This window comes from Paraburkholderia sp. BL25I1N1 (assembly GCF_003002025.1).
Classification (GTDB): Bacteria; Pseudomonadota; Gammaproteobacteria; order Burkholderiales; family Burkholderiaceae; genus Paraburkholderia.
In genome coordinates, this window is sequence record NZ_PVZB01000033.1 from 1 (window position 1) to 56742 (window position 56742).

The window sequence follows — 56742 nt, forward strand, 5'->3', positions numbered from 1 at the left end:
ACGTCGAGGTTCTTCTTCTCGTTCCAGCCGCCGATGTTGTACGTCTCACCCGGCGTGCCGCGCGCGAGTACTTCGCGGATCGCGCTGCAATGGTCGCCGACGTATAGCCAGTCGCGCACGTTCTGACCGTCGCCATAGACCGGCAGCGGTTTGCCGCCGAGCGCGTTGGCGATCATCAGCGGAATCAGTTTCTCGGGGAACTGGTACGGACCGTAGTTGTTCGAGCAGTTCGTGGTGAGCACCGGCAGGCCATACGTATGATGGTAGGCGCGCACCAGATGATCGGAACCTGCCTTGGTGGCCGAGTAAGGACTGTTCGGCGCGTACGGCGTGGTCTCGGAAAATTGCGGATCGGTTGCGGAGAGCGAGCCGAATACTTCGTCGGTGGAAACGTGCAGAAAGCGGAACGCGGCCTTGTCGGCTTCGCCGAGCGCGCTCCAGTACTGTCGAGTCGCTTCGAGCAGCGTGAAGGTGCCCACCACGTTCGTTTGCACGAAATCAGCCGGGCCATGAATCGAACGGTCCACGTGACTCTCGGCGGCGAAATGCAGTACGGCACGCGGCTTGTGCTCAGCGAAGAGCGCGTCGAGCGCAGCGCGATCGCAGATGTCCGCGCGCACGAAAATGTGCTTCGGATTGTTTTGTTGCGACTTGAGCGTACCCAGATTGCCGGCGTACGTCAGCTTGTCCACGTTCAGTACCGCTTCGTCCGACGCATTGAGCCAGTCGAGCACGAAATTGGCGCCGATAAAACCGGCGCCGCCCGTTACCAGAATCATGAACTATCCTTCGAAAGTGTGCGGCTGCGTGCGCTCAACATTCTGAAATGTCTTTGCATAAAATTTTCGACCACTTACAACCCCTCGATGAGTTTGGTAACGCTATCTTTGATCTGATGCGTAGCGTCACGACAAGGCGCATACGGAGCGACCCCACTGCCAATGCTATTTGCAGACTGAGCCCGACGTATCCATCGCTGTTGGCCAGCGTTGGTTGAACGATCGGTGCGGCATATTGATAGGAAGCTGGAGTCACATAGGTTTGAGACATGAAAGCTAACTACTCGTAGCCGAGCTTGTGACTCAAAATGGGCGCGAAAAAGAGCGCCATCGCCGAGCCCGCAGCCTTGCCCTCGAGCTCCGCGGCCGCAACTGCGGCCTGCATTCCATACGAGTATGTGAAGAGGTCAAATAGCTGAGGCAGGCAGTAGAGTACGGCGATCACGATGCAATAGCCTTGTATGATCGCCAAACGCCAGCCCTTCTCGAAACCGACAGCAGCGGCGACGATGCGTAGAATGCTGAACAACACCATCGCGCCAACAGCCGCCTGTTCGCGGACCAGATACTCTGGAATAAATTCGCCCATAACTCCCTGCACATTGATAGGTTAATCAGCCTGAAGTTGAAAGCCGCCGATTCGAACGTTGCCATCGGACGGCGGACCGTGTAGGACGATCCTTCTTTGGGTCGACGAACGAGTTGACTGGTTTTGATGTTACCGAAATCGTATCCGTGCAATGACGACTCGGCTGAATGAACCACGATAATGGCCGATATAATCAATATCTACCGTCCGTAGACGGCATGCGCCCTTTGTGCAAGCTTCTCGGACGTGTTGACCGTGTCCGATTTTGGTTACCAACGCGAATGTGAAGAGGCTCTATTTAGTCTCGGCAGACTGTCGCCGGCAGTAATCGAGCAGAGGATCTGTGGCGCCCATTTATGTTAGGGGGCTGCCGCAGTGCTTACCGGCTTCGTTGAAAAATAGCGTCAAACAACACCGATACGCACTAGCTGCTTGGCGAAGTACTTCGACAACGGCGTACCGTGTACGTAAAGGGCGGTGTTCTCGGTCGACGCGGAGAGACGAGTAGCGCGCTGATTTCGGCACGCTGCTCGATGATATCGTCACCCATCGTGTAAGCGCCATGTCATAAGCAAGTTCGTCGATCAACAAATCGGTCTGCAGGCTCAAGGTCGGCGATAGCTGTGGGGTGCCTGCTCAGTAAGCAAACCTGTTTGGAATTTCAGTGCGCCGTGCAGTGCGATGTCAAAGTAAGGTACGGCAGTGGTGCTCCTTGGATTGGGCTCGTGTCGTTGATCCGATGCGTATGCTTGAGGCTGCTACAGGGCCACGTGGTTACGAATCCGATAGTCCGTCGGAGTCGTCGCCAGATATTTTCTGAACAGCTTCGACAACTGCGCGCCGCTGCCGATGCCGCAGCGGCGCGCAATCTTGTCGACTGGCAGACGCGACTCAACGAGCATCCGGCAACTCATATTCAGACGTGCGCGAAGCAGATAGTCGGAAGGCGTCATACCGATCTCGCTCTTGAAGCGGCGCAGGAAGTTGCGTTCGCTCATCGCCGCAACTTGTGCTGCATCGTCGATTAAAATGGGGCGATCGACGTTCGCTTCCAGCCAGCGCGCCGATGCCAGGATTTTCTGGCTGATCTGCGGCGTCACGCCAAGCTTGATTGACGAGCTAACCGGCGCCTTGGCCTGAGGGGCGACCGACTCGGTCACCTGCTGTGCCAAATCGGCGCCGAGATCCTCTTCGACGATCCGTAGCGCCGTCGATACGGCGTCCGGCGCTTGTGTCAGCGACCGCGCCGGATGCCGCCCGTGTGCTTCGTTGCCGTCGTAAAGTAGCGGGCAGTAGCGCCCGGGCAGCCCGGCTGTCTGGAGCAGCAGTTGACCTTCCGCGATTGGATGTACGATCTCGCTGAACGGATGCCTGCGGCGCAGCCAGTTGCTCAACCGCTCGTCGCGGGATGCCTGCTCTACCCCGACGCCGCCGGCGATGTACAACAGGTGCGTGTCGTTCGTGCCTCGGTGCGACTGGACATCGTCGGTCCAGACAAATACCGATGACGAACTTGCGATGCGGCCGCCTGCGGCGGACAGCAGCGAGACGTCGTAACGTGCGCGGCCCGATCGCGCCGCGGCGAGGGAGTTCGCCTTCTGGAAAATTTCGATAATTGCCGCGACTGTAGGCAATGCGAATCCGTTAAACAGCGCGATGTCGACGCGAGTCAGAGAGCTCGTTCGCGCCGGCGCGGCACTTTGCCGCGAGCTGTGCGGCAGAGTATGTACCAAGTCCATTTTACTTTTCCCCGGAAATGTGTGGTCTGCAAAGTCTTCTCCCAAGACCCTGTATTTTTCTTATTGCCGCATGCTATACGGTTGATTCTCGCCGCAATATTTCATGGCCGAATTGGCCAACACATTGGCTGTTGACGACACAGGGCGGCCAGATATCGCATAGCCTGCAGGCCGTTTGATTCGGCCTTTGTGAACAGGTAAATTTCCAATGCACTGGCGCACGTCTCGACAAAACCGAGACGGAATGTATAGCGCATATATTTTTCACTTAGAAGTGAGTTAAAAAAGGCAGCTCAGCGCGGCTGAAGATGTCCCAGCAAATCAGCGCGCAGGCTAGCTTGAGGAATACGTCATGAATGTCAACGCGACGTTTGAAGCGAATGCGAAGACGACGGAAACCATGAAGCCGCGAGTGAGTTCATTCGACGACCCAACGGCATTTTCCGAAGCCGCTTCCGTGTTCGGTGCGGCGCCTTGCGATTATCGGCCTGATGCCGCAATCGCGAAGGCGGCGCGATGCGCAACGGAATCGAAGCGTCGGTTGGCGTAGATGACTTAGGGATTGCGACGCGGCCGCCGCGTGTGCCGAGAACTGGCGGGATGGGATCGATCAGCGGCGGCAATTGCGTAACATCTTTGTGGTTCGCGCCGGTCGGGATCGCTCGGACGATGAGCCGACGAGCGCGCATAAGAGATCGAGCTGGCCAGATTCGCGCAACTTGTCCCACGCCCCAGCCTGCGGCCAGTCGTGCAGCCGACGCCAGTAGGTCACTTCCGAGCGGATTCCAACTGGGTCGGTAGATGGTTCCAGTGCATCCCTGTCTTCTGCACAAACAGGATGCCATTGAGCGCTGTGCGGTCCGAGGCTGGGAGGCGCCCCGGATATCGCCTTCGTCGCAGTTTGGCCGGCGAATGTAGCGCTTCGATCAGTGCACGCAGTTCGTCATCAATGATCGGTGCTGGGATTCCTTGGTCCGTTGTTCAGGCGCCCAAGATTAGCCGATTTACGGAAAAGCAAACAACCCTCAGGGTTATTTTTGAACGGGCCTCCTCGTATTACAGCCGTGTGCGACACGTGTCGCACACGGCTGTAATACGAAGCCATTTGGAGCACGCGACAAGTCAACGACTTGGTCTTCTCCGACAAAAGCTTCCCGATAACCGCCGTAAAGCGACCCGGCACACTGGAAGAGTTAGAATGATGTCCGGTCCTTCAGGAGATGCGCTTGCAGAAGCGTGCACGCGTACATCTTCGCCTGCCCACCTTAGTCTGGTGCCTTGTCTGTATTGCAAAGACTCTGCAGCTAGATGCGTCCCGGGATACGGTCGCCGGCGCATTGATTCAATGTGACAACTTGCGAGCCGACTTGACTCTCCCCGTTGGCGCGGAACCTGGCGATTACGGGTAGGAGGACAGAGCGTCGTTATGGGCTCACGCTTTCAACCTGTCGATCGCCTTCCGGACTAACCGACGATAGGGAGCCACGCGAACCAACGCATTGTGCCCTTTTGGGCGCGTGCCTTCTGCGATCGTTCATTCGGTGTTCGTGCGCGATTTGCCCGGGTTTGCGAGTAAGAAGTTTCCTGCCTTTTTGCGCACGCGGCGCGCTTGTATGATGTAAAGCGCCTCGTTCAGCTTGTTGTTCGCCCACAGGGGTTGTCTCAAGCAGGGTTGAGGTAGAAAAAATCTTAGCAAACGAATGTGCTTGAGGCTAACAAAGCTTTGCGCACGAACGTTAACAAGTTCATGTACAAACAAGACATTCAGACAATTGTTTCCGCCGCTCGCGAAACGGCCGATTCTATCGTCGGAGCGCGCGAGTGGAAAACGGCCGAAGATGCCAGCGCGATGCACGCTGTGATCTTTTGGGACATGCTTGCCAAGCGATTGCCTGACACGAGCATTGCAGATCTTCTTTCAATGCTCGACTAGCGGGCGCCGTACGTTCAGATGCAGTCGGAGCCTGATTGGATGGGCAAAAACGATGCATCATCATGCGACGCTCAGGTGCTTTGACAGTTAGCGGCACAACCGGCCGCTCGTTCTGCCCGACTTCCGCTAACTTGCGTCTGGGGCTTCACCACGACTAATGGTCGAAAAGACCGACCAGCGAGAAGATCTTGACGACTGATCCTTGCTTCGATTGACGCTCACCTTGTTGCTGAATGAAGACTTGCATTGCGCGCGTCATCTCTTCAGCTGAAAGTTTGCGATAGGCGCAGATGTTGTATGTGACGCCGTTTCGCTGGTTTTTGATGAAATTGTCTACCTTTGGTAACGGCATGATTTCCTCGCAAACGTCAAGTGATTGTCCGTCGGTAGCGGAATTTTATTTCGTCCACGGCGGTGGACCGCGGCTACCATCGTGGATGGACCGGAGCATGCGCGGGGCTGTCATTTAGCTTCTGGAGCGACGGTATCTGCGGCGTTTCCCGATCCTCACACGAGTAGTCCCTGACGTGATCCATAACGCGCGATATTGAAGGTGTCCACGAGGAAGAATCTGCCGCCCGAGGGATCAGTAGGCTGAAAGATTGAGGGTGGGCTTGGCTTGAGATAGGCGAGCCTCCAACGACCGAAGCTAAGCTTAGTCGTTCGGAGCTGGCGGCGGACGCATGCGGCGGCTGCGGTCATGCTCTTGACCGAAGGGGACACGAAAAAGGGCGTAGCCAGACTAGACCGGTCTAAACATACCAGGTCTCTGAAGCTGATTGGAGTCGCCCCTGTAATACCGCGCACCACCTCAGACCAAGGTCGATGAATCGGTCCTGCGCCGGAACTCGCATGGCGAGCGGTATCGCAGCGCGCTATGCGGATGCCTTTCGTTGTAATGCTCGAAAGCGACGGCCAGATTGCGAGCGGCCATTGCTGCATCAGGCTTCGGCATCAGGTCTATGTAATTGTCTTTTCAGCCCGCCAGCTCGCGTCGGTGGGCTTTTTCTTGTGCGGTTCCGTCAAGTGGTGGAACTATTCGGCCGGGTGGAGGAAAACTGGGATTCGGCTGGTTACACTCTCCGACGCCATTCGAGGGACCGCATCTCTCAGGGCGAACTCCATCCCTCGAATTTTCGGCCCGCCGACCTCGTAAGGCGGGCCTCTTTTTTGACGGAAAAGTCTTTCTTCTTTGTTTCAAGCCCTTCTCCGGTCAGCTACGCTAACACCACCGCCCCAGGAGTTATTTTTTGTGAAAACCCCGCCATTTCTATTTCCTGCCTCGAATGCAACGACGAGGACGGATTGCCGCACGAGAGTCAGCCACCCAGTACGTGGGAGTTTACCGACGGTGGGCGGTACGTTTCCGAGTGCCCGCAAGGCGATCAGGCGTTAGTAGATCCTCGACAGCAGAAGTATGAGGCGCTATTCCAGATCGGCGCGTATGCCACCGAGGACGGATACTATCGGGAGCCGGTTTCGTCCTTTGCTGCGAGCCTTGAGCGCTTCTATGAGGTTTGTGCACGCTGCCACCGATGACGACGGCGTCGGGCCGACCCGATCAACACGCGGTCGACCGGCTTCTTCGTTATTGAACAACCCCTAAGACTAGCGATACGTGCGGAAGACATCCTTCGCACCATTGCAGTCCGGTGGACGAACAGGTCAAGGGCGGCATCGCAGACTTCTACAACTACCGGCGCATTCATTCGGCGGCAAACAATCTGCCGCCATTGCGGTACGAAACTTCGATTTATTGAAAAACCCCTTTGTTGGTGTCCAAAGAGGCTTGACCACTACAGTTTTCCATCAGGCCCGCAGCGGGCTACACGGCAGGGCGCCTGCGCGGCACATGTTCGCCGCCTGTTCTGCTACATTCCGGGAAAAGGGACAGCAGGTTGCAAGGTCGCAGCTGGATTTGGGAGCTAATCATGGACCTTATTGAGTTGATGCCAGCCGTGACGGCGGACCGACGCGAAATCTCATTTCGCCTGGCAGGTCAGCGCAGCGAGGTTGCCTGTGCGATCACGCGGGAAGCGCTCGAAGCGCAATTCTGGTTACCCGCCGGTGCTGACCAGGTCCGCATGCTCAAGGCTTTTGCTGACGGACGGCGTCGCATTGTCGCGGTCGCCGAAAGAAAAGTCCGTCTGCATCCGGGCGAAGTGGTCAGACTCACGGCCGACGATTTCCTGATCAAACGTTGAGTTGTCGCCGGCCGGGGGAGCGGGATAGTGGCGCCGGAATCGCCCTCTGGCCGAGGGCGTGTGAAAACGCAATGATCGCCTAAACTGAATCAACGCACTGAGATCAGGTGACTCATGAAGCGATTCGTTGAAGGCGATGACCGCAAGCAGGTCGCACTACTTCCCGAATCCGTCGATGACTACATCGGACAGGACAATCCGGTCAGGGTCATCGATGCCTTCGTCGACGAACTGGACCCTGCGGAACTTGGTTTCAGCGGCACCACGCCGGCGCTCACGGGCCGCCCGCCCTATCATCCTGGCGTGATGCTCAAGATCTATATATCTACGGGTATCTGAACCGTGTACCTTCGAGCCGGCGTCTTGAGCGCGAATGCCAGCGTAATGTCGAACTGATGTGGCTGACAGGACGTCTGGCACCAGACTTCAAGACGATCGCCGACTCTCGTCGCGACAACGGCCCAGCCATTCGCGACGTGTGCCGCCGTTTCGTCGAACTGTGTCGCGGGTTGAAGCTGCTATCCAGTGACATGGTGGCCATCGACGGCAGCAAGTTCAAGGCTGTGAACAGCCGTGACAGGAACTACACGGCAGGCAAGATCGACAAGCGTCAGCAGCAGATTGAGGAAAGCGTTCAGCGATATCTCGACATGATTGAAACCGCAGACCGGACCAGTCCGACAGGTTTCGATGTGAAGACCGTGCGCCTGTACGAGAAGATCGCTCTGTTGCGCCAGCGGATGCGTGAGATCGAGCAAATCAAAGCGCAGCTGAAGAAAGAACCGGACGGACAGCTGTCGCTTACCGACCCGGATTCTCGTTCCATGACCAGCGGTGGCAAAAGAACCGGAACGGTCGGCTACAACGTTCAGGCCGCCGTGGACACGAAACATCACCTGATTGTTGAGCACGAGGTGATGAATATCGGAAGCGATCACGGGCAACTCAGCAGGATGGCTTTATCGACGAAGAACACGATGGGTAAGGCGAAGCTGAAAGTCCTGGCTGATCGGGGCTACTACAGCGGCCCGGATATCCGTGCGTGCGAGCTTGCCGGCATCAAAACGTATGTCCCTAAACCGCTCACTTCCGCATCAAGGGAAGAAGGGGCTCTTTACCAAGCGAGACTTCGTCTACGTTGCGAGGAGCGATGAATATCAATGCCCCGCAGGCGAGCGTGCAATTCGTCGATTCACGACTGTTGAGCATGACATGACTCTGCAGGTCTACTGGCCCAGTGCCTGCCCGCGTTGCCATCTCAAGGAGAGATGTTCTCCCAGCGACTATCGTCGAATCCGACGGTGGGAACACGAACACGTGCTGGAAGCCATGCAGCGTCGGCTTGAGCGGAAGCCAGATGCAATGATCATCCGCAGAAGTACCGTTGAGCACGTATTCGGTACGCTCAAGCACTGGATGGGCGCCACGCACTTCCTGACCCGGACGCTCGGAAGGGTGAGCACTGAAATGAGTCTTCAGGTACTGGCCTACAACCTGAAGCGCGTCATGAATATACTTGGGGTTGACGGGGCGATAAAGGCGATGAGGATGGCTGAAAGCTAAGGCCCCGAGGGGCTTTGTTGCGCTCAATACGTTACGTTAGCGTGCGCCCGATCTATCAAACTCGATCGATCAGGCCGGTGGGCTTGTGTTGAGCGATAAGAAAACAGTTTCCGCACGCCCTCGACCGTTATCGTCCGGGTCGCGTCGAGCGTTACCAGTCGATCCGGTGTTTCTCGTCGGTTTCGCGATGCCGGCGATCATCGTCCATGTGCAGATACTGACTGGTTGTCGTCAGTGACCCATGCCCGAGATTATCGCGCACGAGTTGCAGATCGACCTGCTGATCCGCCATATGTGACCCTGCACTATGACGTAGCCAGTGCGCCGATGCCTGCTCGAGGCGGTCTGCGCGCTGCGCATGGTCTTCGCCGCGTGCACGCAATGCTTCGGCTGCACCGCTGAAGACGTCCTTCACAATCCGGTGCAAAGCGGCGCGCGTGAGCGGTTTGCGTGACTGGCCGACCGGCAGCACGAGCGGCGTGTCCTCGCCCGGCGAGGGGAGTGCTGGCAACCCGCGGGTTCGCCGGTACGCGCCAAGCTCCGTCATCATTTCCGTGGTGGCGGGCACCAGCCGTTCCTTGCCACCTTTGCCCATCACTTCGAGCCACCAGCGATCCTTGCCGTTCTTGTCAGGACGACGAAAGAAGCGACCCATCGTATTCGTGCCCACCTCCGTGATCCGCAGGCCACCCAGATAAAGCAGCGTAAAAAGCCAGCGCACGCGTGCGTGATGTTCGCGCTCGCGACGGGTCTCACTGGGCATGCCCTGGATGAACGTTTTGACTTCGAGCCACAGTTCGGGCGACAGATACCGGACGATGTGTGGCCGGGCCCGTCGTGCGCGCTGGCGCGACAGCGACAAGGGATTGCCGGCCAGATACGCCGCCTGCACCAGCCACGCAAACATGACGTTGAGGATCACCATCGCCTGCCGCTGGCTTGATTCCGACAGGGGGCCATAGAACGGCCGCCATCCGCGGTCCACCGCGCGGCAGGTTGCGGATCGGCGAGAAAGTGCTGGTAGACAAGGAGGTCCTCGTGCGTGAGCGAGGAGAGCGGTTTCGCCATCTGCAGGGTGGACCACAGCAGCAGCCGTTCGGCTTCCTTGCGGTAGTTGTCGAACGTCGTCTTCGTATCGATGAAGCGGGCCATGCGCGGATTGCGTCGAGATCCGTATTAGCGGCGACCTGCATCTGGCCATTCGCGCGGTTGGTGCCGTGCCGCCCCATCGAGCTCGGCGGATAGTTCCAGTGCATCGATCGGACGCAGGGCGGTCAGAGCAGTTTTCATGGTCGGGCACGCGGCGGATCTGGCTCAGGGTGTCACGCGACGGTTGTCGCGCAACTCGCGCACTTATCAACATTATAGTAATAATGTCAAAATTACAGGAAGAGGGCGTTAGATCTGTATCGGTTTACGTAGTAATATAGACAGAAACCACCCCGTCAAAATCCTCATGAGTGACCTCCTGTCCCCCGACGCCGCGCTGGCCGCCGAGATCGACCGCCTGAAGGTGGCGTTCCCGAAAACCCGCGAGCTGTACCGCGAGGTCTGCGCGCTGCTGTTCTTCCGCTTCGGCATCACGCCGACCGCGAACCGCCTCTACCAGCTGGTGAAGCGGGGCAGCATGAGCACGCCGACCCAGGTCCTCGGTGAATTCTGGGCCGAGCTGCGCGAAAAAAGCCGCGTACGCATCGACCATCCCGACCTGCCCGCCGATCTCGGGGCGGCCGCCGGCGAACTGGTCGCCACGCTCTGGCAGCGCGCGAGCGTGTCAGCGGAGGCCGCGCTCGGTGCGTTGCGCGAAGAACTCGAAGCACAACGCGTCGAGGCGCAACAGTCGGTCGTCGTCGCCCGCGACGAGCTGGGTCGCACCGAGACCGCGCTCGAACAGCGCACCGCGGCGCTGCTGGCCGCGCAGGTCGAGGTCCGGGAGCTGGAAAAGGCACACGCTGAAGGCCACGCGCAGCGACAGTCATTCGAAGCGGAGCTCGCGCGACTCAGGGACGCGCTGGCTGGGCGCGATCGCGAACTCGTGGAAGTGAGGGAAGGCTTTTCGCGGGATCTGGAAAAGCAGCGCGAAGCAGCCGAACGGGCCGGGGATCGGCTCAGGGCGTCCGAGAAACGCGCCTTGCTGGAGATTGACCGCGAGCGGGGGCATGCGGCGAAGCTGCAGAAAGAGGTCGACGAAGCCGCACGCCGCGCGGACCGCAAGGATGCGGACCACCGCCGGGCCGTTGACACCCTGCAGGCGCAACTGGGCGACGCGCGTCATCAGACAGGCGTGCTGCAGGGGCGGCTTGATGCGGCTCAGGCGGAGAACACGCGGCTGCAGACGGAGCTCATCGCGACACGGGATGCACAAGCGGATGCGAGAGACGCGCACCGGTCCGCTGTTCCTTCCAGGGGCGGGAACGCACGGCGTGCGACCCGCCCGCCGCGCGCGGCGGGCACGGCCAAACAGGCCAAACCGGGGATACGTCGAAAAAAAGCGGTATAAACAGAGATCACTGCATTCCGGAAAGTCGCTGCATGGCTGATATCTATCTGCTCACCGGGCTGACGCTCCCCGCCGGCATCGCGCATGAGTCGTTGCCCGAGACGGTGAAGGCGTTCATCGCTGACTGCTGGCACGGTATGAGCCGCACGCAGATGATTGCGCGCGCGAAGTCGCGGGGTCTGCGACTGTCGTTTTGCGCGACCAGACCGTGTGCGCACGGCGAAACCGGTCTGTTTGCGTTGCGTTTCATGATGGGATAGCGGGCTGCCTGATGCTGGCCCACCTGCAGCGGGTGCGGAATCGTCGTGGCCGCAACCGTCGACCTGGCCGTACTGCCGTTTCCCGCCCGCCACCACGGGACCCCCGTCAGACCACACTGTTCTGAATGACACAGGGCAGTTGCGGTGCCACGCAGCGCCCGCTATGCTCGCTGCCATCAACGAACCAGGAGTCCGGAAGTGCGGCGTGTGGCGGTCAGAAAATCTTCAGTTCATGGGCGGGGCGTGTTCGCGCTGCAGGCTATCACCGCTGGCGCGCGGATCCTTGAATATCGCGGTGAAGTCACCTCCTGGCGGCGGGCCGCTGCCAGGCACAAGCGTTCTGGAACGCCCGGGCACACGTTTCTCTTCGGCCTTGCTGACGGACGCGTAATTGACGGCAGCATGGGTGGCAACAGTGCCCGCTGGCTGAACCATTCGTGCAGGCCGAACTGTGAGGCGATCGAGGATGAGCGGGGGCGCGTTTTTATCGAGACGATCCGGGACGTGCTGCCCGGAGACGAGTTGTTTATCGCCTATGGGCTCACGCTCGATGAAGCGATCACTCCCGAACTGGTCGCCGACTACGCGTGCCACTGTGCGACGAAGCGGTGCAAGGGATCCATGTTGGGTGCGGTGACCGGCTAGCGAGCGCCGCCCGACCGACAGGTCCAGGAACGGCTCCAAAGCTGATGGACGAGACGCATGGTGACGGGAATCTCCGTGGCAACTCATCGAGGGCGCCGGCCGACGATCCGCGACCGGCTGACTTCTACAACTTTCGCTGCCTTCACGCCGGTGCACCCAAGGCCGCCGCCTGGCGCCGCCGTCTTTGGTTGTCAAATTGGGTGTTGGGACTTTTACTTCCCAAACGCTGCTACTTTTGCTTCATCGCACGAGCATGAAATGTTCACCGCCGGCAACATAGGGAGCGGAGTTGTGCTCGAAGGCATCCGCGAGGTCGAGGCGACGTGGCCGTTCGAGCCGGCGGCGGTCATCGCGGCGCTCCTGAGCCTGGCGGCCGACGGTTTCGCACAGCGGCGGGAGGGTTTCGGCGGCGATGTCCAGGAGTACTGGGAATCGACCCGTGCCGGGCAGATCGCCCGCGAGATGCGCTGGCAGCAACGCGGGCGGCGTCATCCGGCGCTTGTGTCGCAAACCGCCTCGGCCGAGGACCTGATCATCGCGGTGATCGGCAGCGGCGGGGACGAGCGCGACCCGCTGGCGAGTGGCGGCCTCGTCGAGGCCGCCCTTGGCATCTACCTGTTTCGCCTCGGTGAAACGGTTTGCGATGCCACGCTTGGTGCGCTGATCGCTCGCGGCCTGGTCCGCCGTAATGACCATGACCTGCTTGGTTGGCCGTTCCGGCTCATGCTGACCGCGGACGGGCGTCGCCAATATGCGCACGATGTGATACCGCGGCTCGGCCTGCGTCCGCCGGCGACCATTCTGGCGCCCGTGGAGCCCGAGTGGCCGCCGTTCGAGGAGCTGGGGCTCGCGCCTGCGGAAGCCGACACCTTGCGGTTTTTCTGGGACGAAGCGGCGCGGTGCCAAGGCGCCCGGGCGTGGCTGGCCGCGACTGCGCTGTACGGCGCAATCATCGAGGCGGTGCTGCACGCATGGCTGGGGCGCAATCAAGTCGCCGCGATGACGGCCAAGGCCGCACCGCGGGATCCGAGAAGGCGCGGCGAGAAACAGCCGGTGGCCGAATGGTCGCTGGTCGATCTCATCAAGGTGGCCGGCGAACTGGATTACATCGACCCGTCCCTGCGCAGACACGCCGACGCGTTGCGCACGTCGCGTAACCTGATTCATCCCAAACTGCAGGTCGAACAGCGCAGCCGGCCGGACGAGAATCTCGCGCTGATCTCACAGCAGGTGGCGCGAGCGGTGCTCCATCTGTTCGACCGCGCGACAGTGACCGGCGAGATGGCGAATGGGGGAAGGGGCCGCACATGAGCGATCTGACGATGACGGCGCGGTCGTCCGCCAGCGTAAGTGCGACATTGCGCGGAGCACTGGCGTGGCTCGCCCGCACCTGGATCAGCGAGCGGCTGCGCGCCGCAATCCAGGCCGCCTATGCGACCAGGATTGAGACACTCGGGGTGCACCTCAGGGCCGATCACCGGCGCTCCATGAAGGGTGATATCAACGAGCCGCGGCCGCAGGCGCACGCGCACTGATGAATTTTGCAAGGAAAGGCAGTATGGCGATCACAACCGTTTATCAATACCGGGTACCGGGCCAGCCCGCAACAAACCGGCGCGGCGCGCAGCCGCACTATGCGACCCGCGCCGCGATCGAGCGCAGCGGCCAAGCGCCGCTGCTCGATACCGCTCTCGAGCTGGACGAAAGTCTCCTCGACGCGAACGGGTTCGCACGGCTCGACTATCTGACCTACAGGATTCATGTCAGACACGGTGCGTACGCGGGGTGGACGGCATCCGACGGCGCGCCTGCTGGTGCGCGCCTGCAATTGATGGCCGGTGACTATGATGCGCGGCTGACCGCGCGTGTGTTCAATCCCGCCGCTGAAGCGGTGCGTTGCCTTCAAATCGTTGGCGCGAACCAGCGCGCAGGCGGGGATCTCTGGGTGAGGCTCGACGAGTGGCCTGAGCTCGCCCGTTTTCCCGCAGTGCCGGTGGACGCGGGGCTGGTAATCAATGGCCGCCGGCTGTCCGAGCCCGGTGAGCTCACCGCACCCGGTCTAGCGGAGTAGAACGTGTCGCGCCCCCGCCTGAACTGGCCCGACCCGCAACTGCGTGAGATCCTGGGCGCGATCGTTGCCCGCGACCGGGATTTTCCGCTGGACAACGCACGCTTCCTGGATAGCCTGGTTGACGACGTGCGTGCGGTGACCGGGCGCCTGTATGGCGCGACAACATACGCGCGCCTGCTGCGGGATCTGTCGGCGGTGACGGGCGTCACGCGACGTCCGAGCACGACGACTATCCAGAAGGCGATCGCACGTGCCCAGGCGCTCGCTCCGATCCATGTCGGGCAGACGGGTGACGCTAACTCCGCGATGCCTGACACGCACATGGTGCGCCGGTCGCTGGAACCGGTCATGCGGGATGCAATCGCGCCGCTGATGGCGCAGATGAGCGCACGGCTGGCCACCCAGATGGAACGGCTGGATACTGTCCGGGAGGACACTGCGTCCCCGCGAACCGAACCGGGCCTGCGCTTACAGCTCGCAGAGGCGTCACTGGCCGATGCGCACGCGCGTGTTGGTCGCCTCGAGCAGGACAACGCGCGCTTGCGCCGCGATCTCGGTCAGGCCGAGATGCGCGCGTCGATCGCGGAAACGCGGATCGCCGGACTGCTGGATGAGTTGCATCAGGCGATTACAAATGCCGGTTCGGGTAGTGCGGCGCTCGCAAAGGTAGCGGACCAGCTACAGGGTACCGAGCGCTTCCTGAAAGCGCAGAACGACGCGGTCCGCTTACAGGCCTCGTCCGAAGCGGAGGCGCTGCGACGTCAGGTGACGCAGTTGCGCGAGCGCATCGATCATCTGCTGCTCGAGAACGACCAGTACCGTCGCATGCTGGCGACTCAACGCGACGCAAGGTCGCAACGATGAATGTCAGGCAAGAGCGCGAGGACGTGCGACAGCAGCGCGGAAGGCACGGACCGTTTTGGAAATCGATCATACCCATCTCGTCCGTTCGTGTCTTTAACGCCCGGTCCTGAACGACGCTAAGCGGCGGATGACGGTGGACAGATCGCAACGATCCGCCTGGCGGTCGACAACTGTCTCTTTGGACGGCGGCAACAGCGAAGTAAATATGCTCGCTCGCTGGGTCAAACGAGTGATAGGATGTCACGCAATTCACCCCGCACCACGGATATGCAAAAAACAAACAACGAACTCGCTCTGGTTAAAAAGGCCCTGGAAATTTACGACCAGAAATACCTCGCCGAATACCTCAACATGGGAGGCGAGGGTTCGTGGTGCCGGGAAACGATCAACCGATGGGTGAACGGCAAGGCGTCGATGCGGCTCAGTCACGCTGAATACTGCGCGTTGCAGGATCTGCTTCCAAAACCGCCGAAGAGCCAGAAAGCCGATTTCGACTTTATTGACCTCTTCGCCGGGATCGGAGGAATCCGGCGCGGGTTCGAGCGTTCGGGAGGCCGGTGCGTTTTCACGAGCGAGTGGAATGAGCCAGCGGTCCGGACCTACAAGGCGAACTACTACTGCGACCCGGCCCATCACAGGTTCAACGATGACATTCGCAAGATCACGCTGAGCGACCGGGAAGATATCTCCGAGCGTCAGGCGTACCAGAACATTGACGCGGAGATTCCTGATCACGACGTGCTGCTTGCGGGCTTTCCGTGCCAACCTTTTTCCATCGCCGGCGTTTCGAAAAAGAATGCGCTCGGCCGCGTTCATGGTTTCGAATGCAAAACGCAGGGCACCCTGTTCTTTGATGTCGCGCGGATCATCGCCGCGAAGCAACCTGCCGCATTCGTGCTCGAAAATGTGAAGAACCTGAAGAGTCACGACAAGGGGCGGACGTTCAAGATCATCGTTGATACGCTACTTGAACTCGGATACTGGATCGCGGATGTCGATGCATCTGGCGCGACTGATCCAAAGATTGTCGACGGTGCGCACTTTGTGCCGCAGCATCGTGAACGTATCGTGCTGGTTGGATTCCGGAAAGATCTCGATGTACACGACGGGTTCACACTTAGCGATATCCGCAAGCAGTTTCCGAAGAAACGGCCGTCGCTTGCCGAACTCCTGGAACCTGCTGTGGAGGACAAGTACGTCCTGACGCCCAAGCTATGGGAGTACCTCTTCAACTATTCGATCAAGCACAAGGCGAAGGGCAACGGATTTGGCTACGGTCTCGTAACTGGCTCCGATGTCACGAGGACCCTGTCTGCGCGTTACTACAAGGATGGATCGGAAATCCTGATCGACAGAGGTTTCTCTCCGCGAAAGGACTTTTTCCACCCGGACAACCTGCGTAACCGTCCCCGACGTCTCACGCCCCGTGAATGTGCAAGGTTGATGGGATACGACGGTCCGGGAGAGGGCAGTTTCAGGATTCCTGTGTCAGATACGCAGGCTTACAAGCAGTTTGGTAACTCCGTGATCGTGCCGGTGTTTGCTGCTGTCGCCAAGCTGATGAGGTCGAGGATCCTTGAAGCGAAACGTCTATCGTCGCGCCCGTCAGCGCCGCGTGAAATCATGGTCGCGGCCTAGACTCCAGGGACCGGACAGTCTGAAAAACATGAGCGTCAAGGGGGCGCGCAGCTTCGCGCTCCCTGTGAATGCACTATACAGAGAAAAACTGAGAGACGGGGCGCGATATGGCGATCGCTGGCAATTGGCCGGAAATCCAGAAGTGGATCAGCCGAAGTTCGGTTTTGTTCATCAAGAAACTCTCGCGAAACGACTGCGGTTGGGCTGATGACCGCACGAAAGGTCATCAGAACGGGCCCTACATTCCCGGAGAGATTCGCGAAGCCGGCTTTTTCCCCAATCTGGCAAACGTCAACACGGGCAAGCCGCATATCTTCGAGGCGGCCGTCCGCACGTTGTGGCCTGACACGGGCGAGATAAAGTCATCCAACCTGAAGCACTATTCGAACAAAGGTCATGAGATGCATCTGACCGGCGTGCCGAAAAGTGAGTTTGCCGGGCTGACACCTGCATCGCTTCTCATGGTCGGCAAGCTGACGGAGGAAGTGAGCGGGTGCCGCTACTGTTTGATGACAATCGACTCGGGCGGTGAAGACGCGGAACTTCTCGAATCCGCATTTGATCTGGGTGCCGACTTTCATTTCGGCCTGTTCGATCCACGTCAGGCGTTGACGCCGCCGAAGGACGAAACCGAAGCACTGATTGAAGAGCTATCGCGGTTCTTCAACGAAGGGCGCCTTCCCGAGTTCATCGCGTCGGTGTCCAGGTTGCCCGCGCCTTCCGTACTGGCTGAGGGGGCTCAGCAGATCTTCATCGCCGAACATGGCCTCCAGAGTCTCGATCCTTATGCCATCGAGAATCCTGGCGATGCGATCATGAAGATCAGTCGCGATATCGAGTACACACTGTACAAACGGGCCGAGTTGCGCCATCGCGCCGCTGAAGTCCTTCGCATCGTCACCTCGGAAGGGCAGGACATTGTAACTGCGGTCGTCCGCGGTTTTCCCCTGCTGGACGCCACGTTCCTGAGTGCAAGCCAGCATCGCAAGTCTCGCGCCGGCCGATCGTTTGAGCAACATATTGCGAGAGTGCTCCGTGACGGGAGTATTCCATTCGACGAGCAGGCAGTGACCGGAGGGCGCCGGCCAGACTTCGTGCTGCCATCGCTCGTAACTCTCCAGTCGCTTGAGCGCAAATTTGACGAGGCAGCCGTGTTGTCGGCGAAAACCACGTTGCGGGAACGCTGGAAACAGGTCACGCTCGAGAAGTTCAACGCTGCGCTGTTTCTCGCGACAGTCGACGATCGTGTATCTTCCGAGGCAATTGATGACATGGGACGACAGGACATCTGCCTGGTTGTGCCTGAATCACTGAAGAATTCCAAAGAGACGTGCTACAAGGGGAAGGACAACGTGATCACCTTCCGAAACTTCTTTCGGGAGGAGATAGCGGTGAAACGGCCCGGACTTAAGGGTAGCAAGTCGGTCGTAGTCGTGGGCGACGCCTCTCGGGCGGCTGACCTTTTCAGTTTTGAATTACCACGAGGGTCGCTGTCGTAACGCACGCTTGGGTTGGCGATAAGCAAACTGACTGACAAAGATCAGGGGGCAGCGAACCAGTCCGTCGTCGGGTGGAAGCGATGCTGCCCTTCCTCTGAATAAGCTGCCTTCAGTCACGACCGCTGCTCTGGAAGTGCGGGATAAGCAAATGGCGGATACAACCGTTGTCCTAATGACCTCGGCATACGTCAAAAATTCAGGAGGTCAGCCAACGCCAGATCGCCCGCAAGCGTCCCCACCGGTTGACCTTTAGTATTTTCGGCAATTCTGTAGAGGGTGCTACGTCGCGGGTGTAAGCAACGCTGTCCGCAGAACGATGTAGCGTGTGAAGATCGCGCTGGTCGCGCGCGAATACAGTTTTAGCCTGCATCTTCGATAACGGCGTGCACCAGACCACACGGTTGTTGCGTATGACGTAGTGCGACATGCAGGTCATCGCTCCGTTTCCGATCGACGGATGCAACGTCGCGTACCCGTGTGAGACTTCAGCTTGCCACTCGGCGGCCGAGAGCGGAGTAACAACTTTTTCCCCACACCCGCAGCAACATAAGTGAACTGCCGCACGATATTTGTTGCTGATATAAAGTCGCCCGGGCTGGAGATCGCGGGGCGCCAGCTCAACTAGCTCAGGCGTGATCTGGTGGAGTCGCATTCTGGTCTTCCGATTTTTCGCTTCGTGCGAGTGCCATTGTGTTCGTAACGAACTCGAGCTGATGCCAATCCCAATTCATTGCGTAGAAGCCGAAATGTTGCTTCCACCGCATGACGGCCAAGATAGCGTTAAGTGCGTTTGCATCGGCGATCTGAATGTTCTGGTCGTAGAGCGCATCGCCGGCGTCTTCCATCGTCGGAGCGCGTTCGAAAAAATGCTTACGCATGGTCGGGCTGGCCATGGTAACGCGGCAAGTTCCGTAGATCTGTTCCTTCTTCGAGAGGGACATATCCATCCCGCAGTCGATAAAGGTCACGCCGCAGTCAATGAGATGGGCGCAAACTAATTTGCGTGCCGGCCCTTTGTCGATGCATACAAAGACGAAGTCGAATTGAGCCAGCAAGCCAACGTTAGCCTCGGTTATGTATGCAGGATGAGCGACGATGCCGGTGTGCATCGCATCGTACATGTCGCGAAAATGCGCGACCTTCATCTTCCCGAAATCAGCTTCACATGCTGCTGAAGGTGCGCGAAACGCATTGTGTACTTCGAACACGTCGCCATCGAACAGGTGAATTTCGTTAACGGGTGTCTTCGCCACCTGGTCAAGTACATAAGATCCAGTTCCGCCCATGCCGACGATGGCAATGCGGAGTTTGGCCAGTTTCTGAGACACCATCTCAAACCTGCCGCGTGTCGAAGAGGCGTCCGGATACCGGAAAGGATCCTTTCGAGCTTCCACCTGCACCGACCCTGCCGCTAACGGCTGGGTGCATTGAGGATCAATCACGCGCGCCTGATCCGTGATGATCCGCCAGTAATGCATCAGCTGGTCAAAGTGTGTCGCATATCCGGTCCAACCTTCATTCTTGTTAGAGAAGAAGTATTTGGCCGGAACCTCGGGCGCGACTAATCCCCCCGCGACCTCCGAATGCCGCAACTGCTCGAGCGGAGCGCCACTTGCGAAGCAAGGAAACGGGCCGTCGAACCACACCTGATGTGTGGCAGGCGGCGTTACCTGACTATCGGTGTAGACGAGCGTCGCGATGAGAGTTCCGAGCCGCAACTGTCGCTGATCGTCAACGACAGGCACGTCATGCAGAAGCAGGTAAGAACCTTGCACCGATACACGCAGCCCCGCCGCGACGAACGGGGCAAGCGCGGACTCAAGAACGGCCGGTTTTGCGGACATTGCACACCATCCCTTGTTTGATAGCCACGGGTTTATCGCCACGCGCAAACGAAATGATTTCGCCTTCCATGTACTCGATCGTGATCGTGTAAATAATGTCCGACGTATCAGCAGGCGGGTCCTGCGGGTAGGCGAGGAAGACGAGTTCGGCGTAGCTGAGCTCGTGGTGGGGGTGCTCAACCTCGTGGAGATTGAGGATGAACTTCGGCTTGTGGTCGTCTGTGTGAGACATGACACACTCCCGGCTGAGTGTAAGTGTTAGATTTCGTGTAAGACATATGCAGTGTGTCAGATTGTGTGTAAGGTGTAAAGTGTCGTGTAAAATGATTTTCGTGGACGACAAAGAAGGAGGCCGCTTGAAAAGCGACACCGCCCGCCGGATAGGGCAATGGGCGTCCGCGCCCTTGGTTTTTGTACTCGCCCAGATTCGTTTTCTGCCGAACGCATCGGCAACCCCAGAGCAATTGCGTGACGCGATCATAAAAAGGGCCGGATCAAAATTTCCGACTATCAACCAGACAAGCGCTCTGAACTTTGAAATCACGTTGGATGCTCCAGCGCCGAGTCCGCAGAGAGCGGTCCCATTGGTGATCTATGACCTCGTGAACAATGACGTGGATGCAATGGTGCGAATCCAGCAGGGCTCGCTCACCTACGCGGTGACGTCTTACGTCGATTCACGTCAGTTCAGGAGTGAATGGCTCGAAATTACAGATGCACTTACTGATGTCGACGTCACGTCAGTGATGCGACTCGGCCTGCGGTACGTTGATTTCATTATTCCGCAGCTAGGCCGTAAACCAGAAGAATACGTAAAGGCCCCATGGAACCTTGCTGGGGTACCGGCATTACCAGGTGCGCTACGCGGCCCGGACCTGAATGTTTCAATGATGGATGTTGCCTACCCACAAGGCCGATTGCGCCTACAGTTCATGAGGGGATTTGGGGTTCCGTCGCTTCCGATGGATTTGCAGGGTATGCTTACCCCACGTCAGGAATCACCTAGCGTTGTACATGCAGAGTGCGGAGTAATTGACAGTGATCGATGGATTGATGGCAATGAACTTTCTGTGGACCGTGCGGCGCTCGACAAGCTATTTACTCAAATGCACACCGATGTGTCTGCCGCGTTCCGCGCGATGATTACTCCTTTAGCTGCAGAGGAATGGAATCCAACAAACGTTGAAGGAAGAACCTCATGATCTACGCTACGGAGCGCGATGCGAAGTTGGCCAGGATGATTGGTCCGGAAGCAATGTGGCGCAAATCTGGTGCTACTTCGGTATGTCATGTAACTGCAATTGCAGTCGACGTTGGAACGGCACTGACCACTGTCACGATCTGCTTTGAGAAACCTGCGCAATACCGAGGTACAGCTATCAATGCTGCAATACCTCTGCCGTTCAAGCTCGGCTCCGACAGTCACCAGTCAGAACCGTCACTGACGACGCCCGCGAGGATGGTGGACGAGCTACGTGAAGCATTTGGTTTGAATGTCACGCAACTCGCGCAAGTTCTGCACATTGAACGTATTACTGTGTACGCCTGGATGCGTACAGAATTGCTAGAGAAGCTCAATCAATCCAACCGGAACCGCTTGTGGAGTCTTCACAAACTCGCACAGCAGTGGCGCGAGTACACTCCATTGAGTGGGAAATATCTCGTTGAACCAATTCCTGGCCAAGACACTACAATCTTCCAGATGCTTTGCCAGGAGGATCTGAGTCCATATGAATTTGCACGAGCGTATGAGCTCCTCGCGAAGGCAACAGCACCGAGCACGCGCGTGCAACAACATCAGGCAGAACGACGTACTGCTCTCAAGAAAGGGATCGAAAACCTTCGAAAGAACTCAAACAAATTTGGGATGAATCTCGATTGAGTGGTGACGAGCTTTTAAACTTCTTCCTGGACGAGCTCCACACCAGCGCAGAAGATAAGCCATTGATGGTCATGATTGCCGGTCCGAATGGGGCAGGTAAGACCACGCTTTGGCGTGAGGTGCTCGAACCAATGCTGGAGGGTGCATGGCAGGCTGAATACATCAACGCTGACGAGATCGAACGCGAATTGAATGAAGCCGCACAGGAAAATCCAGCTGCCCCTCAGACCCCAGAGACAGCTCGTCTTGCTCAAGCAGAGGCAACTAAGCGGCGCGCATTGATGCTGACCGCGTCAGTTGGAATGCAATGGCACTTCGTATACGAGACCGTCTTTTCTGACACGCAAGGGTACAAGCTGGCAGAGCTTTCGCGCGGGGTCGATGCAGGCTATTTCGTGGTGATGCTATTCGTTGGGCTTGATGACATTAATCTTGCGGAACAGCGTGTGCGCACGCGTGTCTCAGCAGGCGGCCATGATGTACCGATCGATGTCCAGCAAGCGCGATTTCCGCGCGTCTTCGAGAACGCCGGTAAGGCCTTGCAAATCGCGCCGCTAGCGATGTTTTTTGATAACACGGGCGAACGTGACGGTGGAGGTCGCACGCATCATCCCGTTGCGGTTGTGAAAAAGGGGGTCGTTCTTGCTCAACGCGACGATATGCCGGCGTGGTGGCACAGGATTACTTTCACCTGAACGTCGTCCAAGGCCGAAGTGCTGTCCCCGAGAAGCCGGCTTGGATGACCGGGCCACTCCGTGACCTGCCGTTGAACCCCTAATAGCGCGCCCGGCGGCAGCAGGGCCGTTTGGCGATGTTCGCTCGTCGCTTACGTACTTGGGGTCGTCTCAAGATTCGGAAATTTGCGCACATTAAGCTTTTTTGGACTATGCGGTGGATGGCGCTGGTCGTTTTAGCGACATTCACTTCCACGACATACACCGTCTGCTTCGACTGTGAAGCTCACAGTGGCAAGGTCGCTCTGAGTGAGGTTTTTCTGTCATCCGGGCAGCCTCCGCTGACCGTCTGGTGTGGGTCGACGATGTAGCCAACCGGCCGGTGCACGACGCCCGTTCGTGCCGACCGGATCCGGGTCGTACATTTTGAAGCGACAGGGCTATCCCCGGTCTCATCGGCTACCGAGTCTACCCCCGACCACAGATCGCCGTTGTCGCGGGCCGCAAATCCGGTCATCCTTTCCATATGAATGTAGACCGCATAGGTTCAAGAGAAGAATATCTGCGATAGGGACGTCGCAGGTAGACCATTTGAGATATGCGCACCACTAGTACCCACGCCATCAAGAACGAGCAGGGAATCTTTGTCTTTCGCGGTTAGTCTGCAAACGGGTTGCCGGTATCTTTCACTTCGGTATTGAGGTTGTATTCCGCGCGCACGCCCTTGAGCACGCCCTCGATGTCGCGCTCGAAGCCGACCGCGTTGCCGAAGTGGGTCATGTTCCAGTTGCAGCCTGTCTTGTCAGCCTCTTGCAACTGCGGCCGCGGCACATGAATCTTCACGCCATCCTCGACGATTTCCTGCAGTCGATGGATTCGCCGGTTGACCTCCTGCTGAAGCTGCGAGGCATTGAGCGTCCTGCGTATCATCCATTCCTCCTTCCGGTTCCTCAAGCCAGTCTAGCGCAAGTGAGGCGTTCCGCGACCTGCGCTGAAATGCAAAGTGCCTGAGAGAGAGCAGGCGCCTCGGTGCGTGGGGGTGCGTCAGTAATTCAGTACGCGACAACTACGACGCCATTGCCGCCAATGCCGCGACCACGGACGCACGCATCGTCCCCCACCACCGACGTTCGCCTGGCCCATGGCTATGCCGCAAGTCGATGCTCGTAATACGGATGTTCCCTGTCGTCAAGTATCGCGTACATCGCCTCGAGGTCCGATGCGTTCGGACTCAGCCATGCATCGATCCTCTCAGGCTTTATCGGAACAATGCAGCGGTCATGACCCGCCGCCGCGACCTCTGGCGGCGGCTCGTCGGTTATGGCCGCAAAAGATAGCAAATCTGGCTCACCCGGTGCGCTCCACCGAGACCACAGACAGGCGACATGCATAAGCTGGCCGTTGTCCGGACGAAATTCCAGGACGATGTTTTCGGCCTGGTCGTGTGTCTCGGACAGAGTGCCCTCAAACTTCGCCTTGCTCACATTTTCATAAAAGACGTCGACCAGCATTACCCCATGCGTGTATCCGAAACAGGGTCGCCAGAATCCTTCCAGATTGTCGCGTCGGGCGTTGTATGTGCCGGGGTATCTGACATCGTAGACCGCCGGTTTGCCAGCAATGCGACATTGATAACGCATTGGCTTCACGATGCGTTGCCCGTCTTCGATGACCATCACGGGCGCGTAATGTCCGGGGAAAATCCGCGAATCCCGCGGCTTCGGCTCGGTTCGCTGCAAGTCGTCAAGCTTGCCTCGTGCCCAGGTAATCTTATCGGTCGCGATGCGCTGACTTTCGGTGGCTGCTTTCGTTGTCTTTGTCTGGAGTGACCGTTCCGCGTCTGCGAGCCGCTTACGCTGCTTGAACAGGTCCTGCTCAAGCTTCGTCGCCTGTGCCGAATTGAAGCGGCTGATGAGCGCGTTGATTTCGCGCTCTGCTTCATTCTGTGGTTCGGCGAAAGCGTCTTCCATGGCCTTCGGTATTTTTGCCTTGCTGATGCCCTCGGCACGCTCGAAAAACAGACGCGCGAACTCGTGGATGTCCATCAGGGCGCCGAAGGTGCGCACAAATTTTCGATAGTCCGCCTGGATCTGAGCCGAGTAGCACATGGTGCCTCCGTTTCATGCTGTCATGATACGCACTTCCCCAATCCCCTTAGCAGAAGTTTCTGCTGGCAGTAATCAGGCCGCCAAGCAGGTGAGACATATCGACAAGGCGCTGCGCAACCAGATGTCGAACCTCACCCTGGCATTGCCACGTTCCATACACGGCGAGTAGCGATGCGCCGAGCGATTCCTTTCTCTGCTTCTCAAGCAGACTGGGCCACACGATGACATTCACGTTGCCGGTCTCGTCCTCGAGCGTCACGAACATCACGCCCTTGGCCGTGCCCGGACGCTGACGCACGGTGACGAGCCCGCAGCCACGCGTGAGTTGCCCATCGCGAGAGGTGCGCAGCGTCGACGCCGGCATCAGCCTGTTGGCGAGCAGTTGCGGGCGGAGCAGTTCAAGGGGGTGTCGGCCCAGCGTCAGGCCGACTGAACGGTAATCAGCAACGATGTCGTTGGCCTCAGTTGGTGCACCGAGCGCTGGCGTCTCGTCCTGAACGGCTGCTGTCGCGAGCATGTCCTTATCTGGTACCGCCGCAACGGACTGCCACAGCGCTTCACGGCGATTACCGGCGAGGAAGGCGAAAGCGTTGGCATCTGCCAGCACATGAAGATCCTTGCGGTCCAGTTGCGCGCGGCGGGCAAGGTCGTTGACGCTTTCAAATGGCCGCACCGCGCGCGCGTTCCCGATGCGTTCCGCAGCGCCGTCTTTCATGCCTCGCAGTAGCGACATGCCGAGCCGGACGGCCGGCCTTCCGGCGCCTGGCAGGTTGACCAGTGCGGAGTCCCAGCTACTGACTGTTACGTCGACGGGCAGGACTTTGACGCCGTGCCGTTGTGCGTCCTGCACGAGCTGCGACGGCGAGTAAAAACCCATCGGCTGTGAATTCAGCATCGCCGCCAGAAACGCCCCCGGCTCGTGGCACTTCAACCAGCTACTCGCGTACACAAGCAACGCAAAACTGGCCGCGTGACTTTCCGGAAAACCGTATTCGCCAAAGCCCTTGATCTGTTCGAAGATGGATTCGGCGAAGGCGAGATCGTAGCCGCGCTCCTGCATGCCATGAACGATCCGGTCGTAGTATTTTTCCAGTCCGCCTTTACGTTTCCAGGCCGCCATCGCCCGACGCAGCTGGTCAGCTTCACCGGCGGTAAAGCCGGCCGCAAGAATCGCGACCTGCATCACCTGCTCCTGAAAGATCGGCACGCCCAGGGTTCGTCCAAGTGCGGTTTTCAGTGCGTCACTGGGATAGGAGACGGGCTCGAATCCCTGGCGCCGCTGCAGGTAGGGATGCACGGCGCCACCCTGAATCGGACCCGGGCGGACGATTGCCACCTCGATCACGAGATCGTAGAACGTCCGGGGCTGCATCCGCGGCAGCATGCTCATCTGGGCACGCGATTCGATCTGGAACACACCGACTGTATCTGCAGCCGAAATCATGTCGTAGGTCGCAGGGTCCTCCGCCGGGATGTCCTGCATTTCGAATCGCTCGCCACGCTGCTCCGACACAATATCAAGCGTTCGGCGGATAGCCGAGAGCATACCGAGTGCGAGGACGTCGATTTTCAGGAGGCCGAGCGCCTCGAGGTCGTCCTTGTCCCACTCGATGACAGACCTGTCCTCCATGGCGGCATTCTCGACAGGCACGAGACGCGTCAGCTTGCCGCGACTGATGACAAAGCCACCCGAGTGCTGGGAGAGGTGTCGCGGGAAGCCAAGCAGTTGCGATGCGAGCTTCGCCCATGCCTGAATAAGCGGTTTTTCCGGGTCGAGGCCGGATTCCCTGAATCGCGCAAGCAGATCCTGACTCGTATCAAACCAGTGGTGCGACTTTGCGACGACGTCAACGATCTGGGGATCAACGCCGAGCGCCTTGCCGGTTTCACGCAGCGCACCGCGCGGTCGGTATGTCGAGACTGCCGCCGCGATTGCTGCGCGGTCGCGGCCATACTTGCGATAGATGTACTGGATGACCTCTTCGCGACGCTGGTGCTCAAAGTCGACATCGATGTCCGGCGGCTCGCCGCGCTCCTTCGAGATGAAACGCTCAAAAAGCATGTTGCCGCGAGCCGGGTCCACCTCGGTTACGCCGAGGCAATAGCAGACGGCAGAGTTGGCCGCGGAGCCTCGCCCCTGGCAGAGGATGTGCTGGCTACGTGCAAAGCGCACGATGTCGTACACCGTGAGAAAGTACGGCTCGTATTGCAGCTCCGCTATCAACTCCAGTTCATGCTCAATCTGTTCCTGCACCTTGTGCGGAATACCGGACGGAAAGCGTCGTTGTGCGCCAATGTACGTTTCCTGCCGCAGATAGGCGGCGGGGGTGAATCCGGTTGGAACGAGTTCGTCGGGATACTCGTAGCGCAGTTCATCCAGTGAAAAAGTACAGCGGCCTGCAATATCTATGGTTGCGGCAAGTGCGTCGTCGGGGTACAGGTTAGCGAGCCGCAGTCTGGAACGCAGGTGCTGCTCGGCATTCTGTGTCAGGTCATAGCCGCACTCATGCACGGGCCTGCGAACGCGGATAGCGGTCATGGTGTCCTGCAGCGGCTTGCGCGAGCGCACATGCATGACGACGTTGCCAAGCGCGACAACCGGGACGTCGTGATTCCGCGAGACAAACTCGACCGAGCCGCGGTGGATGTCATCCATCGCACGCTGGTGCAGCACAAGTCCCACCCAGGCGCGGCCCGTGAATGTCTCATCGAGCCATTCGACCTGCGCCGCCAGCACGTCTTCTTTCGCCGGAAAGTCCGGTACAAGAATGGCCAGGCAGTCGGGCAGGCCGCGCAGGTGTCGGTTTTCCCTGTCGGGTCGCGAGAGGTCCTGCGGCGTCAGGCGGTATTCGCCCTTCGGTGCGCGGGTACGGGCGAGCGTAATCAGTTCAGACAGGTTGCCGTATCCTTCGCGGTTTCTCGCGAGGAGAATCAGCCCGAACGCGGGCGATCCGTCAGCGTTCGCCAGATGGAAGTAGGACCCCACGATAAATGGCAGCCTGGCCTCCTTCGTTGCAACGTGTGCGCGCACGACGCCGGCCAGTGAGCACTCGTCCGTGATGGCCAGTGCTGAATAGCCCAGCTGCTCCGCGCGCTCAGCCAGTTCTTCCGCATGGGAAGCGCCGTGCAGAAAAGTGAAGTTGGAAAAGCAGAACAGCTCGGCATACGCCGGCAGGGTGGAAAAGGTGGAGTCCATGGCGTGTCATCCGAACAGGCCATGCAGGAACCACCGCTGGTCTTCTTCCGCGTCGCGACTGCTGACTCGCTCGCGGTATATCCAGACGCAGCTCTGGTCTTCGCCCTGGGCGACGAAGTAGTCCCGGGTCACCAGTTCGCCATCAAACCACCCAGCCTCGATGCGTTCGCCCGGCGACACCATGCGCAGTGGCGAGCCATAAAACGGCCGGTGTTTACGCATGAAAAGACGCACCGGTTTTGCCAGAAGCCATGTGGGTCGCGGAAGCCCTTCAGGCAGCACTGTGCCTTTCGATGCGCTGGCGACAGGCACCCACCGATTGGCAATCTCAGGCCGGTAATCCGCGGTTGGGGCAGGGCGGAGTACGTTTTCTTCACCGAGCCGTGCAACCAGCAATTCGACCAGACGCGCATGATCCTCAGCTGAGCCGCCAGGTTCCGGAAACAGCGTGTCCGATGCGGGCGCCGCAGGTTGCACATTGGCCGCATCGAGCCGCAGTGCTATGACTGGCGCGGTCAGTTCGATCCGTCCAAGGCGCTCGCTGATGAGCCGGACAAGATGGTCCTCGCGCCAGGTCGGCTCGCCCAGCGCGATTTCGATTGGCGTCGGCTCAATCGCCTGTCTGCCGCGCTCGTGCTCCAGCAGGAGGGTTGCGCCTGTCAGCGCCAGCTGTTTTGCGCACAGCCAGCCACATAGCTGGACGATGAGGCGATGCGCGCCAAAGAGCGCCGCTTCCGCATGTTCGATGCGGTCGGGCATTTCAATCCGGGCAGAGAACGTCGGCGGCAGTTCCAGCCAGTCAAAGAGTTCAGGTGCCGTGCCGAAAGCGCGGTCCAGCGAATCAAGGAGGTGCTCGCCGCAACGGCGTTGCAGTCCGGCACGCGGAAGCCGTCGCACATCGGCAATCGTTTCGCAGCCAAGTCCCGTGAACCAGTCCGCGAACGGCCGTGTTTCCGGCACTGACAGCAATGACAATGCGGATAGTTGCCGCTCAAGCGAGTTGATCTTGAGGACGCGCCGGTTGCGGTGCTTCGCGAGCAACCATGCACCTTGCCCGGTCGGTGCCGCGCTGATGCGTGCGGTCAGCCCGATCGCATCGAGGATCGCTTTGGCTTGGCGGCACACCGCAAGCAGACCGCCGAACAGACGCAGGCTCGCGCCGATGTCGACAACCACGACAGCCTCGTCGAGCAGGGCGACATCTGGCGAAAATTGCATGAGCGCAACAGCGACCTCGCGTTGTGCGGCGTATTCCCGGCTCGGATCGCGCTCGTGCAGCGCAACTTCCGGCGCAAGCGTCAGCACTCCGCCGCGTTTCATGCCGACCCGCACGCCCGCTGACCTCGCCACCCCGTCGGCAACGAGCACCTTGTCGCGATCGAGGACCACGCAGCCGTGCGCAGGCTCAGGCAGCCACCGTGGCCGGAAGACCTCGAGCTGCAACCGGGGCAAGTGGACGGCGAGAAATACGCGCATGGTGCGAAAACAGAACAGGGGTGGGTTGAAGGGGGATCGACAGAGGGTCTGCGCGTGCTGGACCTCGTCGCTTCGCAATATCGACGGTCAGGCCGTCGCGCTCTGGCCTTAGCGCCAGTCGTAAAACGGCGGGGGACGCATCCTGCGCGGCCGCCAGTGGGCGAACCATGAAAAAAAGCGTCTCGGAAGACTGGGCGACCAGATGTAGCCGCCGCAGCGAAGACCTCTGGACGTACTGCGTCCAGAACAGGAGCGCACCGCAGCTTCCGGCACGCAGAATCTGCTCGGCTGACCACAATGCGTCGGCGGTCTTTGCGGCGCGGATCTGCAGCAGCTGTTCCGGCCAAAGACCGATGTACTCGAGACCGGGTCCGTTCGGAACGTGCGGCGGCTGAACCATTGCAACTGGCCGTTTGCCCAGTGTGCTGAGCGCCGGTCGAAGCAACCGCATCTCTCCCACGCCGGCCTGCTGGACCAGCAGGTCAATGAGCGCGCCAATCGGCCATCCGCCGCCGGGCAGCTCGGCTGAAAGGGCCGGGTAGCCGGTATCGACCGTCCTGCCCCGGCCGCGCGCAAGCTGCGATGCCCGCCACAGGGACGGGTGAATTGCTTCCGGGATGGGTGATGGGGCGGTCATTGGATTGCGCAAATGCCTGTATATATGTACAGTATCCTACACGGAAATCCGTAGCGGCGAACAGGCACTTTTTTCGAGGGAGCCCAGATGAACATACGCGCTCGCAAGACTGTCGGCCATCCCATGCCGGAAATTGCGGCGTTTGTTGCCGGATGAAAGCAGCGTTCGGCGAGCCGGAAATCGATGAAGCCATCCGCCGAAGCAGGGCGGGAGAACCGACGTTTTACGCGTGCGAAAATGGCCGCACTATTGGCACCCCTGCGCCAACGCAAGACAACGTCTGGCGTGTTGACGGGGCGGTGCGAGACCGTCACTACTGCGCTGGCTGCGACGGTTCATGTGTCGGCACCGCAAAATCGTGCCGGGCGTGAACGGCACGAGAGCATACGGAGAGGTTATGTTTCGATCTTTGAGTGTGGGGGCAATACTGCTTGCTGTTGCTTCGACCGCAGTCGCAGGAGAACGCTACGTTGAAATCTGGAACCCGCCTGAAGCGCGGATGCAGCCGTCCGGGAAGGGCAAGCCGAGACCGGGCAAGGTTGCGGTGCTCTCACATCACGTATCGAAAGCTACACCGCGCCGGGTCGCCGATCCGGTAACGAAGTCCTTGCCGAACAAACGCGTGGGGAATGGGCCTGGCAAAACTGCGACGCCGCGCGCGACAGACCTTCCCCGAATAATGACGCCCGAAGGAAATGTGCTCCGCGTGCACGACGGGGGAGCGCTGGTCGAGGTAGTCCATTAGAAAAAGTCCGTCCGGGAAGGCCCCCTCTCTGATCGAGAAGAAAAAATCCTTCACGTAGTCGGTCACGAACGGTAGAAGAGGGGCGAGCTCCGTCCGTCATCATCTGTCTCAGCGGGGCCCATGAAGCGTCATGCGCCCGCACCGTTGCTCAGACGTTCGGACGTCGTATGCATCCAGCAAGCGCTCATTCAATTCGCGAGGACGGATGTTGCTTCATCGGCCAAAGCCGACATCGGGGCGGGCTAGGTGCGACGGCAGCAATATGGCTGGCTGCTGACGTTGGCGGCACTGAGCAACCGGACGGCAGCTTGCCTTCGTTGCACGTCACGCGGAATTGTTCGGTATGCATTGCCCTCCAGGAGATTTCGCATTTCGTCTTCATGCTGTTGAGCTGCTATGAAGGATCCGTTTCACCCGTTCGCGCCTTTATCCGCCCAAACGTCTCCAATTCAAGGAACTTTGACTCATAGTGATATTCAGGAATCTTTCGCTTGAGCAGTTCGAAGAAGCTCCTATCGTGCGTTGATAAGATGATCTGTCGGTCAAATTTTTTGGAGATAGTACGCAACAGGTCTATCGTAGCCAATACGTTGATTGAATCCATAGAATGAATTGGATCATCAATGAAGATGCATCCAACTGGCTCTCCATGCGCCTTCACATGCAGAGCGCGTGCCAGAAAAATGCTTAGGCTAAGGATGTTTACCTGAGCTGCACTGAAGTAAAGGTTAGGTGCGATGCAGTCGCCGGCCTCGTCCGAAACTAGGACGTGGAGACGCGGTTTTTCCCCCTCTGGGAACTCGCATGTGAAGCGAACCTCTTTGAAGTCCGGGTGTGGATCGATCTTCCTGTATATCGAATTGATTAAATCAGTAAAAAAGAAGCTACTGATTCTCGAATCCAACCTTTGGATGATGTGCGTGTATTCCGCATCAACTTTAGCGCTGAGAGCCTCATGCTCAGCCTTCTCAGTTAGAAGTTTGTCGAGTTGCTTCCGCGCTCCAATCGATTCGACATAGGGGAGCACGAGCTCCAATTGTTCGCCTAGCAGCGCATATTGCCTAGCCAACCCTGTTGTTGTCTCTTTCTGTTGCGCATACATCGCGTTTGCGGAATTAATCCCTTCCACGATTCTTTCAGGCAGCCACGACGAATCGTACTCTGGCAGATGCGAGCCGATCTTCGATACGAACGTAGAAATTTCCGCCTCCGCTTCAAGCCGTGAGCGTTGGTTCGATTGTTCCTCGCGCTCTAAGGAGGCCATGTCTTCCGTGCGCGGGTTAGGCACCGTGACCTCCTCCTTCTCTAACTGATCTCGCGCGTCCTTCAACTGCTGCAAAGCAGCTGCTGCTTTAGCCTGGCTCTCTTCCAGCATCTGAGCCACGTGCTGTCTTAGTTGTGCGGGATCGAGGGCACTTGACAAACAAACGGCCATCGATTCCTTATATACCTCGCTACCCTTAGCTTGGTCGGCCTTTGCCCTCGCCTCATCAATCGCTTGATTCAGCAGTTTTACCGCGTCTCTGCGGAGTTGGGCCTCATCCTCCGAACGAGAGAGGTCCGACTGCTCCTTCGCACGACGCTCGGAAACCTGACGAAGATCTTCTGCTAACTTTTGGCCAAGTTGCTCTGCGCTGAGATTCAGCACGAGCTGAGCCGAAGTCTGTACGCGAGGGGCCGCAGCTTGAATGTCGCGGTCGAGCGACTTTATTTCTAATGTGAGCGCGTGCAACTCCCGTTCGCTCTGTAAGACGCGAGCCCGAAAGTCAAGTGCTGCCTTATCTTTTCTCCGGTTCCATTCCTCGATTAAGACTGTGACTTGCTGACATGACTCGTCGAAGGCTGCCCGCGCGTCATTCTGCTTCTGGAGCGCGGCTGCTTCCAGTTGATTGAGTAAATGATTGCCCAGAATGTTCTGCAACAGGTCGTCGGGGCTCGCGTGTTCTTTCGTACACAGCGGACATTGATTCGAGGGCGTCTTCGCTAGGATCTCGCAGCCGAGTGACACCAAGGTCGCAAATTGGTCTTTTTGAGCATCGAAGGCTGCGAGGGCCTTTCCCGCCGCCACAAGAAGCTCAGCGCGTCGGGCTTTCTCAAGAACAGCTTGCCGGAGAGGAAGTACAGAAACGCCCTCTTCCGAAATCATGGTCAAGTCAACTGCGTTGATTGATTCTTCGGTGATCTCTAGGCCAATCAGGCTTTCGAGATTGCTCTTCTCCAAATCACGCTTCGCGGTTAGCACATCAAGACGTTGTTGGCGGTTGTCCCTTTGAGCCTGTCTTTCGTTGATAACAGCGCGCCCTTCGTTGAGTTCACGATATATTTCGGGGGCCCGCTCTCGCAGAGCCACTAGCGCATTCGCATTGACGTCCAAATCTTGCAACGATGTCTTGCATGTTGCGATGCGCACTTCCCAGCTTTCAAGCTCCGCTTTCTTGACTTGAAGCTGCGCCTCCGACTCTTGCTCTCGTGCGGTGATTTGAGCCATTTGACTAAGCAGCTCTTCGAACGAAGGCACTTTGCTCGACAAGGTCTGATGCCTTGTCGTGTCCGCGTGTGCTCGTTCAACGGACTCAGTCCAATGCGCGACTTTCTCTTTGAGCTTGGCGTAGCGATTCACAGCATGACGCCGTTTCTCGAGTTCGGACAATGCCTTAATTGCTGCCCCTCTCGTAGCCATGGAACCCGCTACAACAGGCAACTCGACGAGCGCTGCCTGCAAGTCGACCAGAAACCGCTCAAGGTCCGCGCTACTATTGTTCAGTTCGTGCAGCCGTTGCGTAATCAGGTTGCGAAGATCGCGCTCGCTGTCCGCGTCAAAGCTCTCTGATACCGATTCAATGCGTTCACCACGATCGACCAGACTTTGAATAGTCCGATTAACACTCTCGAAGATCCCGGTGTCGGTCTGTTTTGCGAGAACTTCTTCGTATCTTCGCTGCTCCTCGGACATACCCTTGAGCAGGATTGTCAATTCGCGCCTAAGGGCAACGAGATTGGCGCGATAGGTATCATCACTATCTCCGAAGTTTTGCATAAACCGGTCATAGCGCGCGTCAGGTTTCTCCTCTCGAAGGAATCCGTCGATGGCTTCTTGAGACAGAAAGATGCCAGCGACTTCCTCCATTCCGCGCACCGGTGCTTCGCGTCTGAAGAGATAGTCTCGGCTACCAGCGCGCGCCTTCGGCACATCTTTAATGACATCGCCGAATCCGATTCCTGTGACGGTCACTCGTGAAGGCGCAGACTCTGGGATTGCACGATTTCGCAAGATGTGTTGACGACGACTCTCCTGATTCTGAGCTCGAGAGATATTATCGTTTTCAACGCGAGTGTAATCGCGAACGAACCGTTCGATGTTGTTCGTAAGCGCCCACTCTACGGCATCGTAAAAAGATGTTTTACCGAAGCCGTTTGGGGCATAGATGGAAACAAATCGTGCAGGGTCGCCCAACGGAGTTGTGAAGTCAAAGGTTCCATCACTCTTCGTTTCATATGCGCGGAAACCTTCAATGATGACTTTTTTTATCTTCATGAGAGAGATCCTAGACGCTCGAGAAGTTCGTTGATGCGACGGCGCCGAACTTCGGACGAACGCTCTTTTCCATCGAGAGGAAGTTGCGAGGAGGTCGAGAGAAAGTCTCGAAATCGATTCGAGTTCTCAAGCTGGTCATACAGTCCGTCCCCCACATCCGAAAGCTTAAGGTCTTGTCCTAGTATCGAATTCTCCAGCGCCTCTCGCACGACAGCGTCAGACTCCGAGGCGAACGTCGGCCCTGCTAGTACCAGCTTTCTGAGCGCGAACCGATCGTTCTCAATGCGGTACTTCAGGTGCTTGTCCATCGCTGACGGTGTCACCAAGGCGAGGTAGATGTTCCAAGACGAAAATTCGTCTTGCAACGATGATTGATATTCAACGGCGATTTCGTTGTTGATCAATCGCCAATGTTTTGCGCAGGTTTCATTGTCCGAAAAGCGAGCGATAAAGCAACTGATGAAATGCCTCGCGTCATCTGAATGGAAGAATGCAAAATCGACATCCGACGCGATATTTTTCAGAAAACCGAGATTTAGATCATTGAGCAATAGATGCACGATAGGCCTCCGCTAGCAACTGCAAGACGGTATGTTCATCAAGTCCGAGTTTATTGTCGTAAAGTTGTTCTTGCCGAACAATACAATCCATGTGAAGGCCATCAAGATGGAAAAGTTTCACCTTGCCGATGGGTTTACGCGGAATGCCGATGTCTAACGCCCCACTCAGGGGAAGACCGATGTCCGGCACCACTCTGGATAGGTCTCTGATTGACCTGGTTTTGGCAGGCGACCCTTCGATCCGATTGCTAACGAGCACCAGGCCGTCATCAGCGAGATCACCAAGGTCAGATTGGATGATCCGTTCGACGAACGCTGTCCACTCGCCGTCGGAGCCACTGTATAGAAATCGACGTCGTGAACGTAGCGTCTCGATATAGTCCGCATCGACAACTTGTGGCCTGTCGAGCAATACAGACAGGGTCAGGTACTCTAGCCACGAAATCCAAAGCTTCCTGTCAAGCAGGCTGCATTCGGGATCCTCTTGAACTAACAGCCTCTTCCCAAAGGTGCTCAGGATTCCATTGGGGGTCGGAGTGTCAGTAGCGAGGTTCGTTCGAATAACACTAAGAAGGACCGTTCGCAGACGTTGCAGCGTTGCCGGGCATTCGAAGCCTGGTAGCGAAAATGCTGCATCTGCAAGCTGAGAAAACGACAGCAAGAAGGGCGGCAAGATCGGGGGGAATCCATGCTCTCTGATCAAGTCGTCGAACGCAGGTATTCCAATGCAACGCAACCAGTTGTGTCCCTCTTGAAGCCGACCTTCCATCTCGCACTCGACCGCGACGAGAATCCAGCGTTTCGCGGCCTTGATATACACGCCACCGCCTGAGACCCCTCGAACTTCATCAACTGGCGCAAAGCTCTTTGTCGAGACATCGATCGACATCGCACCGAAGCTCTCTATCTGCCCTGTGAAGAGCCGGAGCGGGTCGTTCAAATTGCGTCGAATTTCTGGAAATCCGACCAACCACATCGATTGCTCCATCTCGACCGACGTCGATGTCGCCGTAGGGTCCAGCGTCTGACTGACCACCACGATCACTGCAATATCGAGCACTGGGGAAACGATAAGCTGCCTGACTTCAATCTCGGTGCCAACCCGCAATTTCACGACAGTCTCGTTCGGCTCCATGAGCGACGCGACATTAGTCCGCTCTCTAAGCAGATTATGGCGTGCTGTCAGAACGTACGAATGGTCGGCGCTGAGCGCTGTCACCAGCACGCCAGACCCATCGTTGACCATCACCGCCCGCTGATATATCTCTTCTGGTCCGAGCGCGCTCACAGTGTCAAGTCTCCTGTGAGCGCTTTTATGTTCCCGCAGGCAACACGCTCCTCCAAATTTGGAAAGACGTCGTCTCTGACTGCCTCGTAATTGAACAGTATCTCGCTATTCGGTTGCAATTCATTGATTCTGGCGAGGGTGGTTTTGCTCGGCAAGGCATGACGCATGCCATTGGTCGAAACAACGAATTTCTCGCATCGAATTAACGAAAGCAGTTCCTCGCTTGTGTTCGCTTTGCTGCCATGGTGCGATAGCTTGCACACAGAGACTTCTAGTGGGTTCTCTGACGATACGCCTAAATGGTCTCGAAGCGTCTCGCAGACTGTCGATGGGAGCGCGTCTCCGAGAAGTAAGACTCGATGTCCCTGCGTTTCGATGAGAACCGCTATCGAGCTTGCATTATGTACAGAAGTGTCTTCGATGAACTTGTCGTTGACCCGCAATTCGGAAAGCGATAGGTGGTAGTCTTTTGCCGCGCCAGAAGTGAGCGAATCAGCTTCCTCCGTCTCCCACTTGGAAAGCAACCTGGTTAGCTGCTGCTCCGTCGGGGAAAGGATAAATATCTTGCCGTGCTTGAACGAGATCTCGCGGCCATCTACAAACCTTACTTGCCGACGCGAGGTACAGTGTCCATCCAAGAGGGTGTCGAACTCTACGCCCTGAGCAATGCTCGTAAGTCGGTCTTCAGGATCGTCTATCCAGATGTCCGATCCCTCAGGTACCTGCGTGTTGAAGGCTCGGGCAATTAATTTTCCCGAGTTGAACCAGACGTCATTCGCCATGACTGAACGGTACTTATCGTGCCGGCACGCCTTCAATAGGCCGCCGATATGATCGTCATCGACATGGGTCACTATCGTGAGGTCGAATCGCTCGCCTCTCTGTCGCAGATCCTCCAACACCTCTTGCAACGGGCCCGCTGTTCTCTTCCCACCTTGGCGACGCTCGTAACACTCTGACGGGCCGCCGTCAATCAAGATTCGGAACGTCTCGGTGCCGACGCATGTCTCAATGACAATCGCATCGCCGTGTGCCGCTCTCAGGAAGCTTACTTTTAGAGTCATCAATAGCTCAGGTAACGTTATCTTCAGCGACCGTGTCAGAAGATCGCGTGTACCTTACGATTATATCTTGGTCTACCCGACCTATCTGGCGACAAAGTAATCTCTGACACCGGCGACAAGAGAGGCCATCGACGCATTGGGGTCCATGAAAGCGACCATAACGTACTTCAGCCGCCACGCTGGATCAGTGCGCTGAAGATTCACGCATCGTACAGAGGGCAATGGTCAAACATGCCGCCGTAGAGCCGCTACAGCTTATCAAGGGATCCGCACCGTCGGAAACCGGACGGCCGAGGTGGTCGTAACGGCGAATTTGCTGATTCAATCAGCAGGATCCGACACCATCAACGCTGACAAGGTTCGCTATACGCTAGGCTGCCGACCTTGGGCGCGAGCACCGTCAATGTCAGCAAAGGCCGACGACTCGTCTTTGGACGTGCCTCGGCGAATGGCCGTTGCACCTCGGAACGCGCCGTTGGATACGCGCTGGCTCGAAGGGCGGCTCGGGGTCGTTTGGCGATGATCGCGCGCCGCTTCCGTACTTCGTTTTCTGATGCGCCTCCCTCCGGCACAAGCCCCGGCGACGATGCCGGCCGGCGATGCGCGAGAGCAAGTCTGGCTTCGCGACCTCGGGTTGCTGGTAGCGGCGACGTATTCCAGATCGAAAGATGGATGCGCCCGCTGCGCGGTCACATTCATCTTTCTCATGTCAAAAAGCGACGCACCACCGCCGGCGTACCCGGGCGGTATCGTCCTAATCAAGTCAGTTATCCTTAAAAACTATTTGTTTCACGGGAAATTTCACTACCCGTCGCCAACAATCGCCGGCGCGGTGTGGTGAAATTGTGCGGCCGCACGCGTCGCCTTGCTACTCACGCCCTTAACTTCTGGAGAGCGAGGATGAGCTATCTTATGCACGGTGACTGTCTCGAAGTCTTGCCGGAAATTCCGGACGCGATTGTCGACTTCGTTCTCACCGATCCGCCATATCTCGTCAATTATCACGATCGTAGCGGGCGCTCGATCGCGAACGATGTTCATGCGAAATGGCTTGCACCCCCGTTTGCTGAAACGTATCGCGTACTCAAAAGCGATGCGTTGTGCGCGAGCTTCAATGGATGGACCCGGACCGATCTGTTTTTTGACGCATGGAAGCGCGCCGGCTTCCGGATCGTGGGACACATCGTGTTCGCCAAGCCGTACGCATCCAGAGCGCGGTTCGTCAAATATCAGCACGAATCCGCCTACCTACTTGCAAAAGGTTCGCCCGCGGTGCCGACGTTACCCGTGCCTGACGTCATTCCATGGAAGTACTCCGGCAATCGCCATCACCCGACCGAAAAGCCTCTGGGCTGCCTGAAGCCTCCCATCGAGGCTTTTACCCAACCCGGCGAGGTCGTACTCGACCCGTTCGCGGGTTCCGGCTCGACCTGCGTGGCCGCGCAGCAGCTGGATCGCCGATATATTGGCATCGAGCTGGACGCGACGTGGTATGCCGCTGCGCAAGCCCGCCTGAACAGGTGCGATGTGATTGCTGAATGACGTTCCGCGCCCGCGACGTTGCGTCACGGGCGCCATTCACGGATTTCCCATCATGGACTGGAATCTGTCGTAGATTCCGATGCCACTGCCTGCCAGCGTCTTCCTGCTAGTGGCTATCCGACCTCGATGCAGACGATGTTCTGGTCAACGTGCGTGCCGTCTGGTTCTCCGTGAATACCGTCTTCGCCGGACGGCCCGGCAGTATCTGCCCACAGGCATTCCGTCGTGATGCTGGGCGTAACGGCGACCAGGATCGAATTCAGCACTCCCATATCTGGCCTAACCCGGCCGCAGCGCAGAGCAGCGCCCATGCGGAATAGGGAATGCCTGCGTCCCCGCTTATCCAGCGTCTAAGCTGGCGGCCGCTCTTATCTGCGAGCCCAAGGAAATCGGCGGCCTGTCTGCCAGAGAATCCCGCCAGGCGAATCACTTCCTGTATTTCCGCCCCGGTGGGCTCCATCCAGCTGACGGCCGGTTGCAGGCATTCCGGGCGAATCTTTGTCTGAACCTCAATTGTCATGTTCGCTCCTTTGCGCGCGATCGAACTTTAAATCCACTGCGGCCGCCGCTCGCCTTCTTTCGCGTCGAGCGGGGCAACACGGTGCCCACGAGGTGTCCACGCATGGCGATGCAGATCGAGCAGATCGCGAGCTATGCTCCCGGAGTCAGCGGCCGAAAAGTGTAGCTCGATCGGCAACTCGCGGGCCGGGTCACCGTCGATCGTGACAACCAGCGTGATGTCGCGATAGCCGGGCGCTTCAGAATGCGTCACATAGCGCGCCTGATAGCGTTCGCCGCGAACCGGCGGCGGTTCTAGCGCCGGACGTTTGTCAAGATTCCAGCGTGAGATTATCTGCTGCCAACGCTGCTGTCCGTCGGGGAAATATTGATGTACCTCAACGTCCGGACGATGATCGAGCCGCAGTACGGCCAGGCAGTGCTCGAAAAGATCGTCGTCCAGTGCCCGCAACGCTGTGAGATCGAAACGGTAGTCGGTCCCGTTGTACAGGCCTGCGAGCAATTCTGCGACGGTCTCTGCCTGTACGGTGTCGCCTTCGGCCACGTCGACGAGCTGCAGGAGCGAATCGAGGCCACGGTCACGATCGCCGGCGCGAATCTCCGCGGCACGCTGCGCCGGGGTCTGGCCGCCGTGCGCATTCGCAAAAAACTCAGTGATGGTGTGCTGGAACGCCTCGAGGAGGTGCTCGGGCACGTCGCTGGTAATCCGGTGTGTTTTCGGGCGGGGCGGGATGCTCATGGTGTTACCTTGCTTGTCCGGAGTGGGGGGCTTCGACCTTACATCCGTGTTCGTCGGTGATAGAAGAGGCGACGCCGAACGGCACCGTCGCATAGAGGGCTTCGGCCAGTGCAAGCCCTGAAACCATACCGCGGAAATATACGCCGCTGTAGCCAACGCCAATGCGTTGCTTTCGTTCGCGCCAGGCCGCGACCCTGTGTGCCTTAGGACGTTCCAGTCCCTCGGCGCTGGCGTCAAGCGTTCGGCCTTTCAATATCTGCTCCTGGTGATTCAGTTCCTGTACCGGATCGTACGACAACTCCGGCCGTACCGGTCCTGGGTCCAGCCCCCACGGCTTCGCCGCGGGGGAAACACGCAGCCTGCGGCTGCTTGACGACCCCGGCCACGGTCTGCTTGCGCCGTACCGGATCGTCCCGGCGCTACTGCGCCGCGCCGGCGCTCTCCCCACGCCTGCCGGCGCGGGTCCCCGTGCGCCTCGATCCGGGCGCGCCGGCGCGCGCGTGACGCCTGCGGTTAGCCGGGCACAGGGCTTGGCAGGAAGGGGCTACCTTTCCGGACGGCTGGGACGGGCACGCAATTCATGCCATTTCCCGGCAGATGCGAGGCCGTACGAAATATCGCCGCCGCCCACGGTTGCCACGTCATCGCCTGTTCTGGTCAACGGCCCCAGCATGAACCGGTGCCGACGTGGATTATTCCTGACGCCGCGCGAGTTGCGCCCGCCTGAGTTCGCCAGGTGCGCCGAATTCGAAGTTATCAACAGTGAAGTTGTAGCCGTAGCGCTCGACACCCTGGCCGTCCAGGTAGTCGTTGTTCGACAGCTTCGCTTCAACGATCAACTGATCGCCCTTCAGGACGTTTCTGGCAATGACCTCGCCGCGTGAACCGAACGCAGTAAACTGGATCCGCAGCTGACGCTCTTTCGCTTCGCCGCTGCTTTCGTCGCGACCGGCATACTCGTTGGAAATCAGAGTGAATTTTGCCACCTTTGAATCACCGTGATTCGAGAGGACCGGGGTTGCAGCAACACGGCCGGTAAAGAAAAGCTGGTTCATGATGCGTACTCCTATATGTCTACGCGGGGATGGGGGCATGCGGAACATGCTGTGCTACTGGTGAATGCCGAGCGCCCGCCGGATCGCATAGCGCGCCTTGCGCTCGCCATGCAGTTCACCGTGGCTGGCGCCGCGCTGGTAGGCCTGGACGGCGACATTGATCTATCCGGGCAACCAGTCGGCAGGGGCGCTGAACAGCAGGATGTCGCCATCTTCATCGAACACGTCGAGACGGGCGAGCGCGGCGATACCCCGGCGCAGCGCGAGCGCGCCGTCTACGCCGTGAACCATTGTGTCGGTTGCTTCATGCATGGTGTGATCTCCGGAAGATGTCAGCAGGGCTGGACGGAACAGGCGTGGTAAAGATCCGCGTCGGCGGAGGTCGGCAGCGGGGCGCGCGGTGGCACCCGGTCGAACTCGGACAGGGCGGTCCGGGCGATTGCACGGAGTTCGTCGCGGTGCATCTCGATCGCGTGACCATCGCGGTCAAGCATGTTCGCAATGCGGGTGAGCGCTTCGGCTGACCTTGCGGCCGCGTCGGCCGACAGCGCCATGCGCAGCAGTTCGGCGCGCACTACCGACCGGTCGCCATACTGCCAGACAGCCAGCAGGGGGAAGAGGGCGGTCAGCCACGTTGGCCGGATATGAACGGTATCCATTTGATGTCCCTATCGTATTTGATGTCGTGAGAGCAGGCCCCGACCGGCGGGTCGGGGCGTACCCGTTAGCCGCGCAGGCGGCGCAGTTCGTCAGCAAGGACCCAGAGGGCGCGATTGAGTCGGATGTTCTGGTCAATGCCGGTCACGGCGCGGGTCGTGGTGGTCCGGCCATTCGCATTGCGACCACGCAAGCCGCCATTGATCATGTTTTCCTGCACGCGATTGAACGTCGTCCACAGGTCCGGAGAGCGATCCTCCATGCGATGCGGTGTCAGGAGTTGTCGTTCAGTGATGGGCGCTGGCTTGTCGTCGTCGTACCGCAGCGCAAGCGCGGCCCGCGCGAAAGCGGTCTGTTCGCCGTCGGTCAGCGCCAGACCGGCCATCCCTTCGCGCTGCCGGGTCGCCGACTCGAAGCCGTCGAGCACCCTGAATGCCCCCTCGATCACCTCGCCGATCACATCGCCCTTGTGGGGCACGCGGATATCGCCAACGGTGTCTCCGCAGACCATGCCGTTCTGGCAGACAAACCGGAACATGCCGCCGATCATCTGGTAGCTGCTGGTGCCGTCGTGGCTGTTCAGAAGGATGATTTCGTTGGCTTCACGGCCAGTAATCTGGTCGGCGTGGCGCAGGCGGACCATGTGTTTGGTGTGGGCGCGCTTGTCGTCAGTGCGCACTCGGGTCTGGCAGGCCATGAAGGGCTGAAAACCTTCCTTGCGCAGGCCGTCCAGTACATCGCTGGTTGGAATGTAGGTGTACCGTTCGGAGCGGCTTTCGTGCGCGGATAGCGCGAAGATCGACGGGGCAACCTCTGCAATCTCGTCATTCGTCAGCGGGCGATCCGAACGTGTGCCAACTGCGTTGCGGCTGAAGCGGTTTGCCAGGTAAGTGGTGTCCATGCTGTTCCCCAATGTCGGGATCAGCCCCAGCCCGCAGGCCGGGGCGGGTCAGTTAGTCGATCGCGCGGAGTATGTTGGCGGCTTCCACGTGCTGGGCCGCGTAGGCGCGTAGCGCGTGGTAATGGTCGGCGATCCGGTCATCGCCGCACTTCTCCAGCAGATGGCACAGGGCAAACAGCATGACGACGATGCCGAACGCGTCGGCTCCCATCATGTCGTTGTAGCCGTTCATGTGCCACCGGACGTGCATTTGCCCACACCGTTCAGGGGCCATGTAAAAGCCCCCATTGGACAGCTGGAAGAAGTGCCATGATCCGCCGTTGTAGGCGCGGCAGAGACGGCGTGCCCAGTCGTACACCAGTGCCTCACCCTGCAGGTAGTGCGCCCCCAGGTAGTGGGGGAGGAAATTAAGGCGCAGTTCTTCCGGAACGACGTTCGACGACACCTTGAATTCGTTATCAATCACGGTTTATCTCCGGTTTTGGACCGCAACGGAATGTCGGGCCACGTCTTAATAATAGGTCTTATAGACCGTAATACAAGGAATATTCAGATTGATATTGTTAACTGATATTTATGGGTAATTGATATTATTGATTGAATTATTCTTGATATACAGGTCTTTTAGACCTAATATATATACGTGGCCCGACACTCCGTTGTGGTCCGAAACCGGAGATAAGCCGCGACTGTATCTGTTGAAAACAGAATTGCCGAAAGTGGACTCGAAACGGATTTCGGCAATGAAACGAAAATCGAATATGTGCCTTATGGGCTGCTTTGCAGGTCACCGTCGAACGTGCGCAGGAAAGCCCCGGCCGGAATTGAAGAACTGGCGATCACAATTGAAGCCAGGGGCCTGCTGCAGAACCTGGTCGTGCACGCAATAAAGGGCTCGCGCGCGAAGAAGCCGGAACCTGGCGTATGCGCCGGTCAGCGGCGTCTGGCTGCGCTCGACCTGCTATTCGCGCAGGGCAAGATTGCACCAGACCATCCCGTGCCGGTGAAGGTAGTCAGCGAGGCCGAAGCGGTTGCCGCGTCACTGCTGGAAAACCAGCATGAAACGATGCATCCGGCGGACCAGTGCGAGGCGTTCCGGATGCTGGCCGGGGAAGGCCGGAGCGTCGAAACCGTCGCGCTTTTCAGGAGTTCACAGCTGATGGTATGTCGGCGTCTGAAACTAGCGAACGTCTCACCGAAGCTGCTCGACCTGTTCCGCAACGACAAAATGAATATCGAGCAGGTGACAGCGCTGGCGCTGGCCGACGATCACGATTTGCAGGAGCGCGTGTGGTTGGAGGCGAGCGAGGCATGGCAACGCGAACCGCGGGAATTGCGTGCTGCGATCACCGGCACGGGGATTGACGCGAGCCGCAGCCACCTCGCCCGATTTGTCGGGCTGGACGCTTATGCGGCCGCAGGCGGTTACATAAGACGGGACCTTTTCAGTGATGCGGAGAACGCCGGGTATATTGCCGACCCGGACCTGCTGCACCGGCTGGCCGCCGAACGGCTGGTCGCTGCGTCGCAGGAAATCGCAGCGGAAGGATGGGGTTGGCTCAGAACGCACACGACATGCGAACGAAGCGCGACTATGGCGAAGTCATGGCGTATGGCCGCTTGCCCTCATTTTCGCGCGAGCTGACGGCTGACGAGCAGGCCGAGCTTGATGCGCTCATCGTGAAACGCGACGAGGCCGACGCAACGCTGAACGCCTCCGACGAGGGGAAGTGGTCGAGGATGACGCACGACGCGAGCAACTGGAACAGCAAGCGTATGCGCTGAGCGACCAGGTCGACGCGTTCGGGGAGCGGCTTGAGACCTGGGCGGACGACGACATGAAACTGGGCGGGGTGTTCATCACGATAGACCAGGACGGGGAGCTTAACATCGAGCGCGGACTGGTCAAGCGCGAGGATGTGGCGCGCGTCAGGATCCGAAGGAGGGCGCGAACGATGGCGAGGAAGACATGGCGGTTACCGTACCGCAGGCCAAAGAAAAGCCAGTGCACAGCGAAAAGCTGTGCCGCCGTCTGACGGCACACCGGACCGCTGCGGTGCAGGCTGAACTTTCCCGCCGCCCTGTCGTAGCACTGGCCGCGCTGATGAACCGGGTAATTCCCACCGTGTTCGACGAGCGTTATCACTTCGCTTATGCCGGGAGCGCCGTGAAGATCGACGCGCACGCATCGCGCGATGCGCTGGTGCGCGAGGCCGACGACATGGAATCGAGTGTGGCCTTTGAACAGATCGAAGCCGACCGGGCGAAATGGGTGAAACTGCTGCCGAAAAAAGTGGACGACCTGTTGCCCTGGCTGCTCAATCAGGAAACCGACGTCATGGCGAGCCTGTTCGCATTTTGCGTGGCCGCGACGCTCGACGGTATCAGCGCGACTGATAGTGCCCACCCGATCAGCGCGCTCGCCGACGTGATGCAGATTGATATGGCGTTCTAGTGGAAGCCAACGCAGCAAAGCTACCTGAATCACGTCTCCAAGCACGGATCATCGACGTGGTGACGGAAGCCGTTTCGTCGGAATCAGCGGCAGAACTGCAAGGCATGAAGAAGGGCGATGCCGCTGCGGCTGCCGGGCTCCGGATGGCAGAAAGCGGCTGGTTGCCGGAAGTGCTGAGGAAACGTGCAATGAGCGAAACGAAGCGCGGAAAAACACGCTAACGTCACACAAAGCCCGGGCCAGGTGGTCCGGGCGACACCTGCCGGGCCGCCAGTCGCGCGGCCCGTTTTTCGTAGTGCGGATCTGAAGCTCCGTCGTCCGGCAAGCCCGTTTTCACGCGTCCAATCCGCTCCCGCATGTTGCGCGCGCCGTCGCATTCCGACGAGGAGCGCGAGTCGGCAGGTACCTCGCCGCGCCGCAGATCGTTGACAACGCCGACCCGGAGCAAAGCACAGGGGCGATCCGGTTCGATACAACCCGTTACGCGGGCGCCTTCTCCGCCGTAGCCGCTTCAGCCGCTACCCCGGCGCTGGCTTGTGTCTCCGGTTTCTTGTCATTTTCCCGCTCGGCGATGAATGCGTCGCCCCGCTTCTTCAGCGTGCGCTGCAAGTCACCGTCCGTCCTGAACTGATCGAGCGTCCACAGCAACGCGCCGGTCAGCGTGCCGCGATCCACCGGAAAATCGACCATCGGGACGATGCCGCCGAGTTCGATCAGTTCGCGCGTGTGGGCCCTGCGCTGGTTTTCGCGTCGCTCACTCAACATGCGGGCGGCTTCCGCCTTCATCGAGTCTGCCTTCTGGTTGATCTTTTCAAGCCGGACCAGCTTGTCCAGCTGGCGGGACTCCTGCGCGGTGGGAGCCGGGATCGTCGCGAGTTCGACCAGCAGGGTCTGCGTGGCCGTAGGGGACTTCAAACCCTGGATGTACTGAATGTGTTCCGTGAGCCATTCGTTCTTTGCCATCATCTTTCTCCTGAAGCAGATTGACGTTGCATCGAGCGGCAGCACAGGCCGGGCATCGGCCCTGCCTGTGGCACCATTCCGGATCATGAAAAAATGCAAAAGCGGCCAGCAGGGAAGGGGACGCCGCAGGACCTGGTGAGCAGGGCGGGTCAAAGCGCGCTTCCGCGTTTCCATGCTAGCATGGAAACAGCTTATGGTAAGACGAAAGCACACCGCCCATGCCAACGTACCATCTGAGCGTCAAATCAGGCAGGAAAGCCGCCGCTGGCGAGCACGCGAAGTACATTGCGCGGGAGGATCACTACGCCTACATTTCCCGCGGCGGGAAGTTCGAGGAGCGTGGCGACCTGAAGATGACCGAGAGCGGCAACATGCCGGCATGGGCCGCGCATGACGCGAGCCTCTTCTGGCAGGCCGCGGACACCCATGAACGGGTAAATGGCCGGCCGTACACCGAAATCGAGGTATCGATTCCGCGCGAACTGGACGACGAACAGCGCGTCGCGCTGGTGCGTGAATTCGTTGAACACACGCTCGGCGAGCGGCACGCATACACCTGGGCGATCCACAACCCGGCCGCCAGCGATGGGCTGGAACAGCCGCACGCGCACATCATGTTCACGGAGCGGGTGAACGACGGCATCGCGCGCGATCCGGAGCACTATTTCAGGCGCTGGAACGCGGCGGACCCGGAAAAGGGCGGTGCCGGCAAGGACCGCTATCTGAGCAGCCGGCAGTTTGTTCGCGACGTGCGCGAAGAGTGGGCCGTCACCGCCAATCACTTCATGGCGCGGGCAGGCATCGAGGCCCGCATTGACCACCGCAGTTACCGGACGCTGGGGATCGAGCTGGAACCGTCCGTCAAGGTGGGCGTGGCGCGCTATGCGGGTGAGCGTGGCGTGATGGCCAGCGTGCTGGAAGAGAACCGCCAGCGCGCCTACCGCAACGGTCAGCGACTGCTGATCAATCCGGCGATCGGCGTCGCCGCGCTGACGATCCATCAATCCACCTTCTCACGGCGCGACGTCGAGCAGTTCGTGTTCCGCAACACTGACGGTGCGGAACAGTTCCGGCAGGTGTATGCCCGGCTGATGAATTCGAAGGAGCTGCTCGCGCTCAGCGATTCCGGTCGTCACGGCGAATGGTTCACGTCGGCGGAGCTGCGCGCGATTGAGGTGCGGCTGGTCGAACGCGCACGCGCGATGAGTCGTACCAGCGACGGGATAGCGGGTGATGCCACCGTGCGTGAAATGCTACGCGGAACCCGGCAGTTCAATGCGGGGCAGGACGCGGCTTTTGTGGCGCTCGCCGGGCGTGCCCAGCTCGTGGTGGTAAATGGTGCGGCCGGTACCGGCAAGAGCTATGTGCTTGCCGCAGCGCGCGAAGCGTTTGAGGTGGACGGGCTGCGCGTGTTGGGTGCGGCGCTGCAGGGCAAGACGGCCGATGACATGCAGCGCGACGCCGGCATCACGAGCCGGACGCTGCACAGCCTGCTGTCGGGCATCGAACGCGGCACGGTCACGCTCGACCCGAAGACGGTTCTGGTGATCGACGAAGCCGGCATGGTCGGCTCACGGCAGATGGAAAAACTGCTCAGGCACGCGCAGGCGGGCGGCACACGGGTGCGCCTGGTGGGCGATGCGTGGCAGCTGCATGCGGTTGACGCAGGCGACGCTTTTCGGGCGGTGTCGCGCGAAGCGGCGGCCGCCAGCCAGCTCGAAAGTCTGACCGGGATCATGCGACAGAAGGAGGCCTGGCAGCGCGTGGCAACCTCCGCGCTGGCCCGGCATGACGTGCAATCGGCGGTGTCCGCGTATGCGGAGCACGGTGGCGTGCAGCTGTATCCAACCGTCGCCGACGCGCGCGAGCAGCTGATTGCGCAATGGCAGGACGATCGCCGGAGAGCCCCCGGCCTGTCCCAGCTACTGGTCACACACACCAACGACGAGCGTTGTGCGTTAAATGCACGCGTGCGCGAATTGCGGCGGATCGCCGGCGAGCTCGGTGACGAACGGACCGTGCGGACCGGTGAGCGGCATATTGCGATCGCCGCTGGTGAACGGATCATGTTCCTGCAGAACGAGTACGTGATGCTGGTGAAAAACGGCACACTGGCGACTGTCGAACGGATCGACGCCGCGGCTGGCACGACAGCTGACACAGCAACCGACACGAAAGCGGCCGGCGCCGTCCTGCATGTGCGGCTCGATGATGGCCGGCAACTCGCGGTCGATACGGCGCAGTACGGTCATTTCGACTACGGCTACGCACTCACAGTCCACAAGAGCCAGGGGGTGACGGTCGATCGCGCGTACGTGCTGGCCACGAAGGGCATGCACGCCGAGCTGGCCTACGTCGCGATGACGCGGCACAGGGAAAAGCTGGTTGTGGCGGCCGGGCGGGACGCGTTCGTGGATGGCGACGCGCTGATGCGTAGTCTTGCGCGCGCCGACGATAAATCGTTCAGCGCACAGCATGAGCTGCGACCGGAGCGTGACCGCCAGCCGGAGCTGGGCTACCGGCACACGCTGAATCAGCGACGCGTCGAGTTCTCGAACGCACCGCGGCCACAACGCCCGGACAAGACCCTCAATCGTACGGTCGGGCAGTATGCCGACGCCCTCTCTGCGGCGGCGGCCGCAACCCGGGCGAGCAGGCCGGTACCGGCGAAAGATCGCGCGGCGCTGAAGCGGGCGGGCGCGGAACTGGACAGGGCCGATTCCGCGATGCGTCGCGAGATTCGCCACGTGGTGGAACGGGATGATCGCGCGTGGCGCGCTCTCGTTGAGCTCAGCGGCGCCGCGCGGGCAGCAGCGCTCGTCAACGAGGTGAGAGCTGCGCGGGCACAGCGCTCAGGAATCAATGATGAGGCCGCCGGGCTCTCGCAACCGACGCCCGGAAGCGGAGCATCCCGACGTTTTGCCGGCATGACACCCGAGGAGCGGCAGGACCGGCGCAATGAGTTCAAAGCGCAGCTCCGCGAGGCGGCGGGTCAGATGGTCGAGCCAAGCAGTTCATTGCGTGAAAGGTCAGAATCGCGCGGTCGAGGCGGCCCGGAAATCGGTGAATGACTTCGATTATTGGAATTACAAAGTAAAACTGAAGCGCGGGATGATTTGCGGGAAATCCGGATTAATTGAACTGCTGCGGACCGGTTGGCACATTCAGGAGCACGGCTTTTTTACAACTTTTTGCGGATACACTCCGATTCCAATACCTGGACGCATAAGCCGGTGGCGTGACCACCGAAGTGAACCGCCAAACAGCTTCGCTATAATCAGACAACCTTTTCACACCTCCATTCCCAATAGATGTCCGTCAAACGAAGCCGCTCCCGGGCCAGCCAGCCACGCCGGCCGCTGACAAAGGCGCTGTTACTACCGATGGATCGTGCGTCTGCTAGCGAACAGTCCCTGAGGCTGCATCTGGCGCTGGTCGCATGTCGTGAGTGCCAGGCCAATAGTCACCTGATCAACGAACTGATGCGCGCCGTCTATCTTGCTTATTTTTTGCAACGCGCGGGCTACGGAAAGCATCCAGCCGAGCACTTCAAGGTCGCCGAGTGCGCTGTGGAGGTGACGCTGGCGCATGCACATGAGACGGGCGAATGGCGTCTGACGCCGGACGTCATCGGTGACTTTGAAGAACTGATAGCGTTGTATGACGCGCAACTTGCCCGCGCACCACTGCATGCGGTACGTCACGCCGAAGGGCTGCTCAGGGATTTTCTCGCGGGAACGGAAAGCTCGCCTATCGTCGTCGAGGAGTAACTCTCGCGCCGCTGCACCGGCTTGTGGATGTATGAGTTCAGGCTACGACATCCCTGGGTGTGAATAGTGATCGTTAGCAGCGCGAGGCCACCGCTCACCACGTTCAGATGCGCACAAGGCGGAGCGCTAACGTCGTTGAACACTTGAGCATCGGTGTTATATATTAGGAATGCTTAAAAGGTTGATCATTTGATTTGTGTCAACCTCGCTATTAATGCAAGAAAACTTATCTTAATAGCGACACGCACGCACGTTTTTTTTCGTGAAACTGGTCGTCGCTCACACAAGTAAAGTTGGTTCCAAATTTCAACTAAAGCTGCCAGTTTTTAGCAAAACCGCACACGGACCATGAGCCGGGTACCAGCTATTGTTAGATCACGCGTAGTGGTATCTGGCAGCGTAGCTGAATGACATCTGGTGCATCCGGCAACTGCCGGATTGCCTGTACTAAAGCATGGCTCCGGTCATGATCAGCCGCACATTTTGGTGACCGTTGCTTCCCGCTGGAAAGAATTTTTCATATGGCGTGACCGGGCCGGGGCCACCGCGCGCATTGTGATATCCCCATGCGGAGGTCACCATGTCACAGGAACTCCCGACGCTGGAATCCGCTAGCCGCGTTCGTCGACGTTGGCAGCGAACACATGCATGTTTCAGTGGGCGGCAACAAGCCGGAAGTGTTCGGTACCGTGACGTCCCAGCTGCACGCGTTGCGCGACACTGGCGGATCGCGCAGGGCGTGCGTTCGGTTGCGATGGAAGCGACCGGCGTTTACTGGTTGCCGTTGTACGGCGTACTTGAAAACGCCGGTCTCGAAGTGCGCGTGGTCAATGGCCAGCAGACACGCAACCTGCCGGGCAGGAAAACCGATATGGCCGACAGCCAGTGGGGCGCCACGCTGCACATGTGTGGCCTGCTGCACGCCGGCTTCGTACCGCCGGCTGACCCTCGCCGGTTGCAGGACTACCTGCGTCTGCGAGCCGATCATGTCGCGGTCGCAGCCAGCTGTGTGCAACTGATGCAAAAGGCGCTCGAGCGCATGAATATCAAACTGCATGACGTCATATCCTCACTGGCCGGCGTCAGTGGCATCGCGGTGGTACGTGCGATCATCGCTGGCGAGCGCTCCCCCGAGGGACTGGTAGCACTTTGCGCCGTGCAGATCCGGCGAAAAAAAGTATCGCACTCAGGTCGTCCGCTGCGCTGATCTGCTTTCGACCGTTCGCACGGTTGACGCCGTGGCGACCGTCAAGGTCGCGCGCATCGAGCGGGCGCGGCGCGATCAGGGTCGCCGGCATGGTCTGAACGTGGATCGGTGGGGGCACATGTCATCGTAATGGTCGCATGCGCGGAAGAGCCTTTGACACTACACGTGTGATGTCAAAAAATCGAATGTAACGTCTCGATAGGACGGCTTTTTGTCAATGAGCTCCAAGGAGCAACAGGTGACGAACCTCCGCCGGCGTGTCGTCCTGCTGTATTGGCCACCAGCAATACCAGCACCACGCCGTAAACCACCACAGGCGGAAACGCTTCCTTGATGTTGGCGGCCAGGCCCTTGCCGGTCACGCGGCCCAGGCTGGCGCACATCGCCTGGACGGCCGCCATTAACGGAAACGCGAACGGTATCGTCCACAGCATGCTCAGACCGAATTGCGCACCGGCCTGCGAATATGTGGCGATGCCGCCTGGATCGTCGTCGGCGACGCCCGTGATGAGGCCGGGGCCGATGCGCGCGAGCGGGTGTTCCTTGAGTCGTGCGAGTAGCGCGCCCGGGCGTTTTTGCTGTGTTGCCTCGAGTTCCACGGCGCTCTCCTAAACATGCGCGTACCGCACGGCGTGTGAGGGCGGCCGCACAGGGCGCAAAACCTGCATCACCGGTTAGTGCCTGTGCAACGCCGAAGCCGCGCTATAAACCACGCGCGGATCGTGCTGGCCTTTGTACACTGCCGGAGCGGTTCTGCAGCGTGTACACAGCTGTCTGCGCCGAGCGAACCGAATATTCGACGGTGAACACGACGTCGTTCAGCTCGCAAAACTGTCCGACGAACGCGAGGTTTGCCCAGCCTTCGGGCATCACTTGCGGACGGTCGCCGCGCTTGCGCCGCAGGAACTGGCTGGTGATGAAGGGCATCAGGCACGGAATGCAGATCGCGTCGTCGAGAATATTCGGGGCTTCCGCCTGAATGTTCAGATGACCGAGAAGTTCCGTCATGATTTCGCGGCCCGTGCATCCGGCCATCGGCTTGGCGATGAAATTGCCCGGCCGGTCGATGAAAAGCCCGTAACCCCAGAACACCTCGACACCTTTCGGCTGCCCCAGGAAATGCGGCTGATGCGGCAGCACAATCGAGACGAGCCAGTTCGATTGGGGAAAGGTAATCAGGCCACCTTCGCCGGGCACGTTGCCCGTCAGATCACGGATCAGGCGGAACAGCGTCGGATCATGCAACGTCGCTGTAAAAGACAGCCATTTGGATTCTTCGACATGGTCGGCGAAAACGGATGGATGGCCGAATTCGGCTCGTCCTGCTGCGATGGTTTTCCAGAGCGCCCACGCGCCGCTGCTGTCGTTATGATTGAACACGGCAGGGCGGTTTGTGCCGCCGAGGCTCGACCCTGCCGTCATTGACCCGAGCGTGACGATGACCTTGTCCGCCGCACCGACTGGAATCTCGACGCGACGGCTTTCATGTTCGCAGACGACGCCTGCCACCCGATTCAGTGCGCCGCTTTCGTCATAGCGCAGATCGATGACCCGCGTGTTGGTGCGAAATCTCACCCCGTGGTTATCGAGCCATTTGCGCAGCGGCCGCACCATCGAATCATACTGATTGTAGACCGTGCGCATGATGCCGTGCAACTGGTTGAAGCCCGACGTCATATGTGCGAAACGTAGCAGATAACGCCGGAATTCGGCGGCGCTATGCCAAGGCTGGAAGGCGAACGTCGTGCACCACATATACCAGAAATTGGTTTCGAAAAAGTCCGGCTCGAAGTGGTCGGAAATCCGGCTACCGCCGAGCTGGGCTTCCGGTTCGAGCGAAAGACGGCCGAGTGAGAGCAGGTGCGTTTCGGCGAGCCAGTAAGGGGGCGCGTCTTCGCGCTGGCCGTTGCGTATGAGCCGAGCCTTCGAGGAAGTGCGGCTCGTCTCGTTCCAGTCAAAGATTTCCTTCGTGACGCTGATGCGGCCGTCAAGCGTGGGAATTGAATCGAACAGATCGTAGGTGCACAGATACTTGCTCTCGAGCATGCGGCCGCCGCGCACGACGTAGCCTCCCTGTGGCGTGCCGGCGCCGTCGAGGCTGCCGCCCGGTTTGTCGAGCGCTTCGAGGATCATGATGCGGCAGCCGGGTACGTCGGCGTCGCGAATCAAAAACGCCGCGGCCGCCAGCGAAGCGATACCGCCGCCGACGAGATAGAAATGGCCGGATGCGATCGCTTTATCGCGGCCCTGACCCGCGACAGGATGCATGCCAGAGTATTCGGAATTATTCATATCGTGCTCCCCGTAGGGTGATGGCCTTGGATGTATTGCTTGGACCATACCCGCGCAGCGGGAAGGCTCATTGAGTTGGATCAACAGAGCTCGACCGGGCTCGCCAATGCAGTGCAAGTGATCCACACGCATGCCCGGCAAAAAAGGAGGTATTGCCTTTATACGACCCACCACGCGAGCGCGGCTGTTATCAGCACGCCCCCCCACGACGGCCACTCGCCACCGGCCGAGCAGGACCAGGGCCGCGACGACCAGCGCGAAATCGCGCCCGGTATGCACTGCGCTGGTCCACACGGGTCGTACAGCGCGGCGATCAGAATGTCGACCACAGCGGCGTTGATGCCTGCCATGGCGCCGCGCATTGGTGCGAACGCGCGAAACTCGCCCCATAGGGGGTAGCGCCGCGCTGACCAGCAGGAATGAAGGCAGAAAGATCGCCACGGTAGCGATCAGTGAGCCGGCCGTACCCCGCCGGCTGACCCGTGCTGGCGGCGCCGAGAAACACGGCGACGAAAAAAGCGGAACCGGGACCGTCTGCGCCCGGTTCCGTCGCATTAAGGCAGGCGGGACAAGCAAAGGCGATATGCGAAGGATAGCTTATGAAACTATCGAGTAAAATTGCTGGGCGGCAGACAGCGGACAGTTGCCAGAACATTGCAGCTGTCCTTTCTTGATCATGCGCATTAATTCGATGCCACTCAGAATAACACGCGCACAGTTGAAATCCTTGAATCCGAGCATCGGTCGGGTTCCGCGTTTGATGGCCCGATGGTTCTGCTCCACGATGTTGTTAAAATACTTGATCTAACGAACCTTGACGGGCATGTTGCGCTCGGCATTCACCGCGTTAAGCGCGGCCAGATTGGAGCCGTTTTTGTCGATGGTCACCGTCTCGGGCGAACTGTTCTGACCGATTGCCTTTTCGAAGAAGCGCCGCGCAGCAGCCTTGTCCCGCCTAGCTCTGAACAGAAAGTCAATGGTATTGCCCGCCTTATCCACCGCGCGGTAAAGATATTTCCGCGAGCCCTTGACCCTGATATAGGTGTCACCAACCCGCCAGCTCTTGCCGACCGGACGCTTGTACTTGCGAAAACGTCTTTTCAAACAGCGGCACCAGCTTGATAACCCAGCGATGTACCGTCGAATGGTCGACGTCAATGTCACGCTCAGCCAGCATTTCCTCAGGGTTCCGAAGACTCAGCGAGTAGGCCACGTACCACCGCACGCACAGCAGCATCACTTCAAGGGGATAGTGCAGCCGCTTCAAAACCTTGGCGATGGCCGGAGCAAGCGTAGTTCGTGGTCTCAGTGTCTTCTTCATCGTGCGAACAAAGCGTTTGCATCAGCCTCGAAGTTCACCTCCCCCGCGTTAATGCGACAGAGCCCCGCGCGCGCCGTTCACCGAACTGACATTGACGATCCGCCCGAACTGCCGCTTGAGCATCCCGCCGAGCAGAGGTTTGGTCATGTTGAACATGGAATCGAGATCGGTGCGCAACACCTTGTCCCAATCTTCCTTGTTCATCCTGACAAAAGTCGAGTCGCGGGTGATGCCCGCGTTGTTCACCAGAATGTCCACCGTACCGAATTCGGCGAGCACGCGCTCGGCGCAATGGGCGCACGAATCGAAGCTGGAGACGTCGGCCTCATAGGCGATGAAATGGCGACCGGCATCGCATTCATGGGGGAGGCAACGTGATCGTTGCGCTCGGAGTGCGACATGGCGACCACCATGCCCGCATCGTGAAGACGCCGGCTGACCGCGGCGCCCAAGCCACTCATGCCACCGATAATGAAAGCTACACGCTAGCCGGCATGATGCTCTTCCTGCTTCGGACGGTTGCTGGAGGCCGGCGAATTAGCCGAAGTCACTGGCGAAACCTGACTGGAGACGTCGCCTGGGCCCGCTTGTCCGTTGGCCATGCCCGCCGGCGTGCTTGCCATACGTCGCAGCCATTCCCGCCACGGCAGCATGACCGGATTCATGGGGGCATGCGTCGGCCATTGCTCGCTCCAGGCCGATTGCCAAGTCGCCAACGCTTCGCGCAGGCCTTCGCTGAATCGGCTTTGCAGTCGCACGGCAGAGTCCAGCCCTTGCTGCCAGAGGTTTGTGGTGGTCGCCATGTAATCGCGCACCGTAGAATGGTAAGACGCCGAGAGTTCGCTCCAGTCATGAGCGGTCGACACCGCATTGCGAATGGCATGCGCCGCCGCAAGATCGCGCCGGATGCGCTGCATCTCGAACTCGGAAACCTGCTGCCGGGCTTCGTGGCTGAAACTCACCATTTGCAGCGCAAACGAGAGATTCGCGCGGTACAGATCGAAGGGTGTGACGGATTTGCCTGCCATGATAAATCTCCTGACGTGACGAAGCGGTCCGCATGCATGCAACGAGAGGTTGTGGCAAATGCGTGCGCGGCAGCAGTACGTCCAATGTACACGAGGCAGTCAGAAGTTGGTTGACCCGTGTCAACCGCGAGATAGTTTTCTGCGAGCGCGAGCGCGAGCGCGAACGCTTTGCGCTGTCCGTCGGCCGTTTCGCCGTACGTTCTGACGTGACGGACGACTCCCGCTACGCAGCGAGAGAGTTATGCCAGAGTGGAGAGTGAAGCGCGCCGGGTTTTCCGGAGACTCCAATTCTTGAGAAAACGGAGCTATGGAAAACACCAAAAAGAAGTCCCCAAGGTACTCGCCGGAAGTTCATGAGCGGGCTGTGCGAATGGTGCTGGAACATCAAGGCGACAGTGAATCGCAATGGAAAGTGATCGCCTCGATCGCAGCAAAGTTTGGCTGCTCAGGCGAGACGCTGCGCAGCTGGGTGCACAAGGAAGAGCGGGATCGGGGGTTGCGTCCGGGCACGAGCACGCAGAGCAGGATCGGATCAAGGAACTGGAGCGGGGGTGCGTGAGCTTCGGCAGGCCAATGAAATCCTGCGCAAGGCGTCTGTTGCGTATTTCGCACAGGCGGAGCTCGACCGCCGACCGAAGTGATGATCACGTTCATCGATGATCACCGGCGCGTCTACGGGGTCGAGCTGATCTGTAGGGTGCTACCGATCACGCCGTCGACGTACTACAAGCACGTGGCCCGCCGCGCCGATCCTGGCTTGGTGCCGCCGCGGGCCCGGCGCGACAGGATGCTCAAGGATGAGATCCGGTGCGTATGGAAGGAAAACTTCCAGGTCTACGGCGCAGACAAGGTCTGGAAGCAATTGAGGCGGGAAGGCATCATCGTGGCGCGCGGCATGATCGAACGGCTGATGAAGTTGAATGGGCCTGCGTGGCGTGGCGTGGTGCGGGGCAAGACGGTACGAACAACAGTGAGCGACGTTGTTTTTGTGCCGGCGCCG

At 59.2% G+C, this 56742-nt stretch carries 48 protein-coding genes, 11 pseudogenes and 1 other annotated feature; of the genes and pseudogenes, 26 read left to right on the plus strand and 33 right to left on the minus strand.

Features of this window, described 5'->3' with window-relative positions; translation table 11 throughout:
• The 4 genes and pseudogenes from rfbB to B0G73_RS34580 all read right to left on the minus strand — a co-directional run.
• The coding region (gene rfbB / locus B0G73_RS34565) for a dTDP-glucose 4,6-dehydratase (protein WP_106285600.1) at positions 1–779 on the minus strand (779 nt) is incomplete at its 3' end.
• 280 nt (positions 780–1059) lie between these two features.
• Complete coding sequence (locus tag B0G73_RS34570; RefSeq protein ID WP_106285601.1) at positions 1060–1368, minus strand: hypothetical protein; 309 nt, start codon at positions 1366–1368, stop codon at positions 1060–1062.
• Positions 1369–2126: 758 nt separating this feature from the next.
• A complete protein-coding gene (locus B0G73_RS34575; protein WP_106285602.1) occupies positions 2127–3107 on the minus strand; it encodes a GlxA family transcriptional regulator in 981 nt (326 codons plus the stop codon).
• Positions 3108–3375: 268 nt separating this feature from the next.
• Positions 3376–4073 (minus strand): annotated as a pseudogene (locus tag B0G73_RS34580) (transposase).
• A 781-nt stretch (positions 4074–4854) separates the two neighbouring features.
• On the opposite strand from B0G73_RS34580, the gene B0G73_RS34585 reads away from it, so the two are divergent.
• Positions 4855–5040 carry a hypothetical protein gene (locus tag B0G73_RS34585; RefSeq protein ID WP_106285662.1) on the plus strand — a complete coding sequence of 62 codons (186 nt, stop codon included), beginning with the start codon at positions 4855–4857 and terminating at the stop codon, positions 5038–5040.
• 154 nt (positions 5041–5194) lie between these two features.
• Here B0G73_RS34585 and B0G73_RS34590 read toward each other — a convergent pair whose 3' ends face one another.
• Complete coding sequence (locus tag B0G73_RS34590) at positions 5195–5392, minus strand: hypothetical protein (RefSeq protein WP_106285603.1); 198 nt, start codon at positions 5390–5392, stop codon at positions 5195–5197.
• A 459-nt stretch (positions 5393–5851) separates the two neighbouring features.
• Positions 5852–6001, minus strand: a pseudogene (locus B0G73_RS34595) (integrase core domain-containing protein); the annotation flags it as partial.
• Positions 6002–6938: 937 nt separating this feature from the next.
• Here B0G73_RS34595 and B0G73_RS34605 point away from each other — a divergent pair.
• A complete protein-coding gene (locus B0G73_RS34605) occupies positions 6939–7244 on the plus strand; it encodes a DUF1488 family protein (RefSeq protein WP_308705942.1) in 306 nt (101 codons plus the stop codon).
• Positions 7245–7358: 114 nt separating this feature from the next.
• Positions 7359–8807 (plus strand): annotated as a pseudogene (locus B0G73_RS34610) (IS1182 family transposase).
• Between the two features lie 151 nt (positions 8808–8958).
• Here the strand turns inward: B0G73_RS34610 and B0G73_RS34615 are convergent.
• A pseudogene (locus tag B0G73_RS34615) lies at positions 8959–10097 on the minus strand (tyrosine-type recombinase/integrase).
• Between the two features lie 166 nt (positions 10098–10263).
• Here B0G73_RS34615 and B0G73_RS34620 point away from each other — a divergent pair.
• From B0G73_RS34620 to B0G73_RS34660, 9 genes are all read left to right on the plus strand, one after another.
• On the plus strand, positions 10264–11307 hold the full coding sequence (locus B0G73_RS34620) for a DNA-binding protein (protein WP_106285606.1): 1044 nt from the start codon (positions 10264–10266) through the stop codon (positions 11305–11307).
• A 32-nt stretch (positions 11308–11339) separates the two neighbouring features.
• The gene (locus B0G73_RS41510) at positions 11340–11567 is read left to right on the plus strand and encodes a hypothetical protein (RefSeq protein ID WP_258194107.1); all 228 of its coding nucleotides are present in this window, start codon (positions 11340–11342) and stop codon (positions 11565–11567) included.
• A 198-nt stretch (positions 11568–11765) separates the two neighbouring features.
• Positions 11766–12212, plus strand: coding sequence for an SET domain-containing protein (locus B0G73_RS34630; RefSeq protein ID WP_106285607.1), 447 nt, complete (start codon positions 11766–11768; stop codon positions 12210–12212).
• Positions 12213–12470: 258 nt separating this feature from the next.
• Positions 12471–13523, plus strand: coding sequence for a hypothetical protein (locus B0G73_RS34635; RefSeq protein ID WP_106285608.1), 1053 nt, complete (start codon positions 12471–12473; stop codon positions 13521–13523).
• Positions 13520–13747 (plus strand): CRISPR-associated protein Cas5, encoded by a 228-nt coding sequence (locus B0G73_RS34640; RefSeq protein ID WP_106285609.1) that lies wholly within the window; start codon positions 13520–13522, stop codon positions 13745–13747. The genes B0G73_RS34635 and B0G73_RS34640 overlap by 4 nt, the downstream gene beginning before the upstream one ends.
• 23 nt (positions 13748–13770) lie before the next feature.
• Entirely contained in the window at positions 13771–14283 is a 513-nt protein-coding gene (locus B0G73_RS34645) for a hypothetical protein (RefSeq protein WP_106285610.1), read from the plus strand.
• A gap of 3 nt (positions 14284–14286) precedes the next feature.
• A complete protein-coding gene (locus B0G73_RS34650) occupies positions 14287–15147 on the plus strand; it encodes a hypothetical protein (protein ID WP_106285611.1) in 861 nt (286 codons plus the stop codon).
• A gap of 237 nt (positions 15148–15384) precedes the next feature.
• Complete coding sequence (dcm, locus tag B0G73_RS34655; protein ID WP_258194108.1) at positions 15385–16785, plus strand: DNA (cytosine-5-)-methyltransferase; 1401 nt, start codon at positions 15385–15387, stop codon at positions 16783–16785.
• A gap of 107 nt (positions 16786–16892) precedes the next feature.
• Entirely contained in the window at positions 16893–18284 is a 1392-nt protein-coding gene (locus tag B0G73_RS34660; RefSeq protein WP_106285612.1) for a type II restriction endonuclease, read from the plus strand.
• A gap of 196 nt (positions 18285–18480) precedes the next feature.
• Here the strand turns inward: B0G73_RS34660 and B0G73_RS40970 are convergent, their stop codons facing one another.
• Genes B0G73_RS40970 through B0G73_RS34675 form a run of 3 tightly spaced genes read right to left on the minus strand, consistent with a single transcriptional unit; the run spans position 18481 to position 20360 of the window.
• Positions 18481–18936: a DUF6527 family protein gene (locus B0G73_RS40970; RefSeq protein ID WP_219907310.1), complete on the minus strand. Its 456-nt coding sequence runs from the start codon at positions 18934–18936 to the stop codon at positions 18481–18483.
• Entirely contained in the window at positions 18911–20128 is a 1218-nt protein-coding gene (locus tag B0G73_RS34670) for a ThiF family adenylyltransferase (RefSeq protein ID WP_106285613.1), read from the minus strand. The genes B0G73_RS40970 and B0G73_RS34670 overlap by 26 nt, the downstream gene beginning before the upstream one ends.
• Positions 20103–20360 carry a hypothetical protein gene (locus tag B0G73_RS34675; RefSeq protein ID WP_106285614.1) on the minus strand — a complete coding sequence of 86 codons (258 nt, stop codon included), beginning with the start codon at positions 20358–20360 and terminating at the stop codon, positions 20103–20105. The genes B0G73_RS34670 and B0G73_RS34675 overlap by 26 nt, the downstream gene beginning before the upstream one ends.
• Before the next feature lie 124 nt (positions 20361–20484).
• Between B0G73_RS34675 and B0G73_RS34680 the strand changes: the two genes are divergently transcribed.
• Genes B0G73_RS34680 through B0G73_RS34690 form a run of 3 tightly spaced genes read left to right on the plus strand, consistent with a single transcriptional unit; the run spans position 20485 to position 22705 of the window.
• Positions 20485–21330 (plus strand): TIGR04255 family protein, encoded by an 846-nt coding sequence (locus B0G73_RS34680; protein ID WP_175164847.1) that lies wholly within the window; start codon positions 20485–20487, stop codon positions 21328–21330.
• The gene (locus B0G73_RS40770) at positions 21327–22010 is read left to right on the plus strand and encodes a hypothetical protein (RefSeq protein WP_181196714.1); all 684 of its coding nucleotides are present in this window, start codon (positions 21327–21329) and stop codon (positions 22008–22010) included. Before B0G73_RS34680 ends, B0G73_RS40770 begins: the two co-directional genes overlap by 4 nt.
• Entirely contained in the window at positions 22007–22705 is a 699-nt protein-coding gene (locus B0G73_RS34690) for a zeta toxin family protein (protein WP_106285616.1), read from the plus strand. The genes B0G73_RS40770 and B0G73_RS34690 overlap by 4 nt, the downstream gene beginning before the upstream one ends.
• Before the next feature lie 636 nt (positions 22706–23341).
• On the opposite strand, the gene B0G73_RS34695 is transcribed toward B0G73_RS34690, so the two are convergent.
• From B0G73_RS34695 to imuA, 5 genes are all read right to left on the minus strand, one after another.
• The gene (locus B0G73_RS34695) at positions 23342–23614 is read right to left on the minus strand and encodes a hypothetical protein (protein WP_106285617.1); all 273 of its coding nucleotides are present in this window, start codon (positions 23612–23614) and stop codon (positions 23342–23344) included.
• 215 nt (positions 23615–23829) lie between these two features.
• A complete protein-coding gene (locus B0G73_RS34700) occupies positions 23830–24792 on the minus strand; it encodes an SOS response-associated peptidase family protein (protein ID WP_106285618.1) in 963 nt (320 codons plus the stop codon).
• Between the two features lie 46 nt (positions 24793–24838).
• Positions 24839–27988, minus strand: a complete 3150-nt coding sequence (locus B0G73_RS34705) for an error-prone DNA polymerase (protein ID WP_106285619.1) — start codon at positions 27986–27988, stop codon at positions 24839–24841.
• 6 nt (positions 27989–27994) lie between these two features.
• A complete protein-coding gene (locus B0G73_RS34710; protein ID WP_181196715.1) occupies positions 27995–29464 on the minus strand; it encodes a DNA polymerase Y family protein in 1470 nt (489 codons plus the stop codon).
• Positions 29394–30101: a translesion DNA synthesis-associated protein ImuA gene (gene imuA, locus B0G73_RS34715; RefSeq protein WP_106285621.1), complete on the minus strand. Its 708-nt coding sequence runs from the start codon at positions 30099–30101 to the stop codon at positions 29394–29396. The genes B0G73_RS34710 and imuA overlap by 71 nt, the downstream gene beginning before the upstream one ends.
• 87 nt (positions 30102–30188) lie before the next feature.
• Here imuA and B0G73_RS41515 point away from each other — a divergent pair.
• Positions 30189–30472 (plus strand): annotated as a pseudogene (locus B0G73_RS41515) (hypothetical protein).
• A gap of 768 nt (positions 30473–31240) precedes the next feature.
• Here B0G73_RS41515 and B0G73_RS34730 read toward each other — a convergent pair.
• From B0G73_RS34730 to B0G73_RS34745, 4 genes are read right to left on the minus strand one after another with little or no spacing between them, the layout of a single operon-like run.
• Positions 31241–34381 carry an AAA family ATPase gene (locus tag B0G73_RS34730; protein ID WP_106285623.1) on the minus strand — a complete coding sequence of 1047 codons (3141 nt, stop codon included), beginning with the start codon at positions 34379–34381 and terminating at the stop codon, positions 31241–31243.
• Complete coding sequence (locus tag B0G73_RS34735; protein ID WP_146144266.1) at positions 34378–34941, minus strand: ABC-three component system middle component 1; 564 nt, start codon at positions 34939–34941, stop codon at positions 34378–34380. Before B0G73_RS34735 ends, B0G73_RS34730 begins: the two co-directional genes overlap by 4 nt.
• Positions 34922–36229, minus strand: coding sequence for an ABC-three component system protein (locus tag B0G73_RS34740; RefSeq protein ID WP_106285625.1), 1308 nt, complete (start codon positions 36227–36229; stop codon positions 34922–34924). Before B0G73_RS34740 ends, B0G73_RS34735 begins: the two co-directional genes overlap by 20 nt.
• A complete protein-coding gene (locus B0G73_RS34745) occupies positions 36226–37293 on the minus strand; it encodes a ComEC/Rec2 family competence protein (RefSeq protein WP_106285626.1) in 1068 nt (355 codons plus the stop codon). The genes B0G73_RS34740 and B0G73_RS34745 overlap by 4 nt, the downstream gene beginning before the upstream one ends.
• A 900-nt stretch (positions 37294–38193) precedes the next feature.
• Between B0G73_RS34745 and B0G73_RS34755 the strand changes: the two genes are divergently transcribed.
• Positions 38194–38835, plus strand: coding sequence for a DNA methyltransferase (locus B0G73_RS34755; protein ID WP_106285628.1), 642 nt, complete (start codon positions 38194–38196; stop codon positions 38833–38835).
• A 259-nt stretch (positions 38836–39094) separates the two neighbouring features.
• Here B0G73_RS34755 and B0G73_RS34760 read toward each other — a convergent pair whose 3' ends face one another.
• The 7 genes from B0G73_RS34760 to B0G73_RS34795 all read right to left on the minus strand — a co-directional run bounded on the left by B0G73_RS34760 (position 39095) and on the right by B0G73_RS34795 (position 43172).
• Positions 39095–39355 (minus strand): transcriptional regulator, encoded by a 261-nt coding sequence (locus B0G73_RS34760; protein WP_106285629.1) that lies wholly within the window; start codon positions 39353–39355, stop codon positions 39095–39097.
• A 27-nt stretch (positions 39356–39382) separates the two neighbouring features.
• Positions 39383–40093, minus strand: a complete 711-nt coding sequence (locus tag B0G73_RS34765; RefSeq protein ID WP_106285630.1) for a hypothetical protein — start codon at positions 40091–40093, stop codon at positions 39383–39385.
• A gap of 692 nt (positions 40094–40785) precedes the next feature.
• The gene (locus B0G73_RS34775) at positions 40786–41148 is read right to left on the minus strand and encodes a single-stranded DNA-binding protein (protein WP_106285632.1); all 363 of its coding nucleotides are present in this window, start codon (positions 41146–41148) and stop codon (positions 40786–40788) included.
• Between the two features lie 162 nt (positions 41149–41310).
• Entirely contained in the window at positions 41311–41460 is a 150-nt protein-coding gene (locus B0G73_RS40775) for a hypothetical protein (RefSeq protein WP_166679228.1), read from the minus strand.
• Positions 41461–41480: 20 nt separating this feature from the next.
• On the minus strand, positions 41481–41807 hold the full coding sequence (locus B0G73_RS34785; RefSeq protein WP_106285634.1) for a hypothetical protein: 327 nt from the start codon (positions 41805–41807) through the stop codon (positions 41481–41483).
• A 65-nt stretch (positions 41808–41872) separates the two neighbouring features.
• A complete protein-coding gene (locus B0G73_RS34790) occupies positions 41873–42706 on the minus strand; it encodes a DUF932 domain-containing protein (protein ID WP_106285635.1) in 834 nt (277 codons plus the stop codon).
• A gap of 52 nt (positions 42707–42758) precedes the next feature.
• Complete coding sequence (locus tag B0G73_RS34795; RefSeq protein WP_106285636.1) at positions 42759–43172, minus strand: antirestriction protein; 414 nt, start codon at positions 43170–43172, stop codon at positions 42759–42761.
• 333 nt (positions 43173–43505) lie between these two features.
• Here B0G73_RS34795 and B0G73_RS41960 point away from each other — a divergent pair.
• The 5 genes and pseudogenes from B0G73_RS41960 to B0G73_RS34815 all read left to right on the plus strand — a co-directional run.
• Positions 43506–43700 (plus strand): annotated as a pseudogene (locus tag B0G73_RS41960) (ParB/Srx family N-terminal domain-containing protein); the annotation flags it as partial.
• Between the two features lie 3 nt (positions 43701–43703).
• Positions 43704–44351 carry a ParB/RepB/Spo0J family partition protein gene (locus B0G73_RS34800; RefSeq protein ID WP_374957047.1) on the plus strand — a complete coding sequence of 216 codons (648 nt, stop codon included), beginning with the start codon at positions 43704–43706 and terminating at the stop codon, positions 44349–44351.
• An 85-nt stretch (positions 44352–44436) separates the two neighbouring features.
• Positions 44437–44742 carry a hypothetical protein gene (locus B0G73_RS34805; protein WP_106285637.1) on the plus strand — a complete coding sequence of 102 codons (306 nt, stop codon included), beginning with the start codon at positions 44437–44439 and terminating at the stop codon, positions 44740–44742.
• A gap of 131 nt (positions 44743–44873) precedes the next feature.
• Complete coding sequence (locus B0G73_RS34810) at positions 44874–45161, plus strand: hypothetical protein (protein WP_146144268.1); 288 nt, start codon at positions 44874–44876, stop codon at positions 45159–45161.
• Entirely contained in the window at positions 45161–45382 is a 222-nt protein-coding gene (locus tag B0G73_RS34815) for a hypothetical protein (protein WP_106285639.1), read from the plus strand. Before B0G73_RS34810 ends, B0G73_RS34815 begins: the two co-directional genes overlap by 1 nt.
• Before the next feature lie 259 nt (positions 45383–45641).
• Here the strand turns inward: B0G73_RS34815 and B0G73_RS34825 are convergent, their stop codons facing one another.
• Positions 45642–46169 carry a conjugal transfer protein TraD gene (locus tag B0G73_RS34825; protein WP_181196717.1) on the minus strand — a complete coding sequence of 176 codons (528 nt, stop codon included), beginning with the start codon at positions 46167–46169 and terminating at the stop codon, positions 45642–45644.
• Positions 46170–46342: 173 nt separating this feature from the next.
• Between B0G73_RS34825 and B0G73_RS34830 the strand changes: the two genes are divergently transcribed.
• The 3 genes from B0G73_RS34830 to B0G73_RS34840 all read left to right on the plus strand — a co-directional run bounded on the left by B0G73_RS34830 (position 46343) and on the right by B0G73_RS34840 (position 51101).
• On the plus strand, positions 46343–49195 hold the full coding sequence (locus B0G73_RS34830) for an AAA family ATPase (protein ID WP_106285642.1): 2853 nt from the start codon (positions 46343–46345) through the stop codon (positions 49193–49195).
• A gap of 312 nt (positions 49196–49507) precedes the next feature.
• Positions 49508–49894 carry a hypothetical protein gene (locus B0G73_RS34835; RefSeq protein ID WP_106285643.1) on the plus strand — a complete coding sequence of 129 codons (387 nt, stop codon included), beginning with the start codon at positions 49508–49510 and terminating at the stop codon, positions 49892–49894.
• A 580-nt stretch (positions 49895–50474) separates the two neighbouring features.
• Positions 50475–51101 carry a transposase gene (locus tag B0G73_RS34840; protein WP_106285644.1) on the plus strand — a complete coding sequence of 209 codons (627 nt, stop codon included), beginning with the start codon at positions 50475–50477 and terminating at the stop codon, positions 51099–51101.
• A 269-nt stretch (positions 51102–51370) separates the two neighbouring features.
• On the opposite strand, the pseudogene B0G73_RS34845 reads toward B0G73_RS34840, so the two are convergent.
• From B0G73_RS34845 to B0G73_RS34870, 6 genes and pseudogenes are all read right to left on the minus strand, one after another.
• A pseudogene (locus tag B0G73_RS34845) lies at positions 51371–51700 on the minus strand (divalent metal cation transporter); the annotation flags it as partial.
• 75 nt (positions 51701–51775) lie between these two features.
• Positions 51776–53393 (minus strand): annotated as a pseudogene (locus tag B0G73_RS34850) (oleate hydratase).
• A 158-nt stretch (positions 53394–53551) separates the two neighbouring features.
• A complete protein-coding gene (locus B0G73_RS41520) occupies positions 53552–53743 on the minus strand; it encodes a hypothetical protein (RefSeq protein WP_243856873.1) in 192 nt (63 codons plus the stop codon).
• 247 nt (positions 53744–53990) lie between these two features.
• Positions 53991–54714: pseudogene (locus B0G73_RS34860) on the minus strand (IS6 family transposase).
• A gap of 60 nt (positions 54715–54774) precedes the next feature.
• A pseudogene (locus tag B0G73_RS34865) lies at positions 54775–55175 on the minus strand (SDR family NAD(P)-dependent oxidoreductase); the annotation flags it as partial.
• Between the two features lie 24 nt (positions 55176–55199).
• Positions 55200–55742 (minus strand): hypothetical protein, encoded by a 543-nt coding sequence (locus tag B0G73_RS34870; RefSeq protein WP_106285645.1) that lies wholly within the window; start codon positions 55740–55742, stop codon positions 55200–55202.
• A 307-nt stretch (positions 55743–56049) separates the two neighbouring features.
• On the opposite strand from B0G73_RS34870, the pseudogene B0G73_RS41525 reads away from it, so the two are divergent.
• A pseudogene (locus B0G73_RS41525) lies at positions 56050–56721 on the plus strand (IS3 family transposase); the annotation flags it as partial.
• Positions 56341–56457 (plus strand) — a sequence feature (AL1L pseudoknot). It overlaps the preceding pseudogene by 117 nt.
• Positions 56722–56742: the final 21 nt, after the last annotated feature.

What these genes read in the sequence shown, in the direction of transcription:
- B0G73_RS34570 (WP_106285601.1), bottom strand. Translation starts at nt 1,368, where the DNA reads ATGGGCGAATTTATTCCAGAGTATCTGGTCCGCGAACAGGCGGCTGTT.
- B0G73_RS34575 (WP_106285602.1), bottom strand. Translation starts at nt 3,107, where the DNA reads ATGGACTTGGTACATACTCTGCCGCACAGCTCGCGGCAAAGTGCCGCG.
- B0G73_RS34585 (WP_106285662.1), top strand. Translation starts at nt 4,855, where the DNA reads ATGTACAAACAAGACATTCAGACAATTGTTTCCGCCGCTCGCGAAACG.
- B0G73_RS34590 (WP_106285603.1), bottom strand. Translation starts at nt 5,392, where the DNA reads ATGCCGTTACCAAAGGTAGACAATTTCATCAAAAACCAGCGAAACGGC.
- B0G73_RS34620 (WP_106285606.1), top strand. Translation starts at nt 10,264, where the DNA reads ATGAGTGACCTCCTGTCCCCCGACGCCGCGCTGGCCGCCGAGATCGAC.
- B0G73_RS41510 (WP_258194107.1), top strand. Translation starts at nt 11,340, where the DNA reads ATGGCTGATATCTATCTGCTCACCGGGCTGACGCTCCCCGCCGGCATC.
- B0G73_RS34635 (WP_106285608.1), top strand. Translation starts at nt 12,471, where the DNA reads ATGTTCACCGCCGGCAACATAGGGAGCGGAGTTGTGCTCGAAGGCATC.
- B0G73_RS34640 (WP_106285609.1), top strand. Translation starts at nt 13,520, where the DNA reads ATGAGCGATCTGACGATGACGGCGCGGTCGTCCGCCAGCGTAAGTGCG.
- B0G73_RS34645 (WP_106285610.1), top strand. Translation starts at nt 13,771, where the DNA reads ATGGCGATCACAACCGTTTATCAATACCGGGTACCGGGCCAGCCCGCA.
- dcm (WP_258194108.1), top strand. Translation starts at nt 15,385, where the DNA reads ATGTCACGCAATTCACCCCGCACCACGGATATGCAAAAAACAAACAAC.
- B0G73_RS34660 (WP_106285612.1), top strand. Translation starts at nt 16,893, where the DNA reads ATGGCGATCGCTGGCAATTGGCCGGAAATCCAGAAGTGGATCAGCCGA.
- B0G73_RS40970 (WP_219907310.1), bottom strand. Translation starts at nt 18,936, where the DNA reads ATGCGACTCCACCAGATCACGCCTGAGCTAGTTGAGCTGGCGCCCCGC.
- B0G73_RS34670 (WP_106285613.1), bottom strand. Translation starts at nt 20,128, where the DNA reads ATGTCCGCAAAACCGGCCGTTCTTGAGTCCGCGCTTGCCCCGTTCGTC.
- B0G73_RS34675 (WP_106285614.1), bottom strand. Translation starts at nt 20,360, where the DNA reads ATGTCTCACACAGACGACCACAAGCCGAAGTTCATCCTCAATCTCCAC.
- B0G73_RS40770 (WP_181196714.1), top strand. Translation starts at nt 21,327, where the DNA reads ATGATCTACGCTACGGAGCGCGATGCGAAGTTGGCCAGGATGATTGGT.
- B0G73_RS34695 (WP_106285617.1), bottom strand. Translation starts at nt 23,614, where the DNA reads ATGATACGCAGGACGCTCAATGCCTCGCAGCTTCAGCAGGAGGTCAAC.
- B0G73_RS34700 (WP_106285618.1), bottom strand. Translation starts at nt 24,792, where the DNA reads ATGTGCTACTCGGCTCAGATCCAGGCGGACTATCGAAAATTTGTGCGC.
- B0G73_RS34705 (WP_106285619.1), bottom strand. Translation starts at nt 27,988, where the DNA reads ATGGACTCCACCTTTTCCACCCTGCCGGCGTATGCCGAGCTGTTCTGC.
- B0G73_RS34710 (WP_181196715.1), bottom strand. Translation starts at nt 29,464, where the DNA reads ATGCGCGTATTTCTCGCCGTCCACTTGCCCCGGTTGCAGCTCGAGGTC.
- imuA (WP_106285621.1), bottom strand. Translation starts at nt 30,101, where the DNA reads ATGACCGCCCCATCACCCATCCCGGAAGCAATTCACCCGTCCCTGTGG.
- B0G73_RS34730 (WP_106285623.1), bottom strand. Translation starts at nt 34,381, where the DNA reads ATGAAGATAAAAAAAGTCATCATTGAAGGTTTCCGCGCATATGAAACG.
- B0G73_RS34745 (WP_106285626.1), bottom strand. Translation starts at nt 37,293, where the DNA reads ATGACTCTAAAAGTAAGCTTCCTGAGAGCGGCACACGGCGATGCGATT.
- B0G73_RS34755 (WP_106285628.1), top strand. Translation starts at nt 38,194, where the DNA reads ATGAGCTATCTTATGCACGGTGACTGTCTCGAAGTCTTGCCGGAAATT.
- B0G73_RS34760 (WP_106285629.1), bottom strand. Translation starts at nt 39,355, where the DNA reads ATGACAATTGAGGTTCAGACAAAGATTCGCCCGGAATGCCTGCAACCG.
- B0G73_RS34765 (WP_106285630.1), bottom strand. Translation starts at nt 40,093, where the DNA reads ATGAGCATCCCGCCCCGCCCGAAAACACACCGGATTACCAGCGACGTG.
- B0G73_RS34775 (WP_106285632.1), bottom strand. Translation starts at nt 41,148, where the DNA reads ATGAACCAGCTTTTCTTTACCGGCCGTGTTGCTGCAACCCCGGTCCTC.
- B0G73_RS40775 (WP_166679228.1), bottom strand. Translation starts at nt 41,460, where the DNA reads ATGCATGAAGCAACCGACACAATGGTTCACGGCGTAGACGGCGCGCTC.
- B0G73_RS34785 (WP_106285634.1), bottom strand. Translation starts at nt 41,807, where the DNA reads ATGGATACCGTTCATATCCGGCCAACGTGGCTGACCGCCCTCTTCCCC.
- B0G73_RS34790 (WP_106285635.1), bottom strand. Translation starts at nt 42,706, where the DNA reads ATGGACACCACTTACCTGGCAAACCGCTTCAGCCGCAACGCAGTTGGC.
- B0G73_RS34830 (WP_106285642.1), top strand. Translation starts at nt 46,343, where the DNA reads ATGCCAACGTACCATCTGAGCGTCAAATCAGGCAGGAAAGCCGCCGCT.
- B0G73_RS34835 (WP_106285643.1), top strand. Translation starts at nt 49,508, where the DNA reads ATGGATCGTGCGTCTGCTAGCGAACAGTCCCTGAGGCTGCATCTGGCG.
- B0G73_RS34840 (WP_106285644.1), top strand. Translation starts at nt 50,475, where the DNA reads ATGTCACAGGAACTCCCGACGCTGGAATCCGCTAGCCGCGTTCGTCGA.
- B0G73_RS41520 (WP_243856873.1), bottom strand. Translation starts at nt 53,743, where the DNA reads ATGGCAGGCATCAACGCCGCTGTGGTCGACATTCTGATCGCCGCGCTG.
- B0G73_RS34870 (WP_106285645.1), bottom strand. Translation starts at nt 55,742, where the DNA reads ATGGCAGGCAAATCCGTCACACCCTTCGATCTGTACCGCGCGAATCTC.